Origin of the sequence: Ruminobacter amylophilus (assembly GCF_900115655.1) — a bacterium.
GTDB classification, from domain to species: Bacteria; Pseudomonadota; Gammaproteobacteria; order Enterobacterales; family Succinivibrionaceae; genus Ruminobacter; species Ruminobacter amylophilus.
Map to the genome: position 1 here is coordinate 1 of NZ_FOXF01000020.1, position 42,482 is coordinate 42,482.

Here is a 42,482-nt window from a genome sequence, read left to right on the forward strand (position 1 = left end):
GTCAGAGGTCACCGCATTGAACTCGGGGAAATCGAATCCGCTCTCCGCTCCCTGCCTGAAATCGTCAGAGCCGTTGCAGTTACCGTGGGCAACCCTCCTCAGCTTGCAGTTGCGGCTGAGACTGAAAAGCAGTCTTCCGTAACCGCCGATGAAATCAGGGAAAAACTCTCTTCCATCGTTCCGGAATACATGGTTCCTAACCACATCGAATTCTATGAATCACTTCCGGTCAGCGCCAACGGCAAAATTGACCGCAAGGCCATCATCGGAAGCTTCAGTAACGTGAACACTTCCATGAAAGAAGAGGACAGACCGAGAGGGGAGCTGGAAAACCGGGTTGCAAATATCTGGCAGAGGATTCTTAAACTTGAATACATTTCAAGAAATGATGATTTCTTTATGTCCGGAGGAGACAGTCTGACGGCAACAAGATTTGTGCAGACACTGCAGCAGGAGAACATAACCTCCGCCCCGCTGCCTCTCAGAACCCTGTTTTCAACACCGACAATAGCATCAATATGCAGCTACATCGAACAGAACAGTCTCCGTGATCACGGCGATGCTGCTGACAACTCATATGAAGAAGGAACACTGTAACATGACACTTAACAGACAAGGCATTATAAGCCTGATGAAAAACATGGCTTCGCGAAACATTCATCTGTGGACCGAAAACGGCAACCTGAAATTCAAGGCTCCTGCCGGAGCCCTGACGGCTGACGACAGGAAGGCCATTGCCGACAACAGGCAGGCAGTAATCAGTTATCTTGACTCCATGACAACCGTAACCCATGATGAAAACCACCGTTATGACGATTTTCCGCTTACGGATCTGCAGCTTGCATATTCTCTCGGACGCAGCAATATCTATGAATACGGCGGTGTGGGATGCCACAGCTACATTGAACTTGAAACAGACAGTCTGGACAGGGATCGTCTCGAAAAGGCATGGCACGCCCTTATCATGCGTCACGACATGCTTCGTGCGGTGATTTCAGCAAACGGCACCCAGCATGTGTTGAGGGAGGTTACTCTGCCGCACGTACCGCTGCATGATTTCAGTGCCATGACCGGGGAAGAAGCCGGAGCGGCTCTTCTTAAGCTCAGATCCGAAATGGATCACCGTGTCTACGATCCGGGACAATGGCCTCTTTTTGACGTCAGGGTTGTCAGAATGCCGGAACGCTCCATTCTGATTTTTTCCATTGATCTCATCATTGCCGACTTCGCCAGCATCCAGATACTGCTCGCCGAACTGGGACAGGCCTATGACCACGGTGCGGAAACACTTCCTCCTCTGCCTTTCACCTTCAGGGATGTAATGGTGGCCAGAAAAACCGAACAGAACAATCCTTTCCTTGAAGCCCTGCACACAAGGGATGAACAGTACTGGGCCGAGCAGGTAAAAACCATGCCTCTTCCGCCGGAACTTCCGGTAATTCCCGGAAGCGGAAGAAACCGCGACAATGTATCCGTAAGACGTTTCCACTATGCCATGGACAGCCTTAAGTGGCAGAAGCTTAAACAGCTTTCAATGGATAAAAAGCTCACGATATCAAGCGTTATCCTGGCGGCCTTCACTGAAGTTCTTGCCCGCTGGTCAAGAAATCCGGATCTCACCATCAATCTGACGCTGTTCAACCGTCCTGAAGGTGTTCAGAACATTGTAGGCGATTTCATTGACGTCAACGTTCTCGGCATCAGGGGAAGTCAGACCGGCTCCTTTGCCGAAAGGGTAATGATGATTCAGAACCGTCTCTGGGAAGACCTTGAGCATACCGGTTTTACCGGCATAAACGTTCTCAGGGCACTCAGCAGGGAACACGGACAGAACATACTGATTCCGGTTGTCTACACCAGTACCCTGGGAGTAAAAAACGAAGCCCTTGAGAAAAATGACTTCATGAACAGAGCCTCCCTGCACTACGGCATCACCCAGACACCTCAGGTGTGGCTTGACTGTCAGACTACAGAACGCTACGGAACACTGCAGCTTGACTGGGACGTAAGAAACGGGGTATTCCCTGAAGGCCTGCCTGAAGCGGCATTTGAAGCCATGCAGAAACTTCTTGACGATCTTACCGACAGACCTCAGATCTGGGACAGTAACAGCACCGTCACCCTGCCTGACGACATGCTCGGACGCATCAGGGAAATCAATTCCGTTAAACGTGAACATGAGAACCTCTTTCTTCACGAAGGGCTGGTAAACAACGCCCTTAAGACACCGAATGCGCCTGCCGTATATGCAGCTGACGCCGAACTTTCATACATCCAGCTGGCAGGTGAAGCCCTCGCCATTGCGGACAGACTTAAATCGGCAGGCGTCGGAAAAGGCGACAACGTAGCCATTCTGCTTCCGAAATCAGCCCTGCAGTTTGCCTCCGTCTTCGGTGTTCTCTTCGCCGGTGCGGCATACGTGCCTATTGACTCCGGTCAGCCGGAATCCAGAATCAGGTCTATCATAGCCGATGCCGGAATCAGAGTTCTCATCACCGACGGCGCACATGAGGGGACGTCTTACGGAGAACACACTGAAAACATCACCCACGTACTCGGACAGACAGGTACCGGTACAGCCGGAACCGTGACCGCTCTGAAGGAAATGTCGGAGAAGCTCGCTTCATCTCATGATGAAACCGGCAGGGTTGCCTATATCATCTTCACCTCAGGCACCACCGGCAGACCGAAGGGGGTAATGGTAAGCCACAGGGCAGCATGGAACACCGTAAGTGAAGTTATTCTGCGCAATAACATCGGCAGCAGTGACCGGATGCTGTCACTTGCAAGCTACAGCTTTGACCTCTCCGTATGGGATAATTTCGGAACGACTCATGCCGGGGCAGCCCTCGTCATGATGCAGGAAAATGAAAGGACCGATCCTGAATGCTGGTGCAGTCTGATTGCCCGATACGGCGTAACCAGACTGAATACCGTACCTGCTCAGATGCAGATGCTCACCCAGTGGATGGAATGGGACGATAAGGCGAAGCTCAAAACTCTCAGAAGCGTATTCATGTCAGGAGACAAGATTCCGACCACCCTGCCTGACGAAATCAGAAAAATCTGTCCGGACATATCCGTCATCAGCATGGGAGGTCCAACCGAAACATCAATCTGGTGCGTGGAGTACCCTGTTACCGAAAGCTTTGCGGACAGACAGAGAATACCGTACGGAAAACCTCTGGCAAACCATGAAATTCTGATTCTCAACAGCAGACTTGAGCTGTGCCCTGAATATACTCCGGGAGAAATGTACATTGCCGGTGCCGGACTTTCCGACGGTTACTGCTCTGATCCGGAAAAAACAGCCGGGGCCTTCATTACTCATCCGGTATCCGGAAGAAAGCTCTACAAATCCGGAGACATCGGTTTTTACACCTCCGAAGGTCTTATTGAAATCCTCGGACGTGAGGACGGACAGGTAAAAATCAACGGCTACCGCATAGAACTTAGTGAAATAGAGGCGGCCATCGAACAGATTGATTTCGTAAAAACCGCCGCTGCGGTTCCGATTCAGGAAAATTCAACCATCGGAACAGCCGTAACCATTGACGACAGGGTAAAGAACATCGGCGAAGACGTTCCGGAATTAATAAGAAAGGCTGTTTCCGACAGACTTCCTGCCTACATGATACCGGAAATCATCAGGATAACCGACAGACTGCCGCTCAGTGCCAACGGTAAAATCGACCGCAAGACCCTGATCCGCAGCTTTGCCGACATGCAGAAGAAGGAAAAGGCCGTCGAAAAACCTCTCGATACCAGAATTGAACAGGATCTGTTTGAAATATGGAAGGATATTCTGAAACATGACCGTATTTCACGTCAGGACAGCTTCTTCAATATCGGAGGTTCATCACTTTCCGCCATCACCCTGCTGAGCAGACTGCTAAGCCGCGGATATCCCGCCACTCTGGAACTCATATTCAACCACAGCACCTTTGCCGACATGGCTGAATGCATGAACAGAACCCAGGCTGAGCAGGCCGCATGGATTGAAAGCATCAGTCTTACCGACATGGCGGAAAAGGCAATGCACAATCTGAGAACCGCCCGTGAATTTGATCCGCATATCGGTACGCACAACGTATTCATGACCGGCTCAACCGGATATCTGGGAATCTACATTCTTTCACGACTGCTGAAGGAAACAGACTGCACCATGCACCTTCTGGTAAGAGCCAAATCCCCTGAAGAAGGTTATGCCCGCCTCCGCAAGGCCGCATCCGACAAGAATCAGTATCTTCCTGACAATCTTGAAGACAGGGTAAGCATCTATCACGGAGCCATGGACAGGGAAAGACTTGGACTGAGTGACGACGATTATCAGTATATAGCCTCAACATGCGACACCATCATTCACAATGCCTCCATCATCAACCTGATGGATCCGTTAAGCGCCATATTCCCGACCAACGTACAGGGTGTGGCCGGCATAGTTGAACTTGCTTCAACCTCCAGAGTAAAACAGATCAACTACATATCAACCATAGCCGTTCACTACGGCCTGGAAAACGCGGACATGTCCACGGTCATTCCCGAGAATACGGACATTCACAGATGGAAACAGCTAGATCTTACCTATGAACAGTCCAAAATCATGGCTGAAAACATCCTGTATCAGGCCAGAAAAAAGAACATCCCGGTGAACATTCTCCGTCCGAGCTCCATCACCTGGGACAGCAGTACGGACCATCCGTTCATCAACAACGACGCCTTCGTTAAATTCTACAAGGCCTGTCTGAGCGCCGGCAGTTATCCGGAATCACCTCTCAAGGTGAACATCGTTCCTGTTGACTACGTGGCGGAATGCGTATGTCTGGCAACCGTACACAGATACGGAAGCAGTCTTAACTACCATCTGGTATCCGACAGCAGTATTGAAGTAGGCAGAATCTACTCCTGGCTGCAGAATCTCGGATCAGGCATTGAAAGTCAGGATTTCAAAGGCTGGCTTAACGACCTCAGCGACAGTTTTGTGAACGGCTTCATCAGTCTCTACTTCAAAAACGATCTGAGCAGCGGAGGTCACTACAGCTACATGTGTGATGAAAACGCCAAACTGCTGAGTTTTAAGAATCTGAAACCATTCACCGTTTCTCCGGATTACTTTAAACCGCTGGTTGAAGCGTTTTCCGTCAGGAGCTGATTATGAACATGACAGAAAATACAGCGGCGGGCACAGGAATGAATAAGGCCTGTCATGAGGTAAAGGGTTCCCCGGATGAATTTTCCAGATGGTGGAGAACCTACCGCCATACCGAACATCCGCAGTCAAGACTCATATGTCTGCCTCATGCCGGCGGAGGAGCATCCTTCTACCGTAAATGGGCGGGAGAGCTTCCCTCCAGCATCGAGCTGGCGGCGATTCAGTATCCCGGCCATGAGGACAGAATGGCCGAGCCTCTTGTCAACAGCATGCCTGAACTTGTAAGCGGCATATGCGACTCCATCAGTCGCGGAGGTCTGCTCAGCCTGCCGTACATGATATTCGGTCACAGCATGGGAGGATATGTGGCATACGAACTGTGCCGTGAAATCAGAAGACGTGGACTTGAGGAACCTTATCACGTGTTTGTTTCTGCAAGTGAGGCCCCGGGAATGAAAGAAGACAGCTCATGGCATACATGCAGTGACGAAGAGCTTCTTTCCGAGGTCAGACGCGTATACGGCGACAGCAGCATCTGTCAGGATCGGGAAATTGCGGGAATGTTTCTTCCGGTAATCAGGAATGACTACGAACTTATCGAAAAGTGGCATCCGAATACGGATTCGGAACCTTTCAGAATCTCCCTGTCTTCTTTCTATGCCGACGGAGACAGTGAAATGAATCCTGCCAAGGCAGAAGGATGGAAAAAGGTTACCAGCAGAAATTTTGAAACAAGAAGATTCAACGGCAACCATTTCTATCTGCTGAAACATCAGCATGAAATTCTGAAATCAGTGGTTGTCACTGCCCGTCACCACTGTACAAAACGCCTGATGCTGCCGTAAAGACACAGAATCCGTAAGGCTGAAAAACAACCGCTGTCAGTAACTTATTTCATAGAATACGACAGCGGTTTCTTTTTTGGTAATGGCTTATTTCATTTACAAAAGCTAAAGAGCATCCGCGCAAGAATGGACGCCCCAAGGATGGAGATCCGAATACAGCGATTCTGAACGCTGCCAAAGCCAAAGCAGACGAGATTAAAAACTCTGCATACGCTCTTGGCAAGGCTCCGGAAAACCTGACGGAGAACCAGCAGAATCGGGTAGCCATGATCGCTGAAAACAATAACCGCCTGTACCGAGCTTACCGGATGAAGGAAATGCTTCGCCTTCTCCTGAAAATCAAGGATACGGACGAATCAGGGGATGCCCTCAAACGATAGCTCTGGTGGGCAAGCCACAGTAGGATTGATGCTTTCAAGGAACAATACCTCAAGCTCAAGCGTCACAGGGAGCACATACTGAATGCAATACGTCTCGGCATGAGCAACGCACGAATTGAGGCAACTAATAACAAAATCAAGCTGATCGTCCGCAAGGCGTACGGTTTTCGAAATATCCAAAACATGCTCGATATGGTCTATCTGGTATGCTCGGATTTGAGGGGTCCACTTCCTAACAGAAAACCTCTAGGTGCATGATCAGCATAAACACTGGGGTTAATGGCATTTTTTACCCACCATTACCCCAGAAAAGCCAGAAAGGTTACAGTTTTACAAAACACTGAGAATTAAAGGTATAGTACGTAGAATTGTGAAACTTTTATTACATCTGTTTCTCCACTTAAGGACTAAAACTAAAAAATCTTCTGAACTGTGACATTGTATGGTCTTTTTTCGTAACAATAATGTCTAAAATATACTCAATAAGAGTATATAGAAGTAAATAGTGAACAAGCGAATAATGAATGCATGAAATTATTAAAAAACATGACTTCATTCGTCAGATTCTTTTCACAGACTTTAACATAAACATTTCCATGGTACTTATTATGAATAAATTATCTCTGCTCTTTCTGTCAATATTTGCCTCCCTTGCAGGAATTCATGCCCTTGCAGACGAAATAACATCTGACGGAACCACGATTATCACCGGTAATTTCAAGGTCGTTACACCTTCCAGAAATTCCAAATCACTTATTATTGTTAAAAAAGAAAATGAAATAGGCACATTAGGTGATAAGGTAGTCGTTTCCGGACAAAAAAATCCTGAAGATATTGCCTATGTAAAAAATGTTTCAGGCACAAACTACATAATCAAAAATAAACTTCTGGTTCAGTGTGCAAAGAACGTGAACTGCATTCCTTCAGGACTTGATGCCAGAGCATTAAGTACTAATGTGTATGAAATTACCATAACTGATTATGACCAGTGGAAATCACTGCAGAAAGAACTAAAAAACGCTGACGGCATCCGTAAGGTCACCCCATCGTTTTATCACGGAAATAAACCTCAGCTTAAGTAATTTTTCCATGTCGGCCATGATCTGCATGGCACCGGTATGTCAAGGTTATAGAATAAAAAAACTGTAAGGCGCTTTATGAAACACAAATCAAACAAAACCTTCAATACAGCACTGTTTTACACCCTGTTTTTTTCTTCACTGGCTCTAACGGCCTGCGGAGGAAGTTCAGGCAGTAATGAACCATCTCCGAAACCAACGCCAGATCCTGACAGGATTATCTTCAGCATTATCGAAAAAGGAGATATTTTCTCCGGAAAACCTTATGTACTTTTAAATTCAGGTACTGACGATGTCAATGATTATCAGATACAGGCTAAATACGGCATTGTATCCTCTACTCATCCGCATACAGGAGCCGAAGCCCCCAAAAATCACCTGTACTACTATGTTCCTGAAGAAACATTGAAGAATTCTGATGATTTTTACAACATAACTGAAGAAATAACAATAACGTCAACAACAGATCCTGAAGAGACTGAAATAATTACATATACGATTGGAGCTGACGATCTCACAAACGGAGATCCTGTTTTTAAGGATCAGTGGCATATTAAAAATATAGGACAAAATCCTTTTGATGTTGATTTTTCTCCGGTCAGCGGCATCGATCTAAATGTTATTCATGCATGGCATCTCAGTGATCAGAATAAAGAACTTATCTCCGGGAAAAACGTAAAAGTAGGTATTATAGACACCCCTACTGACATTGAACACGAAGATCTCATTAATAAAATGTACACTCCTGATTCAGGCAAATCTTATATCAACACCGGAGTAACACAGGATGAAGTATTATACGACTCCACAATACTGCATGGTACCGCCGTATCCGGAATTATAGGAGCAGAATCCAATAACGGCAAGGGAGTAAGAGGTATAGCATACGATTCATCCATAACATCATATGACATACTGAATATGGATTTAACAGATTTTACGGCATGCAGTGATGACGGTATGCAGGTACTTAATGCCAGTATCGGTTATGATGAGACCGTAGAAGCATATGATCCTCAAATTTCTGCAATTTATCAGAGCTTTTTTGAGAATAATATTCCGTTTATACGCGCAGCCGGAAATGAATTTGACGAACCGGATATATTTGATTCTCTTTACTACATCTCAGATCTTGAATGCGTTAAATATAAGATAGAATGTCAGTATAATCAGACATCTTCCTTTAATAGAGGAAGATATGTCATACATACCGGGGCTTTAAATTCATTAGGTATAAAATCGAGTTACTCGTCAACAGGATCTTTCATTTGGATAAGCGGTATGGGCGGTGAGTTCGGTTACGAATCTATATCAGAGTCTTCTGCCGCCATTGTCTCCAGTCTTTATCATTCAGCTCTGTCAGGTTTTGATGATTGGGATTACGGTACTCCATGGAGAAACAATAAGGAACTTGGTGAAAAAAGAAAATATTACACTCAAAGTATGAATGGTACATCTGCAGCCACTCCGTCCATTACCGGAGTGGCATCACTGATAATTCAGGCAAAACCAGACATTACCGTTCCTCAGCTCAGGTACATTCTGGCAACAACGGCAAACAACGACCAAACTGATGGCTGGAACACACTTGAGTATGACAAGGTTACCGTCAGTGGCGTATCAGGTTTGAAAGATAGTTATACCGCAGATCTTGGATGGTACGTCAATGGAGCTGGATTAAGATTCTCCAACCGTTATGGTTTTGGTGTCGCAAATGCAGGTAAAGCAGTCATAAAAGCTCTAAACTGCAACAGTGATCCGCTGTGCAAAAAAAGAGAAAAACTACCTGATGACTTTATCAGCACAAACTCAGAACCCTGCAGTTCCTCAGACTCCGGCCATACCGTGACCTGTATTTTTAATTCATTCGTAAATGCTGATGACAATTCCGCAATCAAAAATAATGTGGAAATAGAGGAAGTATCTCTTAACCTCAGTTCACTGGTCCTAACTGCCGATGATACAGATCCTGATGAATGTTCTGCATCATATGGTTCTATAAATAATATTACGGATCAGGGAGTTTACTATTCTAAAAAACTCATGCAGATTGATATGACCTCACCACAGAATACTGCATCGGTTATTAAACCAATGTACACAATTTGGGATTTCAGTCCGGAAAGAATAAAGTCCACTTATCACTACAATGACTATGATTTTGAATTCCTTGTGCATAATTCGTCCTTTTTTACGGAAGAATTTTCACCAGATGACAGCTTCTCCGTGACTTTCCGAAGTATGTGCAGCATAGATGTTGCAACACTTAACAGGAATATTTACATTCTTGTGGGAGGTTATGAAAACCTGTAATTCAGAATCTACTTTTTATTATTGATAACTGTTCAGATTATCCGCTGAATTTCAAATAAAAAAGGAACTTCTCTTGTGGCAGAGATACATCCTGTATATGTATCTCTGCCACAGGAGAAGTTCCATGTCATATAAAGCTCAGCCGTCATTAGAAATATCATTTTTCTCAGCAGAGAACCTGACAAAAAACCGTTTGGCTCTGAAAAACGCCGGCACTCACGGTTTACTTCATCAATTTTCTGACTATGGCTGTCTCTTTTACCGCCACCGGATGTTGAAAATCCCCGTTCCCAATGTTCAACTTAATTACCGGTGTAAACTGGATTAAGGCTCATCGCCTAAACTTCCGCAAAATCAATATAACCGAAGGCATCCATTCTACTTTTCCTTTCCGAACGGTTTGAACACCATGATCATGGCAGGCGTAATCATCAGATCACATACCAGTGCCACGAAAAACGCCGTGAAGGAACTCCAGGCAAACGTGAACGGTCCGGCAAATTTACTGTTCATGAAACTCAGCAGACATACTCCGGATATCATGGTGGTGAAAACAAGAACCCTGCCTATACTGAGTGAGGTTTCGATAAAAGCCTTCCTGTAACTGCCGCATTTGCTGAAAAAGAAGCGGTAGCGGGAAATGAAATGAACGGTGTCATCTATGCATACCCCCAGAATAATCGGTGCAAGAATAACCAGTACCATATTGACTCTCGCACCGGTCATGCCGACAAGTCCGAGCGTAATGACCACAGGGATCACGTTCGGAATCATGGACAGAAGGCCGAGCTTTACCGATCTGAACACCAGCGTCATTACCGCGAAAATGGTCAGAAAGGCATATATGAAACTGTACAGCTGACTTTCGGACAGATAATCCGCAACCCAGGTCAGAAGACATGAAGCCCCCGTAAATTCAATATTAAGAGAAGGAGTCTCCCTCTTTACGAAGTCATTTACGTCTTTCTCAAGCATCCTGACATCCCCGGTACTGAGGGATCTGGTTCTAATCTGAATATGAGCGGAATCGTAGGCAAAGCTTACGGTTTTATCAAATTCCTTTCCTCCGCCTGATTCATAAAGAAGGAGCAGATCACCGACTGATTCCTGCTTCTCGGGTATGGCATAGAATCTGTCATCGTTCCCGTGAATCGCTCTGTTTACCTGTTTCATCTGGTCAAGGAACGAAGAAGTCTGCAGCACCAGAGGATGTCCGTCCAGATAATTCTGCAGTTTTTCCAGATCCCTTATAAACCTCAAATCCTTGACACCGTTTTCCTTTCCGGTATCGGCAACCAGCTCCACGGACATGGAACCGCCCATGCGGCCGTCAACATAATCAAAATCCTGACGCAGAGGATCGGTTACCGGCAGATCCTGAATAAACGCCGTTTCGATTTTCAGATTCATGACTCCGAATGAGGCCGCGGCCACTGCGACTGCAGCCAGTATAATAATAACTCCGGGATATTTAATAACCGGTACGGTTGTCAGTCTTACAAGATGATCGAAAACATCATAACGTCTTGTGATTTTTTCCTTATTCCCCGCGTCGCCGGAAGCAAGAGGTCTGACTCTGGTAAAGCTTAAAACCGGAAGCGCAAATAAGAAGGTCATGCCGAGAGCAATGACGGAACCTATGGCTGCCTGAATGCCAAGTTCCCTGAGCGGCAGCAGATCCGTGAAAACGAAGGAGGAAAAACCGAGAGCGGTCGTAATCGTTGTCAGCAGCATCGGCAGTGATATGAGCTTCAGTGTTCTGTGCAGAGCCTCCTTTTTGGATACTCCCTCCACGTAAAGACTTCTGAATTCCGCTATGAGATGCACGGAGTCGCCTATACCCACACAGAGAATAAGAATCGGTATCATCATGGCCAGCATGTTCAGAGTGAAGCCGAAAATCTGATAAAGTCCCATGGTCAGAATGACTGACAGCAGAACCGTCAGCAGAGGAATCAGGGTGCCTATTATGCTTCTGGTCGTAACGGCGAGCATCACAAGCATGCCAATCAGACCTGTGAGTACCCAGATCTGCCCTTCCTCCTGAATATCCCTGTCATTGAAATAACTGACTACGGGACTTCCGACGACTCTCACGTCCAGATCACGGTAATCCTTAAGAATTTCATAAATTCTGGCGGGAGCCTGATTTCTGAATTCATTGACACTGCCGGTTCCGCTTTCCGGATATTCCGTAAAGCTGACCACTATTCCCAGAATACCGCCATCCGCGCTTATGAGTCTGTTCCTGTATGCAGGATCAGCTGCTGCCCCGGCTGTAACAGAGGCTATCTGTCCGTCGGAAAGATCAAATCCTTCCAGCACGGGAGAAATACTGACGGTGTCGGATCCGTTAACAGATTTTACGGATTCGGCATTTCCCAGCCAGGTTACCCGATCCACGAAACTGACTTCTCTGTCCAGTCTGTGCACCAGGGAATCTACCCTTTTCAGAAATCCGACATCCATTTTTCCATGGCTGTCCGCCATAAGAAAAATAAAATCATCATTGCCGTAAGTATCATAATAGTTCTGCAGTCCCACATACGCGGGATCACCTTCGGCAAAAAAACTCTCATATGAATTATCCTGCTTCAGTTTCTGCATGAACTGACCTATTCCGAAGGTCAGCAGAAGCGAGAGAATAATACTCAGTATTCTGAACTTCAGGATAATGTCAACCAGTCGCATTTTCTCCATCCTTATTTTTATTCTGTTTATTTCAATCTGAATTCAATCGGCACCACAACCTTTATATCCCTTTCGGTTTTTGGAAATCTGCTGGACGCGTTTTTGACCGTAACCATGGCGGCCTGCCCCAGTATCTCCTCGCCGGATGAACTCCTGACAACCCTGATATCTCTGGTCTGACCGTTTTTTCCGACAATGAAGGATACAAGCACCACGCCCTGAATCCCCCTTCTCCTTGCCTGAGACGGGTAATAAAGACCTGCCTTGAGACTCTTTACAATCTGAGCCATCAGTTCGTTATCGGTTTTACCGAATACCATGGTTACCGGCTTTTCCGCCTGAACCGGAGTTCCCCGCACGGCCTCCGCACGAACCTTTTCGGCAGGAACCGCGGCAGCAGGATTCTCCCTGACCGGAGGTGTTATTTTTTCATTCCGTCTGACCGGCTCTGACTTCTTTTTCTTCAGCGGCTTTGGCTTTTTCACCTCTTTTTTCGGGCTGACAGGAGGAGGCGCCTCCCGCTTTTCCGGCTTTTTTATCTCCGGTTCCGGCGGAACCGGCACCTCCTCAATGACGGGGGCAGGCTCAGCCACGGGAACCTCCTGCACGGGAGCAGGCGGCATCAGGGTTTTCATCATGATTTTCACCACCTGTTCCCCGGAATTCATGACGGTCTTTGAATTCAGATGTCCTGCCAGTCTTATTCCGCCGAACACCAGCGGTATATAAAGAAACGCAGCCAGGATGAACGCCACTGAATTATAATTCTGCCTTTTTGGTGGCAATGCTGAAATTTTCATGACGAAGATCTCTCAACTTATCTAGCACTATAACAAACAGACCGAAATCCGCCTTTGTGTCTATGCGAAGCTCAAGATGGACATCGGAGTGGAGTTCGTTCAGAAAAACACTCAGTTCTTCCCTTGTGATCTTTCTGCCGTCAAAGTAAATATCGTTGTTTTCACCTATTTCCAGCAGCTTAACGTTATTTTCCGAATCGGCCGTTCTGTCGTCTGTTTCGGCATGAGGCAGATTAACCTTAATCTCCCCCTGGGCGATAAATGTGGATACGCTCAGAACCATGCACAGCAGAACCAGCATGATGTCAATGAACGGCACTATGTTGAGCGGAGCCCTTGAAGGTATCAGTTTCATGATTATTTCTGCTCCGGAAGATTGCCTGCGATTACACTGATTTTTCTTGTCAGACCGTTATAAGCGATAAGTGCCGGTATCGCCACCACAAGTCCAAGTGCAGTGGCCTTGAGAGCCAGAGACATACCCACCATGATGTCCTTTGCGTTCAGTCCTCCGGACTGTCCCATTTCATAAAAGGTAATCATGATACCCAGCACCGTTCCCAGCAGACCGACGTACGGAGCGTTTGAATAGATAATGAATATGGTTGTCATGTTTCTTGTCAGTGCGGTCTCAATCTGCTGTCTGCCGCCGTATCCTTCCGGACTGAAGCGGCTCAGAAAAATATATCTTTCAATTGAATACCACAGAGCCAGAAATCCCATAAGCCCCAGTATCACGAAAATACTTATATCAACGATTTCCTTGATGTTCCCCATGTCTACCTCCGATTTACTGACAGCGTTGATTTGCGGATAAAAACCGCCGTGTAAAGAACATAAAAGTTAAGGCCTCCCGGGGAAGCCTTAACTGAAATAACAGACATATTTATGTTAGCTATAGCTAACACAAACGTAATTCTATATAAAAAGAAATATTAGATAAATCAGTAGTTTCACTTATGAAAAAATTTGTCAGTTAAGACAGGAATCACACTTCATCTTCACATCATTCATGCGACAATTTTTCATACCGTCTGATTTTTAGGCGGCTCACCGTTGTTACCCTGTATCCACAGTCTTCTGTATACCGGATTGTCCCTGATGAGCTGTTCATGCTTTCCGATACCGGCTATTCTGCCCTCCTCCATTACGATGATAAGATCGCTGTGGACGATGTTTTTCAGTTTGTGGGCAATAATAACCGCCGTTTTTCCCGCAGCCAGTCTGTCCACGGCTTTCTGCATCGCATGGCAGTTATAGACATCCAGACTTGAGGTTATCTCATCAAGCAGTATTACCGGAGCATCCTTGAGCATGCATCTGGCAATGCAGAGCCTCTGACGTTCCCCGCCGCTGAAGTTTCTGCCGGCTTCCTCCACCCTGTCATCAGGCATGGCAAAATCCACCCCCGCTCTCCGCATCACCTCTAGAATCTCCTCATCCGATGCGTCTTTTTTTCCGAGACGGATGTTGTCGGCAACACTTCCCTTAAAAAGGTATGAGTCCTGAAAAACCATGGCGTATCTGCGCATCAGACATTCAGGTTCAATCAGGGATATGTCCGTAAGCTCCCCTGTCTCCGCGTTACCCATTAAAACCCTGCCTTCATCAGGTTTGTAGAATCCCGCAAGAAGCTTTACCAGCGTCGATTTGCCGCATCCGCTCGGACCGACGACCGCCACCGTGCTGCCGCTTCGGAGTTCAAGGCTGACGTTATCCAGAATCTTACGTTTTTTATCGTAGGAGAAGCTGACGTTTCTCATTACGAGATCGCATCCTGAAGGAAGTTCGGTAACAGCTCCATCGGGACAGGGACTGTTCATCAGTCCGGCTATGTTTTTTCCGGACTCGGAAAAATACTGCAGCATCATGAAATTGATGCTGAAGGCTATGAACGGAGCAATACTGCGTGAAGCGGCAAGCATCAGAACAAGAAATTCCATAATGGAGATTTCCCCCTGAACCATTTTGTACTGACCGTACATAACCATGATGCCGATTCCGGCGCCGACACATGACATGGCTGTAAGAGCCAGAGGCATCAGGGTAACCTCAAGTCTGATGCTTTCCTTTCGCAGATTATTCAGGCTCTCCTCAAATCTTCTGAAACGATCTCCCTGCATGTTATTGGTTTTTATGGTGGTAATACCCTCTATGTATTCAGTAAGTCTTGAGGATGCTTCTACGGAGGCCTTCATCTGTTTTCTGCTGAGGCCGGCTCCTATAAAGCGGACGGCAAACAATACCGCGAGAGCCAGAGGAATGCAGCAGAAGAAGCTTACCGCAAGACCGCTGTTGTAGAAGAACAGCCCCGTAAAAACGGCCACGGTAATCAGAAGTGATGAAAACAGCTGAGGGATGATATGTGAATTGGCATTTTCCAGATTCGAAAAATCCTTCATCATGCTGTGGCTTACTTTTGCGGGATTCAGATTATCAAGGGTACCGAGTGACAGTCTGCGAATATGCTCGGCAAGCCTTAACCGGCCCCTGGTGGAATTGTTGTAGGTGGCCACGTAATTGGCATTGTATGCCGGTACGGAAGCAAAGTAACAGAAAAACATGTACAGGACCGCGCCTGCGCATATCATGTAAAGATACGCCGGGGACGTACGCTCCCCTCCGAGATACGGATCAAGCAGCAGATACAGCAGTCCGATGACAAAGAAAAAGCCTCCGAAATTGGCCAGATCACAGATGCAGGTAGCCGCCAGGGATTTAAAAAAATGACCGCTTCTGTTACCTGTAAGATTGCGTATAGCCTCAATCATGCCATATCCTCCCTGCTGTTAAGACTCCATCTGTCAGCATTCTCATAAAGTTCCCATAATTTACGGTATTCAGCGGAATTTCCGAGCAGTGACTGATGAGTTCCCCTTGCGACGATTCTCCCGTCGTCAACCATTATGATTTCATCAGCATCGGTAATGCTGTTAAGCTTGTGGGCCACCATAATTATGGTTCTGTTCTTTTTCAGTTCATTCAGTGCCCTGTTCAGCCTGAGTTCGTTTTCGGAATCAAGAGCTGAACTCACCTCATCAAGAAGCAGTACCGGAGAATTCTTAAGAATAGCCCTGGCAATGTTAAGCCTCTGTTTTTCACCTCCTGACAGAACATCTCCGCTGTTGCCTATGTGATAATCAAGGCCGTATTTCATGAGAATGTCATCACACTGAGCCAGTCTCGCAGCATTCAGAATTTCCTCATCGGTGGCGTCTGTTTTACCTGCCATAATGTTTTCCCTGATGGTTCCGTCAAACATAAAGGTCTTCTGAAGAACGATCCCCACCTTTTCCATAAGACACTTTTCAGACATCTCCCTGATATCCGTTCCGCCTATTCTTATGCATCCGGAATCAACATCGTGAAATCTCGACAGCAGAGACAGAATACTGCTCTTTCCGGAACCGCTTCTGCCGATGATCGCCAGACTCCGGCCTTCCTCAACCCTGAAGCTTATGTCTCTGACTCCCCCCGGGGCATGATGTCCTTCGCTGAGTTCTCCCGAATTCCGGGTAATACTTTCCGAACCGTATTTCTCATCATGATAAGTGAAGCTTACATGATCAAATTCCACGGAGGAACCTGAAGGTTCTTTCGGGTTTTCGGGAACTGGAAGAGGTTCAACCGAAAATATCGCATCAATTCTCTCCACGCCTTCATTGATGGTCATTACCACGTTTGATATGTTCATAATATTCATGAGAGACGGCAGGATCGCATTGGACAGCACGGTGAAAAACAGTGCCGACAGCACAATCCCGGAATTCTCCGGTGATGATGAATTGATCCAGATAACCACGGGATAGATGAAGAAGATGAAGAAATTGACAAGGATGGTAAAGATAATGAAATCCCGGCTTCCCCTGTCTGCAAATCTCAGAGCGAAATCACGATAGGTAATGACGCTTTTTTTCAGTGATGAAAAAGAACCGGCGCTCAGACTGAACATTTTAAAAACCTGAATTCCCCTGGCAAATTCCATGGAGGAGGCATTGATATCCTCCAGGGCCTTGAAATATCCCCTTATTTCCTTTTTCACTCCCTCATCACCGTAGATGCGGAACTGAATGAACAGTGAAAGGGCATAAACAAGAATACAGATGAGCCCCAGCTGCCAGTCGGCATAAAGATACATGGTAAACACCGCGGCGGCACCGGTGAGAGTCATGACCATATCTGGTATTTTGTGGGATATGAAGAGCTCAATCAGATCCGCATTGTCATGAATGGTCTTGTGAATCTCTCCGGTACTGACCCTCGTAAAATACCCGAGAGGCAGAGCAGCCAGATGCTCTGCCAGTCTGATTCGCAGATTGAAAATTATTCTGAAGGCCGCAAAGTGACTCAGTATGAAACTTCCGCCGTTGAACAGCATGGAAAGCAGAACGCTTGCCACGGCGGTGATTCCCCAGAAGAAAACCTCATCGGTATCCTGAGGTGAAGATGTTCCGCGGGATTCAATATATATGCTTATGATTTTATAGGAAGCTATGTAGGGAACAATCTGAATGACAGTTGACACTGCGGCAAGCACCGCGGAGACGATGAGGAACCATTTTTTCTCACCGCTTATTTCCAGCAGTCTCGGAATACCTTTTTTCTTATCCGTATTCAATTTGACACCCTCCTGAAAATGAATGCAGAGGAAATAAAAAAAAGCCCGTTACAGACAGATTATGTAACGGGCAAAAGCTGTAACGCTAGAAACTGTACTTAAGTTTAACGCCAACGTTACGAGGAGCAGCCATTGAATAGAAGCGGACTCCGTAAGTACTGCCGTTATCTATTGAATTGGCATACTTCTTGTCACCCGCATTTTCTATATAAGCCTTGATTTCAAGATTCTTTAAAATCTCGGCACTGGCGTACATGTCAAAGATAGTGTATCCGCCCTGGGATTCCTGGTCCAGTCCGCTGTTTTCGAATACGGAGGTGTAACCTTCACCGAAATAGGTCTTGGACTGGTAGCGAACGCTGCCGCCGAAATGAGCCGAGAAATCCGCAAACTTCAGGGCTGTCACGTCAATAAGCCCGGTAGCCACGAATTTCGGAGCGTTGGCCGGATGTTTGGTATAGTCACCGGTGTCGTTTCTGGCATCGGCATAGGTCATGGAAATTCCCGCAGCCACGCGTTCGGCATGGTATCCCAGAGTAAGTTCACCGCCGGCAGAATGCATTCTGCCGATGTTTCTCAGAGGAGTCATATACGAGTTTTCCACAATGGTATAGGCCTGACGATCATGAACATCCATATAGAACAGAGCGGCATTGGCATCAAAACCGTTGTCATATGCCATATGATAGCCTAACTCATAGTTATATGTTTTTTCAGGTCTGTAGCCTTCCGCATCCAGCTCTGAAGTCGGAAATCTGCTGAACCCGCCAGATTTTGAACCGCTTGATGAAAGAACATAGACTCTCTGTCCCGGAACAAAGGTATATCCGAAGGCAGCCTTGTAGTCAAACAAGTCATAACTGTTTTCAACATGATCCATACTGTAGCCGAAATTATAGGTACCGTTGGCCTTGGCCTGGTCATGTTCCATTCGCAGTCCGATGTCAATATCAAAGATTGACTCACTGCCGACACCGAAGTTATAAGCCACATCACTGAAAACAGAGAAACTCAGGTCATCAGTTCTCAGGTCAACCTGACCGATTGGGAACATTGTTCCGCCTATTAGCTCCTGATAAACAGGATTGTCTGAAATATCAATCTGAGCCAGAACGTAATTGTCAACCTTTGACTTTGTGGCGTTAACACCGATTACAGCCTTCCCGGAATCATAGATGTCTCCGGAATTACCGAGTTCGGCAACATAACGTACTTCCTGTGTGAACTGTCTGGTTCTGATATTGTTGTTTCCGCATCTGCCCTGCCCCATCATATAAAGTTCGCATGAATCAGAATCATTGACACTGGTGATACTGTTGATTGAATCGCCGTTATCACGGTAATAATCAAGCTTTACATAGGCGGTATATGAGGTTCTGTCCTCTACGGGATCAATTTCGTCCTGTATGTGTCCTGAATTAATCAGAGCCTGGTAAGCCTCTTCATAGCCGCCGAAATACTCTGCCACGTCGGGATTCGACGCCATGACTCCGGCAAGATACGAACCGGTAAAGTCAGGATTGCGATTAATACCGTTGCCGCTGAGTTTTCCGTTTCTGTATTCCTCTTCGGTCAGAGCCACATTACTCTGATGTCCCCTGTCCTTGGTATACGCTCCTCCGAGAGTAACCACCATCGGAATATTTTCACCGCCGTCAAAATACAGTGCTCCGTTAATTCCGTAGGATTCTCCGGTGTTGTAGTTTGAACCGTCAGTATCCTTAATCCATCCGTAGTCTTTCTGATTGATTAACCCGATCTTTCCGTAAACGGTTTTGCCGTAAAGAGCTCCGCCGGCATCAACCTTGTTTTTCCAGTAGAGTTTTGAATAGTCTGATTCAAGATCCGCATAATTGCCGTCAATCATCGGATTTCTGGTGGTTACGTTGATAATACCGATCTGAGCGCCGCTTCCGTATACAGACCCCTGGGGACCTTTGAGAATTTCCACGCTGCTGACATCGTTAAACTGCTGGTTCATCTGAGAAAACGGCTGAGCCACGCCGTCAACATACACGGTTACGCCGGAATTATATATGTTTCCGGAATTGATGCCTCTGATGGTGTATTTTGTCAGCTGTCTGCTTCCGAAACCTGAAGCCGGAGTAATGGCTGACGCCACTCTGGTCAAATCCTTTACCCCTCTGACCTCGTTCCTTTCGAGAACCTCTTCGCCGGCGACTTCGGCCTGACCGCTCAGTGATACAAGATCCTGACTGTACTTGTTTGCCGTAACGCTGATGGTATCAAGTTTGAAATCATACTCTTCATCAGCCGATGCCTGGCCGCACGCCAGCATTACCGATGATGCCACGGCTGTCATCACCAGTCTACTTTTTCTGTTGTCCGCATTCATAAATATCTTTCTCCGGTTTCCCTGTTCTTTTTTAAGACAGAGGATAAAAATCGTTATATGGTGGTTTTCTGCAATTTGGAATTATGATTATTGGTTGCATCCTGTCAGGTTCATCAGTCCGCAGGTTTTTGATACCAGTCAAAAAAGCCCCGCTAAGATACCACATGTGTTAGCCGTTGTTAACACGAATTAGCATTAACTAACAAATTTTATCACTACGGGAATTCTCATTCAGATTGCATAAAACGCCGGAAACGCTGATTCTGCAGTACTTTTCACCTCTTCATAACTAATCAGAATAAAAATATAGTGAAAATAATTATCAGGCAGAATATTTAAACAACCTGCATAATAATGAACGGATAAGACTGAGGAACAACAGCTTTACATCACGGTTCATCACAACAATCAGGAGTCGCATTCGCGTGCGGCTCCTCAGGGCTTTTCCGCACCGAATACATATCAGTCGACAGTTTGACGTAAAAAGGAACAGCCATGAAAAAACCTGAAACCATCTACCTTGAGCAGTGCCTTGCTCACTGCAACATTGCAAATTCAATCGCCTATCACTTCACCGGCACCCTGAATCTGCCGTATTTTCAGAAAAGCGTGCAGGATGTGCTCAGTCGTGTTGACAAATTCCAGTATGAACTTACCGGAACCGATGAGGGAAACATCACCTGGAAGGAAATGAAAAGGCCTGTTCCGCCTGTTAAACTTCTGCATACGCGGAATTTTGATGAAAGTTTCGGGGAATTCACCGCATCCATCTTTGACCTCTGCAGTGAATACCGTTACTTTCCTCTGTTTTTCACGGTATTTTCCGAATCGGCAGACAACGGCTCCGGGGCGACTGATGAAAAACCGGTGACCGTTACCGGAAAATTTTATCTGGTACAGACACTGAACCATGCCTACTGCGACGGCAGAAGCTGTGAATTTCTGCTTAACATGATTACCGAATACTACAATGCCCTGACGGAAAACAACGTTCAGGCACAAACAGGGATACTTAAGACAGTTTCCGATGCCTCCACGGTCTCCAGCGACAGAGTATATTCATTCGGCAGAAGTGATTCTCTGATTAAAATCAGTCCGTGGCAGCAGCTGAAAAATCTCTTTAGACTGATAACCATGAAGCTCAGCGACAGTGGCGGATTTTCGGTTAAATATCCCGTTATTGAATCAGAGTGGGAAAACTTCCGCCGGCAGAAGCATTATCCACAAATGCATTATTTCGACCTGAACCCGCTCGTAAGGCACTACCAGCAGAAAAATTCCTCCGTGAACATCAACAGCCTTATAACAGCCCTGCTTGTTAAAGCCTTTTATCACGTAAACGGCAGCATGAACGGTCACCCGGAAAAGAAAATGATCTCCTTCCGCATGATGTCCGACATTCTGTCTGCAAGACACAGACAGAAGCTGATCGGAAACTACTGTGCCTATGCCCCGCTGATTACCGACGGAAGCAAATCACTCATGGACGTGGCTGAGGACATCGTGAAACAGGTGGAAATATTCAGAAAAAACAAGCTTGACGTAACCATGTACAAGTTTCTTGAATTCGCACTCAGAAACCGCATGGCAGGAAAAAAGGACGATCCGACATCATTTACCGTCTCTCTCGTACTGCACCGAAAATTCATGAAGCATCCGAAATTTCTCAAGGGAACCACGTTTATCCGCACTACCGGAGCTCTTAACTACTCACCTCTTGATGTTCTGGGTGCCAAACTTAACAACAAGGTCGGCCCGACTCTGAGCATCTCTGATGACAATGTACTGTTTGTGACCTATTACCCGCTCATAGGAGGGGATCAGACGCTGAATAAAGTGACCGAGGCATTAAAAACCGTTCTGAAAAACGAAATATCCTTGATAAATTCACCATACTAGAAAATATAATGATAACCGGACAAAATTAAACGAAACAATCCGTAATATACCTTAACGGAGGCAATCATGGATAAATTCATCAGGTCTCGGAATCAGCTCGTCATAAATTCACATTCCGTGGAAATCATCGAATTTGATGAAAACGGGCTTTACGATAAACTGCCTGAGGAATACGGAATAGAGATGCCGTTCAGTCTTGACAGAGCCGTGGCCAAGCGAAAGGCCGAATTCATTGCCGGAAGAATCGCCTGCCGCAGACTGCTTGATTCCTACGGAAACAGCGGACAGGTCAGCATCAATGCCGACAGAAGCCCGGCATGGCCTGACGGTTTCACCGGTTCTATCAGCCATGACGGCAGAATAGCCTGTGCCGTGGTGCTCCCAAGAGCGGGAGAAAACTCCGGCATAGGAATAGATCTGTGTGTCAGCATGACGGATCAGAATGCTCTGGAAGTTGCCGACAACATCTGCATTTTCAATGAAATAAGTCAGTTCGACAGTATCCAGCTGCCTACCATGGATGCCCTGAGAGTCATTTTTTCCGCCAAGGAAAGTCTCTATAAATCCATCTATCCGATAATCAGACGTTTTGTGGATTTCAAGGAAGTCCTGATAAGCTCGGTAACCGGAACCCCGGATGAGGGAATAATAACATTCACTGCGGCAAACAGAAATGATCTCCCGCTGTCCGTGGTTGAGGAATTCCATGTCCATTACCGCAGATTCGGTCACAACGGGATCACAGGTTTCATCACCCTCGCCTGCAACAGAATCAGCTGTGACTGAGCGGATTGACAAACATTACTCGAGCTACGGATATTTCTGAATCATGTTTAACGCATGTCTGACATTCCTCTCGAAATGCCGGCAGTCTCATTCCGTCAGCAGTGACGTTCCTGAATATTTGCGGTATTAAATTTTCCGCCCGATGAAAACATCTTGAACCGGAACACATAATGTACAGTCTTATATTTATACAATATAAATACCAAATTGTACATTATACCTTTAAAAAAGGAATCATCATGGATAAGGATGTCTATAAATGTGATTTAAGCAGTGACTATCTTCTTGCTCTCAATAATATTTTAAAACGCACCCGCAGGAAAACAGCATCAAAGGAAGAACTTGCCAGAGAACTTAACATGCCTCTGTCAGAGATAGAAATTCCATGTTCGTACCTGGTAGAATACGGCTATGCCTTTCCTGACGACAGCGACCGTTTTGAAATTTACGATTTCGGAACCAAAACCGTTGAAGAATACCAGAAAATTCATGCAGGAATCGCCAGATATCTCAAAGATACGCTTAAAATAGATGCTCTTGAAGCGTGCAGAAACGCCGCCGCATTCAGAAACCTAATGCAGGATGAAACAGTAGAGGATATTCTGCAGTACGTCGAAGAACGCCATCTGCCAAAACTCGATGAAGAAGACATCACCATCATCTATCCTGCTCTCCATGCCTACATAAGTGAAACGCGATACGACCTGCTGGATCCGATTTACCTTCTTATCGAAGGTTCGGAACATCCTCAGTCGGAAACGTTCACTGTTCAGGATTTCATGAACATGTGCAATATGTCACCTGATCGTCGTCAGACTGTTGAAAAACATCTGAAAAAAGCGCAGGAACAGGGACTTATTGAAATAAACAAAAACGGTTCGATGTCGCTTACGTCAGAAGGCTGCGCCAAATGTATGGAGTATGTAAAAAAACAGCTTTGTCTGGTGAAGTTTTTTGAATACACGCTGAACTATGATGACGATGACGAAAGTGCCGGACAGTCCGCATGGGCATGTAAATACCGTATTACAGACGCGGCATTTACGGCAGTTGAAGAATATCTGAAAAAAAACGGCATCGACATCGGTGAATACTGATTTTTAAGAAGTTTTTCAGACATATGAAAAATCATCAGACGACACATAAAAACTCTATAAAATTCCTGCAGTAATCTTTTTACTGCTTCCGATTCATGAATTTGTACCTGAAAACATTATAAATGATGCTGAAATAACTTGTAATTTACATTACGCACAGACACTTTTATCAAAATTATGAACATCCGTTGCATAACGGATGTTCAGTACTTGACCGGTTCATTATTAAGCGATTAAAGTTTAAATTATAGACAAATCAGAGATTTCCATGATTTAAACCTTAATTATGATGATTGTTCTGGTTTCGTATTACCGTAATCTGAATTTCTTCCAAATCGCTGTCTGGGGGACGTAACCAATGAAAAACAAATTACTGTTCTGCGGCATCGGATTATTATCCTCATGCCTGACTTCATCCGCTTATGCCGACGAACCTCTCAGTCGGGATGAGTTAACCATCTGGGTAAGCGAGCATAAAGGATACACCGGCATGGTTAAGGTGGCTGCCAAGTTTGAACATGATACCGGATACAGGATTAACGTAGAACATTTTGACTCACTTCCGGCAAAGTTTCAGGAAAGAGCCTCATGCGGCGGCGGACCGGACATTCTGGTATGGGCGCATGACCGCTACGGTGAATGGGCAAAACTCGGACTTCTTGAAGAAATCAAGCCTACTAAAGAAGAACTTGAAAAATTTTATGACATCTCCTGGGATGCCATGAAAATCAACGGCAAATATTACGGATATCCTTTTGCGGTTGAAGCCGTGTCACTAATCTGCAACAGGGATCTGGTTCCGAATCCTCCTAAAACCTTTGAGGAATTCATGACTCTTGACGCTGAAATGCAGGAAAAAGGCAAACATGCTTTTCTGTGGGATTACAACAACGTCTACTATTCCTACCCTATACTTTCCGCAAACGGCGGGTATTCATATAAGAGAAACGAAGACGGCTCATACGACATACAGAATATCGGTGTCAGCAATGAGGGAACTCAGAAAGGCCTTAACTACATTGTAAAGATGGTTCAGGGCGGACATCTTCCGATCCAGACCGAATATAAATCCATGGAAGCTGAATTCATTGCCGGCAAAGTCGGCTGTATCATCAACGGCCCGTGGGGATGGAAAAACTACAAGAACATGAACTACAGCGTCAACACATTCCCTACCCTTGAAGGAAAACAGGGGAAACCGTTTGTAGGCGTGCTTGGACTGGTGATAAACAAATCATCATCCCACAAGGAAGCCGCCAGAAAGTTTCTGACCGAATATCTGCTCACCGACTACGGTTACGAGGAAGTAAACAACGCTTCACAACTTGGTTCAGTGGCTCTCAAATCCTTTGAAACCAAACTTGAAAGTGATCCTCGCATCATGACCACCATGAAGAACGCCCAGTCAGGAGTTATCATGCCTAACGTTCCGGAAATGAACATCTTCTGGAGTTCAGTAAGAGAAGCCATCAAACGCGCGACAAGCGGCAGACAGACGGCTGACAAGGCTCTGAAGACTGCGGAAAGCCGTATCAGAAAAGTGAAGTAGCATTCCGTGTCGAACTGCCGGGAGATAAATACGGTTTTACGCCTGCATCAGTAAAATTAAGCACCGCATGAATATGCATGCAGTGCCTAATTTTTAAAACTTCGTATGAACGCCGGATGAAAAACAATGATTACCGCAGAATATAAATAAGTGAGAATATGTTTGACCAAGAATTAATAGATAATGAGCCCGTAGCGTGAAATCAAAAAAAACAGTTCAGATTACACTTCTGTTCCGGAACAGGATTTTGTCTCAGTTTTCCACAGAAAATTACTGATTTCTTCGAAAAAACAACAGTGTAATACCAATTACCTGATAACCATTGTGACAAAGGACGCCCATGAAAATCTCAAAAAAACAGAAGATATATTATATCGTCATTTTATGCATTCTTATCATCCTGCCCGTAACATATGCGGTTATTTATCCCTTCTCAGACCGAAGTATACTGTATATTGCCCAGATTCCATGTATTGTAATCTATATTTGTGGCCCGTGGCTTTTAGATAAAGATGACAGGGACATCATATCTGAAGCCAACCGTAAAGTAGAGGCTCTCAAGACTGTCTTACAAAAAAATAACTATTTCACCAGAAAAATCTGGGAACAAAAATACAGCGAATACCAGAAAAAACATCCGCTTGAAAAACACCAGCTCAGAGCCGCATCGATAATGTCCGATCTGTCATGGCAATACATGAAAAAGATCATCCGGAAGAGCTTTCTGGTTCCTGTCCTGACAATACCTGCCGGATTCGTTCTGTGGCTGGGATATATCGCAGATTACGTAAATCCTGTACGCAGTGCCAAGGAGGAAACATACGGAATTCTTCTGACAATTGCAGCCGAAAATCTTTTATTTGTCATGCTCATTTATCTCTTTTCCCGCCTTGTTTTCAACAGATGGATTCAAGACCTCCCTGACGCCCATATAATCAAAAACTCATATGCCGACGGTTATGCTTTTACCAATTCGTACTTCAGTCTCGTTATCGGCTCAACCTACATACACGGATTTGACGGAGAAGATTTCTTCAGCGTTCCTAAAAAGGATATAAAAAAGGTTAAATGCCGGATTCAACGCATAAATGAAAATGATAAGATTCATTTTTCACAACGGACATTTATGAATCTGACTAAAGCAGTGCAAATTCTGACCTTTTTTTCCAAATCCAGCGTGCATCACCACCGCAGCTACCGCAAATCGTACCGGGACACCTATGTATTCAGCATCAAATTGCTGACTGATGTCAGGAGCATACATGTTGCCCTTGATCAGTTTCAGATAAAAATGGTTATGGACCATTTTTTCCCGGATGTTTCAGACTGTCTGAACGTCGAATACGGCTACAAGGAAATGTTTTACGGTATATTACCTCCTTCAGGAGGTTCATCCGGCCCGGTTCTCAGCGAAGACAAATACTGATTTTCTGCTTAATGAATCCTGAGAGACGACATCATGCGGTATGCTGCGGAATATTGGTTCAGTTTTTGATCCCAAAGGTTTTGTTTTTGCGACGATGATGCAGAAGAAAGCACGCAGAACTTTTGAAATACGGTATCAGATATCAGGCAGTTATTGCCGGGGCTTATCAGGTTTCTGAGGATTTAACATCTGATTCTGCAGGATGCACAAATCAAAAATTCTTGTAAATATGCAGGTGTGCGGATACATCAGACTGAACGGAACATGAACACGCTCCGTAAAAAACCGGAATTACGTCCAGTGCTTCAGGAACACGGCCGTGCATTCTTAAGAAATTAATGCACAGCGCGCAGAATTACTGCTTATCTGATTCTTCTGAAGAACATTCCCCGGCATTTTTTTTGCCGGAACCGATGTGTTCATCCTTAACGTCAGCAACCAGCTTCTCAAGAGCAGTTTTCTGCTGATCGGTAAGCTGACTGTATACCCAGCCGAAAACCCCTATCATGAATACGGTATTCAGAATGCCGTTCCCGTAGGTCTTATAGTTAACCCACAGATTTTCGGCTTCATCACTGTTGATATTCATGATTTCCGGAAGTCTGAATGCGATAACGTAGTTTAAACATGCGCAGAGCAGAAAATACACGGCTGTTGCCACTGCGGCCTTTTTGAGCACGCTCTCGGGAATTGGAGTCTTACACCCGGTCAGAGCTTCAATGATATCCTTTTTGAAAACAAACTGACACAGCAGAATGGCAACGGCGATGACACTGTTTACCACCGAAACCTTCCACTTAATGAAATCAGGATCCTTTACGAGAATTGTCGGTATGGCAAAGATGAAAAGCACCAGAATAACCACAATCTGAATTCTGGTAATCTTACCCTGTAAAAACCAGCTTCCTCCAAGCGTTATGACTGAGGAGATAACCACGGCAATTGTAGCGTAGATAAGGTTATGATCAGAAAACTTGTAAGTCAGAAAAAAACAGATTGCAGGAAGGATATTTAAAAGTAATTTCATTTTTTGACAGTCCTTGCGTAAAGCTGACCCATTCTACCACATTTATACAGTATTTATAAACAAATATTAAAAATATTCACGCTTGTATCTGACAGGCTGATGTTTTATATATCGGTAATATATTCTATATAAATCTTGCTGCTGTTTTTATAATTATTAAGGATAAAACGACATGAAACAGCGTTAAATGCATGTCTCAGCAAACGTATCCTTTATGCCGCACTTTTTTTCCGAATCAGGAAGATGCGTATTCCCCGATACACCGGGGAATTCTCTGCGCCTGACGTCACCTCCCGCGCGTATAACCGGGAGACACCGTATCCCGCATCATCCGCTAAGACGCAACCTTTAAATATGCAAAAAATCATTTTATATGCAGCCGGCATTTAACTATAATAAGAACAAATAAATTCAGTAAAGTTCAATTGCCAACCATAAGGATAAGACATCATGTGGTACTTAATTTACGCGGAAGACATTCCAAACTCAAACGAAGTAAGAAGTAAGGCTCGTCCTGCTCATATCGCAAGACTCAAGGAACTGATTGCAGAAGATCGTCTGCTACTTGCAGGTCCAAACCCTAACATTGATTCAGAAGAACCTGGTGAAGCAGGTTTTTCAGGCTCAGCAATCATTGCAAAGTTCAATTCTCTTGAAGAGGCAAAAGCCTGGGCCGAAGACGATCCTTACTGGCATCAGGGCGTTTACCAGAAAGGTACCGGCATTGTTAAGCCGTTTAAGATTACCGCCAAGATGAACGGAGCATCATTCTAATGAAAATTACCAGGGCTGTTATTCCAGTGGCAGGACTGGGCACCAGAATGCTGCCTGCAACCAAAGCAATTCCGAAGGAAATGCTGCCGGTTGTGGACAAGCCTCTGATTCAGTATGTGGTGAATGAAGCCGCATCCGCAGGAATCAAAGACATAATCCTGGTAACTCATTCATCAAAGAATGCCATAGAAAATCATTTTGACCACAGTTTCGAACTGGAAGCCACTCTTGAAAAGCGTGTTAAGCGCCAGCTTCTTGATGAAATCCAGTCAATATGTCCGCGCGACGTAACCATCATGCACGTACGTCAGGGTGAAGCAAAGGGACTGGCTCACGCCATCAGGTGTGCGGCCGCGCTCGTCAACAACGAGCCTTTTGCCGTTATTCTCCCGGACGTGCTTATTGATGAATACGCCTCCGACCTCAGAAAAGACAATCTCAGGGAAATGATTGAACGTTTTGAGGAAACCGGCGTAAGTCAGATCATGGTTGAACCGGTATCTCCTGACGAGGTGTCATCCTACGGTGTAGTCAATATTCCTGAAGAATGCAAAAACCGCGACATCGCCCAGGGCGAAACTCTCCCGATTACCGGCTTTATTGAAAAACCAAAGAAGGAAGAGGCACCGAGCAATCTGGCCATCGTGGGCCGTTACGTTCTGTCTTCTGACATCTGGGATCTTTTCAAGGAAACCCCGGTGGGAGCCGGCGGAGAAATCCAGCTTACCGATACCTTAAGACTGCTTCTTAAGGAAAAATCAATTGAGGCATACGTCCTCAAGGGCAGAAGTCTGGACTGCGGTTCAAAGATCGGATATATCAAGGCGTTCGTGGAATATGCCATGAACAACGAAAAGCTCGGAGCTGAATTCAGGGAATACCTGAAAAACGAAGTTATGCCCAAGGTAACCGAAAACAGATAACCGTTTTTCGGTTCATAAAATAACAGAGGGGAACACCTCCCCTCTCTCATATCCGTGCATGCGAATCCGCATGCGACGTTCAGAACATTACCGATAAAAGACCTTTGCCGTATTTCCCGCCCTTTTCTCCTTCTTAAATGATGGAAATCTCAGGCAGTCGCACGGCGGCGGTTTTATTTTTCCGGAAGCCGGACGCTGTTCAGTTCATTCTGATATGCGATACCGCACTCTTTTGAAAAGAAGTCGATGGTCAGTGCAGTGAGAGCGATTAGAATCAGAAAAAGCGCCGGCTTTCAGGCTTCAGCCGTTATTTCTGGGAAACAAACAGCTTTTGAGCCTCGCTTCCGCCGAATACTCCGGTATCCTTGTTATGCAGAGCCTTGCCCTTGTCAAGAACAGGATAGAACTTGGCAAATTCATCCTTATGACTCAGGTAGTAGTCATATACCCCGTGCCAGTCATCGAGATTCTTCACCTCAAGAGTTCTGAGCTTGTAGGTTTCGTTGACATTGTTCATTTTGGCCAGCGCCAGAAGATCACTGCCTACGCATTCCCTGTTGAAATCCACGCATCTTAAAACAAAAGTGGTGGTAAGCAGAACACCTTCCCTGTCGGCACTGATGTCTTTACCTTCCTGAAGATAGGCAAGAACAGGTCTCAGAGTGTATTTCGGAGCGGCACTCTTATAAACATGGTGACCGGAAAACAGGCCTACGGCCTCTCTGCCTGCAGCTTCAGCTGTCAGTGATTCCTCCACTTCAAACCCCGTGGTGTAGCTGTACTCGGTATCGTCAATGCTGATGGTTTCGGCACCTGCAGCGGAAACACCGGTCATAAGCACACTGCCTAGCAGCAGTTTGGTAAAAACATTCATTATCAGACTCCAAATCTAATCAACAATGCCGGCAAATTTTTCAAAGAAGTCAGGGAAGGTCTTGGCACAGCACTTCGGATCGTTGATGATCACATCTGTTGCGAATGAAACCAGAGCGAAGCACATGGCCATACGATGGTCATTATATGTGTCTATGGCAACATTCCTGTTGATTTTACCCGGTGTGATTTCCAGATAATCCTCTCCTTCCACGCATTCAATTCCCAGCTTTCTGAGCTCATTGGCCATGGCTCTGAGACGGTCGGTCTCCTTCACGCGCCAGTTGGCAACATTGCGGATAACCGTTTTGCCGCTGGCAAAAAGAGCCAGAGGAACGGCAGTCATGGCGGCGTCAGGAATACTGTTCATATCCATGTCCACTCCATGCAGCGGAGCTCTTTCGCACTCTATGAAATCATCCCCCATGACAACCTTGGCCCCCATGGCACAGAGAACCTTCACGAATTTCACGTCACCCTGTACGGAATGCAGCCCCACGCCGGTAACCCTTACCTTGCCTGCAATGGCGCCTGCAGCCAGGAAGTATGAAGCGGCTGATGCATCACCTTCAACCAGAAAGGTATCCGGACTTACATAGCTCTGACCGTTTTTAATGAAGAATTCCTTATAGTCCCTGTTCTCAACGGTTACGCCGAATGATTTCATCATTCCGATTGTAATATCAATATAAGGCTTTGATACCAGCTCACCCTTTATTTTAAGAAGTACGTCACCGTCCATCAGAGGAGCAGCCATCAGGAAGGCGGAAATGAACTGACTGGATACGGAACCGTCGATTTCGGCAACGCCGCCCGTAAGCTTCTTTCCGCGGATTTTAAGAGGAGGGTATCCTTCCTTCTTCAGATAGGTGACATCCGCACCCAGCTGACGTACCGCATCAATCAGATGAGCAATCGGACGCTCTTCCATGCGCGGTTCCCCGGTAAGCACGTATTCTCCTGATGAATTGCACAGCACCGCGGTAATAGGTCTCATGGCAGTACCGGCATTTCCCAAAAACAGTTCCAGAGGTTTGGATGAACTGAAGGCTTCGCCGAGACCGTATACGGTGCATTCGGTTCTGTCTTCACTGAGTTCATACTCAACACCGAGCAGAGCAAGGGCGTTAAGCATGTGCCTCGTATCATCGCTGTCAAGAAGATTGGTGATTCTGGTCTTGCCTCTGGCAAGTGATGACAGCAGCAGGGCTCTGTTTGATAAACTCTTTGAGCCCGGAAGATTAACCATACCGCAGGCTCTGTCTTTTTTATTTAACTTTATTGATTCCATTTCTGTAACTTTTAATTTTTGTTTTTTGGGAAAAAATCTGCTTAAAAACATTTTTACTTATTATTCATATCCAGAAAACAGCCTTCCGACCATGCCTTTCCGTTGTGCCGCGTAACTCCGGCATTACACCATCAGTCTGATTTTATCAGAAAACCGCTGATGTCTCTCCGTAAGTTCAGGAATTTCTTCCGCAGATATGACCTGCCGCATCCTCCTGAACTTCCCGGTATAATCATGCCGGGCAGGATTCAGCCGTTTTCCGCCGGTACTTTCATGATACCGGTATGGCGGTTAATTAGAGACGGATGAAAGATTGGCTCCTTCCTCGGCAATGGCCTGAATTTCATCAGGCTTCTGCGCGTTTTCACCGTTTTCCTTATTCTGCTGTTCCTCTATGTTTTTCTGGCGGCGGATTTCCATGCGTGCCTCGATGGATTTCATCAGTTCGTCAGGAACATCAAAATCACAGGTATATTCATCAACGGCAGTGGTGTTGGTGTAGTGATATTCTCTGGATCTCACGATAAAGTCCTGACGTCTTTCACGACGCTCCTCGGTATTGAAATACCACTGACGCAGTTTGGTCAGCAGAATGGTGTAGTGGTCAAAATTAAGACCGTCGCCGTAAATCTGAATACCGCAGTTTATGGCCTGATCCATATGATCCCTTGCCAGCAGTACTTCAGGTCTGCTTTCGAGATTAAGTGTAAGGATTTCCTGAAAGGACTTTGCATTCTGCAGAAGAACCTTGTATTCGTATTCGTTAACCTCAGACGCCATTTCCTTCTGCATGCGTTCTTCGATTTCATCACGTATTCTGCTGCCGTCACTGTCGATGCCTTCAATGGTAACGTCGTATTCGGAAATCTTCTCCTTGTTCTTTTTACAGCCTGTGACATTAACACAGCACAGAGCCACACACAGTACAATAAGCCATGACTTAAACTTCATTATCGGAATATCCTTCTCTTCTTTTCTGTTTGTTATTGTTTGTCCTTCGGTAATCCTCATTCAGGTCGCATCCGCGAACCGGTTACCAGCTGTCATCGGGATCATACCGGGGAATGTCCTCTTCCTTTCCTCTGGATATCAGCACCAGATCCTCAATGTATTCCTCCAGATAGAGCACGTTGCCGTTGGACAGAGTCAGCATGATGCCTCTCTCCAGATAGGCATAATCACTTTTGGGAAACTCGTCGGTGTAATCGTCGTTGTCAATGACGCATCCCACGACTCCCAGCTGTTTTCCCTTAAGACAGACCAGATCGCCTGTTTTTATAATACGATTATCCGAATATCTCAATACTCTCTTCCCGTAGTCAGTGCGGATTCACCTGATCTGAAGGCTTCATATCACCTTTCCGCCGCATCCTTGATTCCCCAGTCTGTCAGATTTTATACAATCTGTTCGCTTTAGTCTATTTTACCGGTGATTTTTTACCGTTCTTTCTGCCGTTATTTTTTCCGAAACCGCCGTTTCCCTGTGAATGGCGGTCCGGCTGTCCGGATCCTTTTCCGTGTTTTACGCCGCTTCCGCCCTGTGATGAGCCGAAACGTCTGCCGTCCCTGCCGAAGGAGTTTCCTGCAGGCTTTCCCCTGCCGTCAGGTTTTCCGGAACCGGATCTTCCGCGCACCTTTCCCCTGCCTTCCGTCAGCGGGTCATAAGGAGGCACCAGGGCCCCGGAGCCTCTGCCGATAAACTGAGGCATGTTCAGCTCAATGAGAGCCTCACGCACGGTTTCGTAATTATCGGGATCATGGTAACGCAGAATCGCCTTCTGTCTTCTTCTTGCCACGTCACCTTTGGCCACAAAAACGTCCGGTTCGGTTTCCCGCGTAATCGGTCTGTACGGATTGAATCCGGTGTAATACATTGCCGAAGCTCCGGACATCGGCGTCGGATAGAAATTCTGCACCTGATCCACCTGAAAATCATTTCTCTTGAGCCATACGGCAAGATTTATCATTGAAGCCACGGTTGAGCCGGGATGAGACGACATGAAGTACGGTATTATGTACTGTTTCTTTCCCGCCTCACTGCTGTAGCGGTCAAACAGCTTCTTGAAATCATAGTAAATCTTTTCATCAGGCTTGAGCATGAGCTCCAGTACCTCCGGAGCCATGTGCTCGGGAGCAATCTTCAGATGTCCGCCAACATGATATGTCACCAGCTCCCTGATGTAGTTTTCATCAAAGAGAGCCAGATCGATTCTGACCCCGGAAGCGATAAGAATCTTTTTGATGAAAGGCAGCGCCCTGGCATCACGATAAAGCTGTATCAGTCTGCCGTGATCCTTGTTGAGAAATCTGCACGGTGTCGGATAGAGACATGACGGCTTGCGGCAGAGACTGCGCATTCTGGCATTGGTACATCCCAGACCGTACATGTTGGCGGACGGCCCGCCCAGATCCGAAATCACTCCGGTAAATCCCGGAGTCTTTTCACTGATTTCCTTAAGCTCTTTCAGGATTGATTTTTCCGAACGGCTCTGAATTCTCTTGCCTTCATGAGCCACTATCGAACAGAAACTGCACCCGCCGAAGCAGCCTCTCATTATGGAGACGGAATTCTTAATCATCTCAAAGGCCGGAATTTCCTGACCTTTGTATGCCGGATGCGGTACTCTCCTGAAAGGCAGAGCATAGACATAATCAAGCTCGGCAGAGCTTAACGGAAATGTCGGAGGATTGACCCACACGTAGCGTTCACCGTGCTTCTGCACCAGGGCTCTGGCGCATTCAGGATTGCACTCCCTGATGAATATCCTGCGTACATGGGCGTACAGTCTTCTGTCCTGTTTTACGTCCTGAACCGAAGGCAGCAGGATGTATTCCCTGTCATGCAGCTTCTTTTCAAGAGAAATCTTTCTGTCGGATGCACCTGTCACCTGAGATGAATTCTGCGGGACATCTTCCGCCGTAAACGGAATTGCCTCCCCGCCTGCAGACGGATTTTCTTTTCCGCCGTCGTCGGTATGACACATCACGCAGTACGGATTCGGTTCAGGTTCAATGAATCCCGGAGTATCCACGGTGGTGGAATCAATCCCCACCCACTCCGGCAGAGCCTTTTTAACCATTACCGCGGTGCCGCGGACATCCCTTATCTCCCTGACTGATTCTCCGGCGGCAAGACGCATGGCAATCTCAGCCAGAGGGCGTTCCCCGTTACCGAACACCAGAATGTCGGCCTTTGAATCCGGCAGAACAGAATTCTTGACGGTATCAGACCAGTAGTCGTAGTGAGCCAGACGGCGGAGCGAAGCCTCGATGCCTCCGATAATGACCGGAATATCCTTATATGCCTCCCTAACCCTCTGGGTATAGACAGTCACTGCCCTGTCCGGTCTTCTGCCGGCGACATTTCCGGGAGTATAGGCATCGTCACTGCGGATTTTTCTGTCGGCGGTGTAGTGATTTATCATGGAATCCATGTTGCCGGCATTAACCCCGAAAAAGAGATTCGGACGGCCGAGAGTCATGAAAGCGTCCTTGGAGTGCCAGTCAGGCTGGGAAATAACCCCCACCCTGAAACCGAATGACTCAAGATACCTGCCGACGATGGAGGTGCAGAAGCTCGGATGATCTATATAGGCGTCACCGGTGACGATAATGATGTCACAGCTGTCCCATCCGAGTTTATCCATCTCCTTTCTGCTCATCGGCAGAAACGGAGCCGGAACATGATTTTTACGGTATTTAGGATAGGTGCGGATGTCTTTACAGTGATATTTTTCAAAGTCTTTAAAATCATTATCCGTAATGTATTCTTCATCCTTTGCGGCTGTCATGCGCACCTCTTCAAGTGAATTGAAACAATCAGATTGGTACCGTCTTTAACTACTTCATGCTGATAAAGGACAGAAATTCCGGCAGACTGTTGTGATGCATGGTCATGTATACGAGCAGAGCCATGTATGCGATGTATGTTGTCACCCAGAATGCACCTATTCTTCTGCCGAGTCTGGCTTCCTTTGTTCTGAGTCTCATGGAGAACAGCAGGAGACTCATGGTAAGAAACAGACAGAAACCGCCGTCTCTTACGAGCTCAATCCTGTCCACGTCATACGGAAGAATCACGCCGGCAAGGCCAAGTACCGCGGTATTGTTGAATATGTTCGAACCGATGATGTTGCCTACGGCGAGTTCATTGTTACCCTTTCTGGCAGCAATGACTGAAGCCGTGAGTTCAGGAAGAGAGGTTCCGACTGCCACCACGGTAAGACCGATGATAACCTCGCTTATCTCAAGAACCTTGGCGATTTCCACGGCCCCGAAAACAATCACCTTCGAGCTTACCACCATCAGTACAAGACCGAAGAAAGTGTACAGAGATGATTTTAACGGTCCGAGATTTCTTGCCTCCTCGGAACATTCCTCAATCTGCACGTCGGCCTCTTCGCTGTCCTGTGCGAGTTTTCCGGCCCTGGCAAGCTTTCTGGCTCTGAATCCCTCGTAAACGGTATACATCACGAACAGTGAAATGAATACCAGAAGACCGGCGGATTCAGCCTTGGAAATATATCCGTCCATGGCAAAAATCAGCGGACCCGCAGCTGAAAGAAGCAGCAGAGGATATTCCTTTCTGAAAAGACTGCGCTGAACCCAGAGCGGTGCTATCAGAGCGGTAACACCTAGTATCAGCGAAATGTTGCAGATGTTGGATCCCCAGGAGTTACCGAGAGCAAGCTTGGAGCTTCCTTCAAGAGCGGAAAAAATGGATACCATTATTTCGGGAGCGGATGTACCGAAACCTACTATAAGTACACCAATCAGTATTTCCGGAACCCCCAGACACAGGGCAAGACCTGATGCCCCGTCAACAAACTTCTGAGCACTGTATATGAGAATAACGAAACCCAGTATCACGCATAACAGGGCTATTGTAATGGACATGAAAAAACTCCCGAACGTTGTAAGAGACGCGGCAGGAGCCGCGTTCTCCTGTATACCCCCCGCTGAATACGGACTTTACGTGCACTGCACATGTGCAGAATTTCTCATATCCGCCGGGGCTTAATGTATAAGTGCCGTAATTATACAATATTTACCGCCATCTTTTTAAACTAAAAAAAGATGCACGGGCTCAACGGATGTTTCAGTTCCCGGCAAACCGTGACAGACAGCCGCGGAGCCCCGGTATTTACGTCAAAATGCTTGATTTTACGGACTGAAATTGTATATGATTCTGTTTCGGAATCTGCGGAAACAACAGGATGAAACAGGCCTGAAACAGCCGGGATCCGATATGCGGGACAATGATTAAAACAGTCGCGCACGTAAACATTTTAGAATGCGGCATTCTTCGACATTCTTATAAATGGAACCTTATTTCGACATTTTTAGAATGGAATCAATAAAAAAAATGGCCAGTAACAGCAAACAGAATATAAAATCAGCGGTAATTGCCGTAAACAAAAGAGCCAGCCATGACTACTTTCTTGAACAGCATTTTGAGGCCGGCATCAGCCTTCAGGGCTGGGAAGTAAAAGCCCTCAGAGCCGGCAGAGCCAGTATCGTGGACGGATACGTAACCATCAAGAGGGGTGAAATATTCCTTATCGGTGCCAACATCACTCCGCTGGATCAGGCTTGCACCCACGTAATCTGCGATCCGACCAGAACCAGAAAACTGCTTCTGAACCGTCGTGAAATCGACAAGCTCATCGGGGCCGTGGAAAGAGCCGGATACACCATCGTTCCGCTTAAGCTCTACTGGAAAAAATCCCTGGTTAAGCTTGAAATATCCCTTGCCCGAGGCAAGCAGAGTCACGACAAGCGCGATTCAATCAAGGAACGCGAATGGAAGCGTGACCAGGCCAGAGTAATGAAGAAGGCTGCCCGTTAACAGAGTAACGCGAATAATTATTGAATAGCAAAATTATTCTTGAATTCTCCATAAAAGATGATATATTTAGAATCAGTAGGACGCTTTAAGCGCGTATCTGACACAGAATAAAGGGGATGATTAGGATTCGACTGGAAGAGTGAAGTCAAGACAGCATGTAGAGGCGTGGGTGGCCTCTTAAAAAACCCACAAAAAGATAATCGCAAACGATGAATCTTACGCTTTAGCTGCTTAATAACCAGCGACAAGCAAAAACCGTAGTCAGAGCCTAAAAAACTACTGGACTACCCGGAGCCTGGGTTTGACAATAGGTTCAGAATCTCCGGATCCCAATATTGTATCGGGTGAATCCTTGACTGAAGGAGTAGCCTTAAATCTATTCAGTCTGGTAAATCTGCAGCGTGTCGGTCCGCGTCCGGTTTACGAGATTAAAAGATTCGACTAAACATGTAGACGTTGAGATCTAGCCTTTTGGGACGCGGGTTCAAATCCCGCCATCTCCACCAATAGAGACAGCAGCCTTTCAGGCTGCTGTTTTTGTTTTAACGGAATACATCAGTCGTGAATTCTGTATGCCTTCAGAAGCTTTTCGCCATATGACATGTCGTCAGGATTATGACTGCCTCTGCCGGTATCCAGACTTCTGACTGCCTGCAGATCATTTTCATCAAGAGAAAAATCAAAGATATCATAATTCTCTCTGATATGCTGAACGGATACTGACTTCGGCACGGGGATGATTCCCTCCTCGACATGCCATCTGAGAATTATCTGACTTACGGTCTTGCCGTATTTTTCCGCAATTCCCTTAAGCACCTCATTTTGCATAAGTGCGGAACTGCCGTGTCCTAACGGATACCAGGCCTGCATTCTGATATCATGAGGTTTCAGATATTTTCTGAGTTCCTTCTGCTGAAACAGCGGATTGCATTCCATCTGATTAACTGCAGGCAGGATGTTCATCCACGGCATCAGTTTTTCCAGAAAACCTACGGTATGATTGCTTACGCCGATTGACTTTATCAGTCCTTCGTCTACAGCCTCCTCCAGTGCCTTCCAGGCTCCGGCAGTATCAAAGTACGGCTGATGCAGAAGATAGAGATCGATGTAATCGAGACCGAGATTTCTGAGAGAGTTTTCTATTCCTTTTTTTGCCGCATCATACCCGTAATCCTGAAGCCACAGCTTGGAGGTTATGTATATTTCCTCACGGGGCAGTCCGCTGGCTCTTACCGCCCTGCCGACACCGGCTTCGTTCATATAGGCAGCCGCCGTGTCAATGAAACGGTATCCGGTTTCAAGAGCACAGCCGACGGCCTTTTCACATGTACCGTCATCAGGTATCAGAAACACTCCGAAACCAATCGCCGGAATCATCGTTCCATTGTTAAGCCTTACTTTATGCATAGATTCTCCTGAAATCAGAAACCGATGGAACTGAGCCATTCATTTACCTTTTCTCTGGCAAAATCACGATCCTTCTGAGCCGTATGCCCGTATATGGCAAAGCCGCGGAGCATCCTGGCCCTGGTGACATCCCTTACTTTCTCATCCGTACCGCCAAAACCGCTGCCTTCATGGGTGCAGAAAGGAACAACATTCTTGCCGGTGAAATCATGGCTTTCCAGAAAAGTGTATACCGGCATAGGCATTTCCGCCCACCAGTTCGGATAGCCGATAAACACGGTGTCGTATTCCGCAAAATTATCCACGGTACCGGTAATGGCTGGTCTTGCCTTCTGCCTCTTTTCCTTCTGTGCGAATTTTATAAGCTCGCTGTATCCTGCCGGATACACGTCGTCGGCAAACTTGATTTCAAACAGAGAGCCTCCGGTTTTATCGGCAATCATTCCGGCGACAATCGCGGTATTGCCCTCAGTGATGTTACCTACGGAATACTGCTCCCCCGTACGTGAAAAATAAACAATTCCGAGAAGAACCATAAATTTAATCATTTTTCACAGCAGAACATATATATGCCATGACCAGTACATTCCGGGAAATGATAATTTCCATCAAGAAGAAAAAACGGGGCTCCGGATCCGCTGAGATCCGAAGCCCCGCACATAGCCTTAAATCAGGTGATGATTACATCTTGCTGATGATTTCGTCAGCAAATTCTGAACACTTGATTTCGGTAGCGCCTTCCATTAAACGTGCAAAGTCGTAAGTTACGCGCTTGCCCTTGATGGCGCCTTCCATACCTCTGATAACCAGGTCTGCTGCTTCATTCCAGCCCATGTGACGGAGCATCATTTCAGCAGAAAGAATGATTGAACCAGGATTTACCTTGTCGAGACCGGTGTACTTAGGAGCAGTACCGTGGGTAGCTTCGAACATTGCGCAGGTGCTGCCGATGTTTGCACCAGGAGCGATACCGATACCGCCTACCTGAGCGGCAAGAGCATCAGACATGTAGTCACCGTTGAGGTTAAGGGTGGCAATTACGTCGTATTCAGCAGGACGGAGGAGAATCTGCTGTAAGAATGCGTCAGCGATACAGTCCTTGATTACGATGTCTTCGCCGGTCTTTGGATTCTTAATCTTCATCCATGGACCTTCGCCGATGAGTTCACCGTTGTACTGTTCCCTGGCAACATCATAGCCCCACTGCTTGAATGCGCCTTCGGTAAACTTCATGATGTTACCCTTGTGAACAAGAGTTACAGACTTGCGGTTGTTGGCAATAGCGTATTCAATGGCTGCCTTAACCAGTCTCTGAGTACCTTCCTTTGAAACAGGCTTAACACCGATACCGCAGTCCTTGTCGAAACGAATCTTGGTAACGCCCATTTCAGTCTTGAGGAAGTTGATAACCTTGTCAGCTTCCGGAGTACCGGCCTTCCATTCAACACCGGCATAGATATCTTCACTGTTTTCACGGAAAATAACCATATCAACGAGTTCAGGCTGCTTAACCGGGCTTGGAACGCCTTCAAAGTAACGTACAGGACGTAAGCAGATGTAGAGGTCGAGCTGCTGACGTAAAGCAACGTTTAATGAACGGATACCGCCGCCGATTGGAGTGGTTAAAGGTCCCTTGATGGAAACAACGTATTCCTTCAGAAGGTCAAGGGTTTCATCAGGAAGCCATACGTCCTGACCGTAAACCTTAGTAGCCTTTTCACCTGCGTAGATTTCCATCCAGGAAATCTTCTTTGAACCGTTGTATGCCTTTTCAACAGCAGCATCTACAACCTTGATCATTGCAGGAGTGATATCACTGCCGATACCGTCACCTTCAATGAATGGAATAATAGGATTGTTAGGAACGTTTAATCCGTTACCCTGGACAGTAATCTTGGCACCTGCAGGTACAACAACCTTAGAAGTCATATAAGAATCCCCATGATTAACATAAAAAGACAGTTCCAATATATGAAAAAGCCGTATTTACAACAGCATTAACAGCTGACAACATTCAAATACCGGTTCTGACGAAAATTAAAACAAAAAAGTACCGCCGATAATTATAAAGATGCTTATTTTATTTATCAAACATTCTTTACCTGTTTTTAGTGCATATAATAAAAAATTACCTGAAAGAACCGGCAGAACACTCATCAGAGAAAAGACTCTGAAAACCGCACCTGTAAAACCCCACAGTCATCTGACAGTCCCGGGCATGAAGAACAAGGCCTTTTCTTCTGCGCCCACGTCCGCAGCGGATTCGACAGCTGTTCGGAATTTCCGGACAGCGGCCGGCTGATGAATCATGAGCCTGATGTAACCTCCGACGGTACGGCTCGTAGCCATAAAAATTCCCAATCTGTGAATAACCTGCTGTCCGGGCACAAAACACCTTGAGAACATGTGAATAAAAAAACGGAAACTGAACCACCCTCAGTTTCCGTTTTCAGGACAGATCAGACACAGCCAGAAAATGACAGAAAACCCGCCGTGTCATCAGACTTGTCTGTTAATCGATGACCGTTAACAGATCGTCAACGCTTCTTCTCCTCGGCGCACGAGGTTCAGAATCAGTATATCCCATGGCGACAAGTGCGGAAATTCCGAAAACATTCAGATCAATACCTAAAATTTCGGCAACCGCCTTTTCATCATAAATGCCGAGAATCACGGAACCGATACTCTTTTCATGAGCTGCAAGACACAGGGTCTGAGTCGCAATGCCGGCATCAAATGACTCCCAGTGGGCTCCCTTTGAGGTTGTCGGAGTTCCGTCATCATTGTATCCGCATACGCCCTTCTGAGTTACAACCACCATCAGCACGTTGCAGTCAGTCACGCGATGCATGTTTGGCGTGAATCCCATTACTCCGTACTGAGCGATTCTGTTTTTAAGTTCCGGATTCTTTACCGCGACATATGACACCGTCTGGGAATTCTTCCAGGATGGTGCAAAAGAAGAAGTTTCAATAACCTCTCTGAGAGTCTGGGATGAGATGTCCTGTTCTGTGTATTCACGGACACTGCGGCGTCCTCTGATGCATTCTACTGCGTTCATTGCTGATTATCCTTAAATAGAACTTTCCCAATTAATAATACTATATAAGATGTGCAAATATTGAGCACATCTTGTTTCAATATCTCATTATTTACTCCATATACCAATCAACAACATAACTTCCTCAGTTTTCATGTAGATATAAAGCCTGTTTTCTCCCTAAAAAAATTAAAAAATATCGACAAAATTGTGAAATTTTTCTTGAATATAGTCTAATTATAACTTATAATTAGACTATATATTTACGGAGTTTGATATGCCAATACCTAGAGATATTCTTGATGTAG

At 46.0% G+C, this 42,482-nt stretch carries 31 protein-coding genes, 1 other RNA gene and 1 pseudogene; 15 read left to right on the forward strand and 18 right to left on the reverse strand.

The genetic code is table 11. The features are described 5' to 3' along the window. The 6 genes and pseudogenes from BMY80_RS06295 to BMY80_RS06325 form a co-directional block, all read left to right on the forward strand. A partial coding sequence (locus BMY80_RS06295) for a phosphopantetheine-binding protein (RefSeq protein ID WP_218140327.1) occupies positions 1-597 on the forward strand: 597 nt, incomplete at its 5' end. 1 nt (position 598) lies between these two features. After that, positions 599-5,152 (forward strand): non-ribosomal peptide synthetase, encoded by a 4,554-nt coding sequence (locus BMY80_RS06300; RefSeq protein WP_177178514.1) that lies wholly within the window; start codon positions 599-601, stop codon positions 5,150-5,152. Positions 5,153-5,154: 2 nt separating this feature from the next. Then, positions 5,155-5,997 carry a thioesterase II family protein gene (locus tag BMY80_RS06305; protein ID WP_037318996.1) on the forward strand — a complete coding sequence of 281 codons (843 nt, stop codon included), beginning with the start codon at positions 5,155-5,157 and terminating at the stop codon, positions 5,995-5,997. A 164-nt stretch (positions 5,998-6,161) separates the two neighbouring features. Next, positions 6,162-6,635 (forward strand): annotated as a pseudogene (locus tag BMY80_RS12560) (ISL3 family transposase). Between the two features lie 350 nt (positions 6,636-6,985). Further along, entirely contained in the window at positions 6,986-7,459 is a 474-nt protein-coding gene (locus BMY80_RS06320; protein ID WP_143066471.1) for a hypothetical protein, read from the forward strand. A 75-nt stretch (positions 7,460-7,534) separates the two neighbouring features. Then, positions 7,535-9,769: a S8 family serine peptidase gene (locus BMY80_RS06325; RefSeq protein ID WP_093142029.1), complete on the forward strand. Its 2,235-nt coding sequence runs from the start codon at positions 7,535-7,537 to the stop codon at positions 9,767-9,769. A gap of 378 nt (positions 9,770-10,147) precedes the next feature. Here BMY80_RS06325 and BMY80_RS06330 read toward each other — a convergent pair whose 3' ends face one another. From BMY80_RS06330 to BMY80_RS06360, 7 genes are all read right to left on the reverse strand, one after another. After that, a complete protein-coding gene (locus tag BMY80_RS06330; RefSeq protein WP_031579227.1) occupies positions 10,148-12,460 on the reverse strand; it encodes an efflux RND transporter permease subunit in 2,313 nt (770 codons plus the stop codon). Between the two features lie 26 nt (positions 12,461-12,486). Continuing rightward, positions 12,487-13,260: an energy transducer TonB gene (locus BMY80_RS06335; protein WP_093142032.1), complete on the reverse strand. Its 774-nt coding sequence runs from the start codon at positions 13,258-13,260 to the stop codon at positions 12,487-12,489. Further along, on the reverse strand, positions 13,220-13,615 hold the full coding sequence (locus tag BMY80_RS06340; RefSeq protein ID WP_031579229.1) for a biopolymer transporter ExbD: 396 nt from the start codon (positions 13,613-13,615) through the stop codon (positions 13,220-13,222). Before BMY80_RS06340 ends, BMY80_RS06335 begins: the two co-directional genes overlap by 41 nt. Positions 13,616-13,617: 2 nt before the next feature. After that, positions 13,618-14,037 carry a TonB-system energizer ExbB gene (gene exbB / locus BMY80_RS06345; protein WP_031579230.1) on the reverse strand — a complete coding sequence of 140 codons (420 nt, stop codon included), beginning with the start codon at positions 14,035-14,037 and terminating at the stop codon, positions 13,618-13,620. 248 nt (positions 14,038-14,285) lie between these two features. Continuing rightward, complete coding sequence (locus BMY80_RS06350) at positions 14,286-16,031, reverse strand: ABC transporter ATP-binding protein (RefSeq protein ID WP_093142035.1); 1,746 nt, start codon at positions 16,029-16,031, stop codon at positions 14,286-14,288. Beyond that, a complete protein-coding gene (locus tag BMY80_RS06355) occupies positions 16,028-17,878 on the reverse strand; it encodes an ABC transporter ATP-binding protein (RefSeq protein WP_093142037.1) in 1,851 nt (616 codons plus the stop codon). Before BMY80_RS06355 ends, BMY80_RS06350 begins: the two co-directional genes overlap by 4 nt. Positions 17,879-17,963: 85 nt before the next feature. Then, on the reverse strand, positions 17,964-20,234 hold the full coding sequence (locus tag BMY80_RS06360) for a TonB-dependent receptor (protein WP_093142040.1): 2,271 nt from the start codon (positions 20,232-20,234) through the stop codon (positions 17,964-17,966). A gap of 495 nt (positions 20,235-20,729) precedes the next feature. On the opposite strand from BMY80_RS06360, the gene BMY80_RS06365 reads away from it, so the two are divergent. The 5 genes from BMY80_RS06365 (at position 20,730) to BMY80_RS06385 (ending at position 26,991) form a co-directional block, all read left to right on the forward strand. After that, entirely contained in the window at positions 20,730-22,133 is a 1,404-nt protein-coding gene (locus BMY80_RS06365) for a hypothetical protein (RefSeq protein ID WP_093142042.1), read from the forward strand. A 66-nt stretch (positions 22,134-22,199) separates the two neighbouring features. Continuing rightward, complete coding sequence (locus tag BMY80_RS06370; protein WP_093142045.1) at positions 22,200-22,919, forward strand: 4'-phosphopantetheinyl transferase family protein; 720 nt, start codon at positions 22,200-22,202, stop codon at positions 22,917-22,919. A gap of 239 nt (positions 22,920-23,158) precedes the next feature. Next, positions 23,159-24,016 (forward strand): helix-turn-helix domain-containing protein, encoded by an 858-nt coding sequence (locus BMY80_RS06375; protein ID WP_093142047.1) that lies wholly within the window; start codon positions 23,159-23,161, stop codon positions 24,014-24,016. A 358-nt stretch (positions 24,017-24,374) separates the two neighbouring features. After that, positions 24,375-25,565: a maltose/maltodextrin ABC transporter substrate-binding protein MalE gene (malE, locus tag BMY80_RS06380; RefSeq protein ID WP_093142050.1), complete on the forward strand. Its 1,191-nt coding sequence runs from the start codon at positions 24,375-24,377 to the stop codon at positions 25,563-25,565. A gap of 340 nt (positions 25,566-25,905) precedes the next feature. Continuing rightward, a complete protein-coding gene (locus BMY80_RS06385; protein WP_093142052.1) occupies positions 25,906-26,991 on the forward strand; it encodes a hypothetical protein in 1,086 nt (361 codons plus the stop codon). A gap of 355 nt (positions 26,992-27,346) precedes the next feature. Here the strand turns inward: BMY80_RS06385 and BMY80_RS06390 are convergent, their stop codons facing one another. Beyond that, positions 27,347-28,018 carry an inner membrane-spanning protein YciB gene (locus BMY80_RS06390; RefSeq protein WP_031579239.1) on the reverse strand — a complete coding sequence of 224 codons (672 nt, stop codon included), beginning with the start codon at positions 28,016-28,018 and terminating at the stop codon, positions 27,347-27,349. Positions 28,019-28,468: 450 nt separating this feature from the next. Here BMY80_RS06390 and BMY80_RS06395 point away from each other — a divergent pair, with 450 nt between their 5' ends. Together BMY80_RS06395 and galU are read left to right on the forward strand one after the other, a co-directional pair. Next, positions 28,469-28,792: a YciI family protein gene (locus tag BMY80_RS06395; RefSeq protein WP_093142055.1), complete on the forward strand. Its 324-nt coding sequence runs from the start codon at positions 28,469-28,471 to the stop codon at positions 28,790-28,792. Continuing rightward, positions 28,792-29,715: a UTP--glucose-1-phosphate uridylyltransferase GalU gene (galU, locus tag BMY80_RS06400; RefSeq protein WP_093142058.1), complete on the forward strand. Its 924-nt coding sequence runs from the start codon at positions 28,792-28,794 to the stop codon at positions 29,713-29,715. Before BMY80_RS06395 ends, galU begins: the two co-directional genes overlap by 1 nt. A 307-nt stretch (positions 29,716-30,022) precedes the next feature. Here the strand turns inward: galU and BMY80_RS06405 are convergent, their stop codons facing one another. The 6 genes from BMY80_RS06405 to BMY80_RS06430 form a co-directional block, all read right to left on the reverse strand. After that, positions 30,023-30,589: a phosphatidylserine/phosphatidylglycerophosphate/cardiolipin synthase family protein gene (locus BMY80_RS06405; RefSeq protein ID WP_093142060.1), complete on the reverse strand. Its 567-nt coding sequence runs from the start codon at positions 30,587-30,589 to the stop codon at positions 30,023-30,025. A 15-nt stretch (positions 30,590-30,604) separates the two neighbouring features. Further along, entirely contained in the window at positions 30,605-31,879 is a 1,275-nt protein-coding gene (aroA, locus tag BMY80_RS06410; protein WP_093142078.1) for a 3-phosphoshikimate 1-carboxyvinyltransferase, read from the reverse strand. Between the two features lie 291 nt (positions 31,880-32,170). After that, positions 32,171-32,830, reverse strand: coding sequence for a hypothetical protein (locus BMY80_RS06415; RefSeq protein ID WP_143066472.1), 660 nt, complete (start codon positions 32,828-32,830; stop codon positions 32,171-32,173). Between the two features lie 82 nt (positions 32,831-32,912). Continuing rightward, complete coding sequence (locus tag BMY80_RS06420; protein ID WP_031579246.1) at positions 32,913-33,182, reverse strand: hypothetical protein; 270 nt, start codon at positions 33,180-33,182, stop codon at positions 32,913-32,915. 115 nt (positions 33,183-33,297) lie between these two features. Beyond that, the gene (locus BMY80_RS06425) at positions 33,298-35,670 is read right to left on the reverse strand and encodes a YgiQ family radical SAM protein (protein WP_093142063.1); all 2,373 of its coding nucleotides are present in this window, start codon (positions 35,668-35,670) and stop codon (positions 33,298-33,300) included. Positions 35,671-35,719: 49 nt separating this feature from the next. Beyond that, a complete protein-coding gene (locus BMY80_RS06430) occupies positions 35,720-36,775 on the reverse strand; it encodes a calcium/sodium antiporter (protein ID WP_218140328.1) in 1,056 nt (351 codons plus the stop codon). A gap of 469 nt (positions 36,776-37,244) precedes the next feature. Here BMY80_RS06430 and smpB point away from each other — a divergent pair, with 469 nt between their 5' ends. Beyond that, the gene (gene smpB, locus BMY80_RS06435; protein WP_031579249.1) at positions 37,245-37,727 is read left to right on the forward strand and encodes an SsrA-binding protein SmpB; all 483 of its coding nucleotides are present in this window, start codon (positions 37,245-37,247) and stop codon (positions 37,725-37,727) included. Between the two features lie 112 nt (positions 37,728-37,839). Beyond that, positions 37,840-38,233: a transfer-messenger RNA gene (gene ssrA / locus BMY80_RS06440) on the forward strand. Between the two features lie 49 nt (positions 38,234-38,282). Here the strand turns inward: ssrA and BMY80_RS06445 are convergent. From BMY80_RS06445 to BMY80_RS06465, 4 genes are all read right to left on the reverse strand, one after another. Next, positions 38,283-39,134: an aldo/keto reductase gene (locus BMY80_RS06445; protein WP_093142065.1), complete on the reverse strand. Its 852-nt coding sequence runs from the start codon at positions 39,132-39,134 to the stop codon at positions 38,283-38,285. A 14-nt stretch (positions 39,135-39,148) separates the two neighbouring features. Next, positions 39,149-39,682 (reverse strand): flavodoxin, encoded by a 534-nt coding sequence (locus BMY80_RS06450; protein ID WP_093142068.1) that lies wholly within the window; start codon positions 39,680-39,682, stop codon positions 39,149-39,151. Between the two features lie 133 nt (positions 39,683-39,815). After that, complete coding sequence (gene icd, locus BMY80_RS06455; protein WP_093142070.1) at positions 39,816-41,063, reverse strand: NADP-dependent isocitrate dehydrogenase; 1,248 nt, start codon at positions 41,061-41,063, stop codon at positions 39,816-39,818. 583 nt (positions 41,064-41,646) lie between these two features. Further along, positions 41,647-42,195 carry a nitroreductase family protein gene (locus tag BMY80_RS06465; protein ID WP_093142075.1) on the reverse strand — a complete coding sequence of 183 codons (549 nt, stop codon included), beginning with the start codon at positions 42,193-42,195 and terminating at the stop codon, positions 41,647-41,649. Between the last annotated feature and the right edge of the window lie 287 nt (positions 42,196-42,482).

Coding starts and splice junctions, on each gene's coding strand:
- BMY80_RS06465 (WP_093142075.1), bottom strand. CDS start 42,195: ATGAACGCAGTAGAATGCATCAGAGGACGCCGCAGTGTCCGTGAATAC.
- BMY80_RS06350 (WP_093142035.1), bottom strand. CDS start 16,031: ATGATTGAGGCTATACGCAATCTTACAGGTAACAGAAGCGGTCATTTT.
- BMY80_RS06445 (WP_093142065.1), bottom strand. CDS start 39,134: ATGCATAAAGTAAGGCTTAACAATGGAACGATGATTCCGGCGATTGGT.
- aroA (WP_093142078.1), bottom strand. CDS start 31,879: ATGGAATCAATAAAGTTAAATAAAAAAGACAGAGCCTGCGGTATGGTT.
- BMY80_RS06395 (WP_093142055.1), top strand. CDS start 28,469: ATGTGGTACTTAATTTACGCGGAAGACATTCCAAACTCAAACGAAGTA.
- BMY80_RS06405 (WP_093142060.1), bottom strand. CDS start 30,589: ATGAATGTTTTTACCAAACTGCTGCTAGGCAGTGTGCTTATGACCGGT.
- BMY80_RS06300 (WP_177178514.1), top strand. CDS start 599: ATGACACTTAACAGACAAGGCATTATAAGCCTGATGAAAAACATGGCT.
- BMY80_RS06375 (WP_093142047.1), top strand. CDS start 23,159: ATGGATAAGGATGTCTATAAATGTGATTTAAGCAGTGACTATCTTCTT.
- BMY80_RS06450 (WP_093142068.1), bottom strand. CDS start 39,682: ATGATTAAATTTATGGTTCTTCTCGGAATTGTTTATTTTTCACGTACG.
- smpB (WP_031579249.1), top strand. CDS start 37,245: ATGGCCAGTAACAGCAAACAGAATATAAAATCAGCGGTAATTGCCGTA.
- BMY80_RS06335 (WP_093142032.1), bottom strand. CDS start 13,260: ATGAAAATTTCAGCATTGCCACCAAAAAGGCAGAATTATAATTCAGTG.
- BMY80_RS06415 (WP_143066472.1), bottom strand. CDS start 32,830: ATGAAGTTTAAGTCATGGCTTATTGTACTGTGTGTGGCTCTGTGCTGT.
- BMY80_RS06340 (WP_031579229.1), bottom strand. CDS start 13,615: ATGAAACTGATACCTTCAAGGGCTCCGCTCAACATAGTGCCGTTCATT.
- BMY80_RS06370 (WP_093142045.1), top strand. CDS start 22,200: ATGGATAAATTCATCAGGTCTCGGAATCAGCTCGTCATAAATTCACAT.
- icd (WP_093142070.1), bottom strand. CDS start 41,063: ATGACTTCTAAGGTTGTTGTACCTGCAGGTGCCAAGATTACTGTCCAG.
- BMY80_RS06325 (WP_093142029.1), top strand. CDS start 7,535: ATGAAACACAAATCAAACAAAACCTTCAATACAGCACTGTTTTACACC.
- galU (WP_093142058.1), top strand. CDS start 28,792: ATGAAAATTACCAGGGCTGTTATTCCAGTGGCAGGACTGGGCACCAGA.
- BMY80_RS06385 (WP_093142052.1), top strand. CDS start 25,906: ATGAAAATCTCAAAAAAACAGAAGATATATTATATCGTCATTTTATGC.
- malE (WP_093142050.1), top strand. CDS start 24,375: ATGAAAAACAAATTACTGTTCTGCGGCATCGGATTATTATCCTCATGC.
- BMY80_RS06365 (WP_093142042.1), top strand. CDS start 20,730: ATGAAAAAACCTGAAACCATCTACCTTGAGCAGTGCCTTGCTCACTGC.
- BMY80_RS06425 (WP_093142063.1), bottom strand. CDS start 35,670: ATGACAGCCGCAAAGGATGAAGAATACATTACGGATAATGATTTTAAA.
- BMY80_RS06360 (WP_093142040.1), bottom strand. CDS start 20,234: ATGAATGCGGACAACAGAAAAAGTAGACTGGTGATGACAGCCGTGGCA.
- BMY80_RS06430 (WP_218140328.1), bottom strand. CDS start 36,775: ATGTCCATTACAATAGCCCTGTTATGCGTGATACTGGGTTTCGTTATT.
- BMY80_RS06390 (WP_031579239.1), bottom strand. CDS start 28,018: ATGAAATTACTTTTAAATATCCTTCCTGCAATCTGTTTTTTTCTGACT.
- BMY80_RS06320 (WP_143066471.1), top strand. CDS start 6,986: ATGAATAAATTATCTCTGCTCTTTCTGTCAATATTTGCCTCCCTTGCA.
- BMY80_RS06330 (WP_031579227.1), bottom strand. CDS start 12,460: ATGCGACTGGTTGACATTATCCTGAAGTTCAGAATACTGAGTATTATT.
- exbB (WP_031579230.1), bottom strand. CDS start 14,037: ATGGGGAACATCAAGGAAATCGTTGATATAAGTATTTTCGTGATACTG.
- BMY80_RS06305 (WP_037318996.1), top strand. CDS start 5,155: ATGAACATGACAGAAAATACAGCGGCGGGCACAGGAATGAATAAGGCC.